Origin of the sequence: Hyphomicrobium sulfonivorans (assembly GCF_013306565.1) — a bacterium.
GTDB lineage: Bacteria > Pseudomonadota > Alphaproteobacteria > Rhizobiales > Hyphomicrobiaceae > Hyphomicrobium_A > Hyphomicrobium_A sulfonivorans.
In genome coordinates this window covers 343,999-401,669 of sequence record NZ_PZPO01000005.1, presented here as the reverse complement: position 1 = coordinate 401,669, position 57,671 = coordinate 343,999, and the positions used below count along the sequence as shown (strand labels likewise).

Here is a 57,671-nt window from a genome sequence, read left to right as displayed (position 1 = left end):
CGCCGGATCAGATTTACGGGCCTATTTTCTATACGCTCGCGGGTCTGCTGGTGGTCGGCTTCATCGCCAACCTGCTCATCCGTCCCGTCAATCCCAAGTGGCACATGAGCGAGGCGGAAGTTTCGGCGGAGCAGGCCAAGCTGCATACCGGTATCTCCACCTCGCCTGCGTCCGGTTCCTACGGCATCGGCATGGGCGGACTGGATACTAAGGCGGCGCTGTTCTGGCTCCTGGTCGGCATTCCGCTGGTCTGGGGCATCTGGAACACCGCGGCCAAGGCCGTGGAGCTGTTCCAGTAACCTGAGCCACGACGACGGATCGATCCTGAGGATCAAACGACGGCGGCGGCCTGCGGGCTGCCGCCGTTTTATTTTGCGCGAGCAATTCAATGGATGTTTTGCCACTGCGCATGGGAAAGAGCTCACGCACGCAACCAAGGCAGCCCAAAAAGATTGCAGCCTGTCAAATTTTCGTCATGGTTGCTGTTGAACGGGATCTAACTGTATTGCAATGAAGCTTTGTGATGGACCGTCTGACGAATCCTAAATTCGCGCCCTGGTGGTGGCTGTACTTGCCGCTCGCCATTATCGTCGCGCTGCCGATCATCAATCATGCCGCGCCGGAGTTCTATCAACGCCGCATGCTGCCGGAAGGCTACGGCGTTCTGGAGCTGTCTCATTTCTTCATTCCGCTCGTCGGATTTTTCCTAGGTGTGCGGCTGCTGTTCAACCCCATCGTCCGCGCCAAGCGCCTGTGGTGGTATCTGATCCTGCTGGGCACGCTCGCCTGTTTTTACACCGCTGGCGAAGAACACAGTTGGGGGCAGCATTTCTTCAACTGGGAGACACCGGAAGAGTGGAGCCAGATCAACCGCCAGCACGAGACCAACCTGCATAACGTGCACCCGGCCTTCAACATGCTGCCGCGCGCCGTGCTTGAACTGGCCATCTTTGTCTGCGGCCTGTTGCTTCCGCTGCTGGCGTGGCTTGGCCGTCCCCTCCGCATCAAGGCACTGGAGCTTTTCGAACCGTCGGTCATCCTGGTGCCGGTTTCCATCGGCGCGCTGATCTACAAGCTCGACAGCATGTTTCAGAAGGAGCTTGGCTTTGACGGCACAGACGGTCTCGTCACCCGCCCGGCGGAGGCGGCGGAGACGTTCTACGTGCTGTTCATGCTGTACTATCTGATCCTGATCCAGCGCCGCGTCGACGAGATGGCGCAACAGGCTTAGAGCCTGCAACAGCGCTCGCAGAGCATGACAGCGGGCAACCCTGGCCCTATGACGGCGTCAAGGCAGTCCCGGCGACAACCGTCGGGACGACGCCGTTTAAACGGGCCAAACGCAGTCAGTGTCGGATCAGTGGGTCCAGCGGCCGATGCGGCCATACCGGAAATTGTCAGCGTAAGATTTGCGGATCATCTTGCGCGGTGATGGCTCGATCACCTGAAACGGAATGCCTTCGCGCTCGGCGTAAGCAATCGCCTCTTCCTTGCTGTCGAAGGAAAGCTGCACCTCGGCGCGCATGTCGCGCGTGCCTGTCCACCCCATCAGCGGATCGATTTCGCGCGGCGTTGCCGGAGCAAACTCCAACAACCATTCCTTCGTGCGGCCTTCGCCGGACTGCATGGCGGTTTTGGCTGGCTTGAAGATGCGCGCGAGCATGGATGGCTTTCCCGATGGCAGCCACCGAACTCGCAGGGGCATGGCGTCATCTGCGAGGTCGTGGTGGAAAGTTTTGGTCGGGGCGGCGGGATTCGAACTCGCGACCCCCTGCTCCCAAAGCAGGTGCTCTACCAGGCTGAGCTACGCCCCGATCCAAGAAACATGGGCCTTCTACAGGCCATTCGCGCGGAAGTAAATGGACAGAAAGCGCCCATTGCACCGGAACCGCTCAGCCTCGACAATTTAGGTGCCTGCCTTCGCTCATTGCCACCGCGAAAAGCCAAGCATTGCGCCCTACTTCGTTAAAGATGGCGCCATCTGGTTAACTCCACTGCGACGCTTCGCCAGCGGCATCAAAAGCCCCAGCGCGACAAGCATCAGCGTTGTATCGGCCGCAACGCCAATGGTGTCGACGACGCGTCCGTTCCAGATCGTCAGATGGGCGAACACAACCGCCAGCAGCACGAACGCGCTCGCTGTACGCAGGATAACTGCGCTGAGGTACCCGATCGGCATCCCAAGGCGAACAGTATCGCCAAAGCGCTCGCTGCCAGATACGCCGGGATAATAATCGGCGCGCCGAGATAAAGCGCTGCGAGCGCTGACAGCCCTAGCGCCAGCGGCTGGCCCCAGCCGACACCGGCCCAAATCTTCTCCCAGCCTGGAGCAGGCCGGCCCTTGTCGCGGCGACGCGACAGCCAGATCGGAACCCCGGTGCAGGTGACGATGCTGAGCGCAATCCCCAGCGGCGATGGGTGCGATCTTCGAAGCCGAAGGCGATGACGAGAAACGCTGCGAGCGAGAACACCAGCAGCGCATATTGATAGAAACATATCACGCACGGTCCTCTGCGCCGATGCATCCCGCAGGGGCTCTCGGCGCAGAGGGAGCTGTCACAGGACGGGTGCCTCCAATGTCAGTCGTGTGCCCGACTAAACCAAAGCCCCGACGTCATAGGGTTCCGATTTCACACCGCCCCGGCGCGTCTCGTTTCAAACGCGCGGCCAATCTCAATCAGTTGCATGCACGCATTCGCAGCGTCGGCGCCCTTGCCGCCGTTGGCGCGCGCCAACGCCTGCTCCATGGTGTCCACCGTCAGGATGGCGTTGCCGACCGGCGTCGCATGCCGTGCCGCCGTTTCCATCATCCAGTGGTTGGCGTTGTTGCATACAATATCGTAGTGCGATGTCTCACCGCGAATGACACAGCCCAGCGCCACGACGCCGTCAAAACCGTTCGCCGCATCGCGCGTCAGCAGGCCCCAGTTCGCCGCCTGGATCAGCACCTGCGGAATTTCCAATGCGCCCGGCACCACGATGTGCTCATAGGCGACGCCGCGCTCGGTCAGGGCCGCAACCGCGTGCTCCAGCAGCAGATCGCCGATGTCTTCGTAGTACCGGCCCTCAATGATCAGCACGCGCGCATCAAGCTTGCCGCGCGGCGCACGCTGCTTTGACTGGCTATCGGTTTTAACAATCATATTTCACTCAATCCCGCGCGCGTTGTTAAAGCTGTGGTGTTCGCCAGCACTGTTCGTCACGTTCTGAACTCCAGCAGGCGCGCGATATATCGCGAGAACAGATCAACTTCGAGATTGATCGATTGGCCGGCGGTTTTCGCGCCCCACGTCGTCACCGTCAAGGTGTGCGGGATGATGTTGACCCCGAAACAATTGTCGCTGACCTCGTTCACTGTCAGCGACACTCCGTCCAATGCAACGGAACCCTTGGGCGCGATGTACGGCGCCAGATGGTCCGGCGCCTCGATGACAAAGCGGCGGCTGTCGCCGTCAGCGATGATGTCGGCAATGCGCGCGACGCCATCGACATGGCCGGTGACGAGATGCCCGCCCAGTTCCTGCCCCATCGCTAAAGGCCGCTCAAGGTTGATGCGCGTGCCCGGCTGCCAGCTATCGATCGTTGTCTTGGCGCTGGTTTCGTTGGAAACGTCGGCGGTGAAGATGCTGCTGCCGGCAACAGCGCCAGCATCGTCGACGCGGATCGACGTCATGGTCAGGCAGCAGCCGTTGCACGCCATCGAGCCGCCGATTTCCAGCGTCTCCGCCGCATAGGGACAGCGGATGGTGAAGCTGCCGCCGTCCCGTCCGATCACCTCGCCGATGCCGGTGACGATACCCGTGAACATGCCTGTCACTTCCTGCCGTGCGCGATCTTGATGGCGTCAGGCATACGTCGCAGCATCAGCATCGCGATGACACCGATGAACGGACCGGGCACCAGCACAAGGAAGGTCCACTGCCAGCTTCCCATCGCGGCCGCGATTTCCGGCACCACTCGAATTGCAATCACGGTGAGCGCGAAGCCAAGACCAAGTTGCAGCGCCAGCGCGGTGCCGACACTGGAGGATTCGCCGATCTCCGTGACAATCGCCGAAAACTGCGCCGAATCTCCAATCACGGAGATGCCCCAGATAATGGCGACTGTCAGGAACACCCACAGCGGAGCATCGAAGGCAAAGCCGATAAGCAGCGCGCACAGACCGGAGACGACCATCATCAACGCGGTGGTTGCGGTTCTGCCGATCCGGTCCGCCATCACACCGCCCAGCACACACCCGACAACGCCAGAGGCCACGACGACGAATGTGATCATCGACGCATACGATGTGTCGACATTGTGCTGCACAAGCGCCGCCTGCGCGAAGGCCAGGAACCAGCCCCACATCGCATACAGCTCCCACATGTGGCCGAAGTATCCGATGTTCGCCAGCATCACGGGTTTGTTGCGCAGCACGCGGCCGATCTGGCGCGGGTCAAACGTAGCGCGCGCATACCGATGCGGGCCCTCGACGGCAAAGCGCGCCATCAGCAAAGCGCCAAGCAGTGTCATGCCCGAGGTCGCGGCAACGACGAGCTTCCAGTTCAGATCCGAAGTCACTGCGCGCAACAAATGCGGGAATGCAGAGCCGAGCGTCAGAGCGCCGATGACAATACCCAGTGCCAGGCCGCGCCCATGCAGGAACCACGTCGAGATAACCTTCAGCGCCGGCGGATAAATGCCCGCCAACGCGATGCCGGTTACAAACCGCAACGCGATGGCCACCTCGCCCGATGGCGCAATCAGCAGCGCCAGGTTGGCAGCCGCTGCCAGACAGGCTGAAATCGCCATCAGCCAACGGGCCGGCACAATGTCAGGGATGTTGAGAAGACTGGCACCCAGCGCACCGACCACAAACCCGATCTGCACCGCGTTCGTCAGCCATGCCGCCGCGGCGCCATCAATGGCCCACGTCTCTTTCAGTTCATTGATGATCGCCGTCGCGGAAAACCACGTCGTCATGGAAAGAACGATGGCGAGGCTAAGGATAGCCAGAACCTGCCACTGCCCATGGACTGCCTGCCGATCGGCATCGGATTTCATCAGCATCTAAGTTTTCTTTGCATGCGAGGCGAGCCTTCCGGCCCAAGATTTACCGCTGCAGCGCGGCGACATAAACAACGGCTGACCCGACAAGGCACTCTTCGCCATCGGCGTTCAAAACCCGGGTCTTCAGTTCGCAGATCGGTTTGTCGTCACGCACCGAGACAATCTCGACCTCGCCCGTTATTTCCTCATCCACACCGACAGCCCGCACAAAGCGCCAGTTCACGCTTAGAAAAACCGTACCCGGGCCAGGCAGGTCTTCTGCCACGACCGCGTTCAGCAGCCCGGAGGTCACCCCGCCCTGCACAATCAGTTTTCCAAAGATCGAGGCCTCAGCCAGCGCGCGGTCATAGTGGAGCGGGTTGCAATCACCGGTGATGTCCGAGAACCGCTGGATATCTTCCAGCGAGGTCCGGCGCGTCCGACGCGCGACAGCCCCAACCTGCGGCTTCCCGTTCACGACGCCAGACCAGCCTGAGCCGACATTGTTGGCCATGGATTGCAACTCCACTTAATTGTTTTTGCGCCTGCACCCATACGAGAGCTTCAGGCGACGGATGTGGCCGCTGTGCTCCAACCCTGCACTGCAATGCTCACCCGCGCGACAAGGTCTTCCGCGAACGGTCAGTGATGGGCTATGAGTGATCTGCGCCGGGCGTGGTCGGCGCGCCGGCGCTTCGCGCTTGGAATTACCGCATTGCCTGAAAAACAAGAATGCAATGCGCCAATTCCTTCGTTCCAGCGTCTGGATTTTTTTGACTTGGCTTTTCGCAGCCAAGATGACTTGCATTTCAGCGGCCCTGTGCTGTTATTGGTTTGTCGCATCATCTGATGCAGCAATGGAATTCGGAGAAAAGTCCTTGTCGCGCGCTAAAACACCTTCGGCGACGAAAGCCTCTCAAGGATCATCCTCGGAGTGGTATAACGCAAATGTATCGACCAGTCCACACGATGAAGACGTGGATTCGGCGACGCAAATCAGCCGTGCCGCCAAGGGAACTCAAGCAGCCGGACAGCAGCAGGAACGCATCCAGAAAATTGCTGCGGATCTGTTCGCGACCAGGGGCTATCGTGCTGTAGGTGTTGCAGAAATTGGCGACGCCGTCGGCTTGGGGCGTGGCGCGCTCTATTACCATATCAGCAGCAAGGAAGAGCTGCTTTTCAGCATTGTCGTGCGTTACATAGAGGAATTGGTCTTAAGTGGTAAGTCCGCAATGGAGACCGAACCTGACCCTCGCAAACGGATATTTTTGCTAAGCCGTTTATTGATGCAATGCATTTTTACAAACCTGCCCGAAATGACGGTTTGCTTCCGCGAGGCCGACTGCCTGACAGGCCAGCGCCATCGAATCGTTTCCGATCTGCATAAGGCCTATCAGGATCTTTGGTCGGAAACGCTGAAAGAGGGCGAGAAAAAAGGCCTATTCCGTCCGCTACCAAATGTAGCGATCAAAGGCATTTTGGGCATGTACTTCTACAGCTTCCTGTGGCTCAAGCCCGGCGGCAAGCAGGCATCCAACGACATTGCCGACGTGTTTGCCAAAATGACCCTGTCGATCGCGGAAGATAAGACCGCTGTGTAACCGAAATCGCACCCGTTTTTGCACGTCACAGCGACGGCAAACCTGAGATCGGCCGTTCAGACGGGCTTTCACACGCAAATTTGATGCCCCGACACCTCGGGCGCCCGCTGACCGCGTTGTGCATCGCAGCAGCATGGTCGGCAGAATCGTGGAGCGCGCGATACAGTGACGAGCACAACACGGCCCAACAATTCGTTTAACGGTGGGATTGATCCAGACAGCCCAAACGGGCCGCTCAGATCTGGTGGCCCATGCGATCACGCTTGGTATTCAGATAGCGCTCATTGTGGCGGTTCGGCTTGCTGGCCACCGAGATCCGCTCCGCTATCGTGATGCCGAAGCCTGCCAGCGCTTCAACCTTGGCCGGATTGTTGCAAAGCAGCCGGATTTCATTCAGCCCCAGATAGGCGAGCGCCTTCGCGGCCAGTCCAAAGTCACGTGCGTCGACAGGAGCACCGATCGCCGTATTGGCATCGACAGTGTCGACGCCGCGCTCCTGCAGCGCATAGGCGCGCATCTTCTTGAACAGGCCGATGCCGCGACCTTCATGGTACGGCATATAAACAATGGCACCGTGCGACGACTCCAGAACCGCCTTCAGGCTGGCCTGAAGCTGCTCATAGCAGTCGCACCGCATCGAGTGGAAGATGTCTCCGGTCACACAGCCCGAATGCAACCGCACCAGCGGCAACGCCTGCCCTGCTGATGCGTCGCCATGCACCAGCACCAGCAGTTGCTCTTCCTCTTTGGCGCCCTGAAATGCAAAGGCGCGAAACATTTGCTCCCGCCCGTCCACGGTGATGGGCAACGCCGTCTCCACCACCTCCAGCGCGGGAGCATCCGCGATTGACGCCATTACATTCACTTGCACGGTCATTTCGATGTTGCGCCACCTTGCGCGCGATAGATCAGGCGGTCGGGGCCGTTGTCGACATAGAAACCATCGACATTTGGCATTTTCACCTCCGAAAGCGATTTCGCATCCAGAACGGTGGCCTCGTCGATGATCTTGGCGAACGACAGGATGTACGCCGTGATCGAATACACCTCATCGGGTGTCAGCGATCCTGGCTCATGGAATGGCATAGCTCGCCAGATGTAATCGTACAATGTGGAAGCGTAGGGCCAGTAGCTCTCTACGCTCTTGAAGGGCTTTTTGGTCGCGAGCGTTCCGCGGCCACCCGCGAGTGGCGGCGCACCTGTGCCTTCGAGACCTTCGAGATTTTCACCATGGCACATTGCGCATTTTTCAGCGTACAGCGGCAAACCGGCAGCGGCCGTTCCTGACCCAGGCGGCAGCCCCTCACCATCTGGCATGATGACAAAGAACTTCGCGAGCTCCTCGGGACTGACCGCAGTGCCGATGGTGTCTATTGCAGGATCGCCGCTAGCGCTTGCGATCAGCGGAACGGCCACAAGCATGGCCACCGCTGCAGCAACGGCTCTAAACATGGACATTGCTCACGCTCCCGTCCGCTGCCACAGCCCAGCTCTGAATTGCGTTGTAGTGATAGAAGAAGTGGTCGCCGCGCAGACGGATCAGCTCCGTGCGCGTCGGCTGCACATAACCGGAATCTTCGATGCAGCGGCTCTGCAGGATCGCGGGTTTCCCGTCCCAGAACCACGGACAACTGAAGCGCACCGAGCTCATCGCCTCGGGCGTATCGTCTATGCGCGCCGGGATCCAGTTTTTGCCACCGTCCATCGAAATATCGACAGCCTGCACACGGCCGCGTCCCGACCACGCAATGCCGCGAATCTCGTAGTGACCGGGCTTCGGCAGTAACATCTCACCCGACGGGAAGGTGATGACGGATTTTGCATCCATCGAATAATAGAACTGCCGAGCCCGGCCATTCGGCATCAGGCCGGTATAGCGGCCCGTTTCCTCACGCGTCATGAACGGCCTGTCGCTGACCTGCAGCCGGCGCAGCCACTTGATCATCATGTTCCCCTCATAACCGGGAACCACGAGACGCAGCGGATAGCCCTGCTCCGGACGGATCATCTCACCGTTCTGACCGTAGGCGATCAGACCATCGGTCAGCATCTTGTCGAGCGGAATGGAACGCGTCATCACCGCTGCATCCGCACCCTCGCCGAGCACCCAGGATGCATCATCCTTGAGCCCGACATGGCGCGCGAAAGTCGCGAACGGAACACCGGTCCATTCAGAGGTGCTCAGCAAACCGTGCGTAACCTGAACGTTCTTGCCCTTTGGCTTCGCCCATTCATCGTACGTGTTACCGGAGCACTCAATAAAGTAGCGGCGCGTGATCGACGGCAAACGCAGAATGTCCGCAATCGAAAACTTCTTCGCCTCATCGACCATGCCGTGCACGTAAAGAAAATGCTTGGCGGGATCGATGGCAGGGATGCCACCATGGTGCCGTTCGTAATGCAGGCCCGATGGCGTCAGGTTGCCCTTCATGTCGGCCAGCGGCGTATACGACCACGACGTCATATCGTTTGGATTATCGGCCCGTGCCCTTACAGCGGTCTCGAACTGAGAGCGAGTTCCATAACCGCCATCTTCCAACAGAGCACGCCCCATCACTTTGGTGGGGTCATCCGGCACATCATAGAGCACAGCTCCGGGGGGAGCTGTTTTCGTCTCTGCGATTGCCGAAGAGGCAAATAGTTGCGCAGGAACTGCGGCGATTGCAGCTGTCGACATCAGCATGCGCCGACGCGATAGATCTACATCGAGATGCATACCGTCCTGACACGGACAGATTTCGCTGTCTTCCACGGAAGCAGATTTTTGCTTCCCGTTGTCATGCCGTTGCGCCACTGCTCGCTCCTGCATTCGTGTGCATATGGCAAGCTTGCCCAAGCCTTCCAGGTAAGATCAGCCAGGCAAGCCGCCAGAAAACCTTCGTCAGCTGGGCAGCTTCACTGCAAGCGTATCCCAAGCTTCGATCTTCGGTGCCTCAGCCAACAGCTCGTCAGCCTTCGCCATCAGCGCCGCAGCAATTGCACCGTTGATGTGCGCTTGCCGTCCGGCTTCTGCATCGAATGCATCGAAAATCGCGAAATCGCCCGGCGCAAAACGCACCGCGTACCAAACCGGCGTATCCTTTTCGGCTTCAGCAGCAGGGAGCGCAGCTTTCAGAAAGCTCTCGAGCTCAACTTCCTTGCCGGCCTTCGCCTTCAGTCGCACGTAAAGTCCGCACGTTGTCATTTCGGCACCCATTCTGTGTGTTGCAAAAGTCATCAAGAATTCGGGCATCCCGCACGCACACGCCTCCCAGAAGCGCGTTGTGTGCTAACGCGCTTCAGCATGCGCGTGCGGGATAATGCGGGCGCGGCCATCGGCGTCAGAACGACAGCCGCGCCCCTACGGGATTTGAAGCGAGAGGGAAAAGGCGACTTGGCAGCCGCGTTCCCCTCCCATCCATCTCGCTCCAGAGCATCCCGCTGGCGTTACTCAGCCACCGGCGCCTTGGCGTTGGCGAACGGCGACGGCTGCGTGCGGTCGGCGACGCTTTCCTTGCCAACATACGCATCGCGATACTGAGCAGCCGGATGGGTGCTCTCGACGCGACCGTCGTTGGTGCCGATGAGCTTGCGACGCAGCGAGCCCGGCTTGTAGGAATCCTGAGCGCGACCACGCTTGCGCAGTTCAGGAACGATGTAGTCGATGAAGTCGGTGACCGAACCCGGCGTCACTGCGTAAGCCAGGTTGAAACCGTCCACGCCGCCTTCGTCGACCCAACGCTCCAGTTCGTCAGCAACCTTCTGCGGACCGCCGACCAGCACCGGACCCAGACCGCCGATGCAACGCTCACGGATAACGTCGCGAACGGTCCACTTCTTGGCGTTCTCACCGTGCGTGAGCGACTCAAGCGTGGTGCGAAGGCTGTCGTTCTCCATCGCCTGCAGCGGCTCATCGGGATCAAGCTTCGCGAAGTCGATGCCGGTCCAGCCGCCGTAAAGTGCAAGCATGCCTTCCGGATTGGCGTAGGACAGGTATTCCTGATACTTCGCCTCAGCAGCTTCGTCGCTGTCACCGGTGATGACCGTCAGCAGCATGAAGATCTTGATCGAGTCGCGCGAACGACCGGCAGCTTCAGCCTGATTGCGGATGTCCGTGGTGATCTGACGGGCCTGCTCGACGCTGGTCGTCAGAATGAACATGCCTTCAGCGTTGCTGGCGGCGAACTTACGGCCATGACCGGAAGCACCGGCCTGGAAGATAACAGGCGTACGCTGCGGTGACGGCTCGCAGATGTGGAAGCCCGGCACCTTGTAGTACTTGCCCTGGTGATTGATCGGGTGGACCTTGCTGCCGTCCGTGAACACGCCGCTCTTCTTGTCGCGCTTGACGGCGTCGTCTTCCCAGGATCCTTCCCACAGCTTGTACATGACTTCCATGTACTCATCGGCCATCTCGTAGCGCTCGTCGTGTGCGAGCTGCTGATCCATGCCGATGTTGAGCGCGGCGCTGTTCAGGTAGGACGAAACAACATTCCAGGCCACGCGGCCCTTGGTGAGATGGTCAAGCGTCGACAGACGGCGCGCCAGCAGATAGGGCTGCTCGAACGTGATAGCAGCGGTCACACCGAAGCCGACATGCTCGGTAACGGCAGCCATCGCGGAAATCGCACCGAACGGATCGTTGACGGGAACCTGATCGGCGTCGCGCAGCGCCATCTCGGCCGAACCGCGGTACACGTCGTAAACACCAACCACGTCAGCGATGAAGAGACAGTCGAAGCAACCGCGCTCCAGCTCCATCGCCATGTTGGTCCAGTATTCAAGATCGTTATAGCGCGCCGCCTGGCTGGACGGATGACGCCACGTGCCGGCCGACTGATGGCTGACGCAGGTCATGTCGAAGGCGTTCAGAACAATTCTCTTTTTCATGCGTTTCCTCGTTTACGTTTATTGAGGTGGGCGCCGATTTCCCAAAAGGCGCTTTCCTTTCGAAGCGGCTCCCCTTCCAGCCCCAAAGACGCGCTTGCGCGGGTTCTGACCGAAACAGCGTTCCGCAATTATCCGCAGGCGGTACCCTCCTGCCGTTGAGTGCCAGCAAACGCACGTCAACCTGTACCGACCGATACATTTATCCAGGGGCGGAGTTTTTGCAAGCATGTAAACTTCAAAAAACGCCGAAAAACACCTATTAATGTGCAATGCCGATTACGCACATGCAGACGCGCCGGGTCGTTTTGGACCCAGCGGTACATTTATTGCGCTGCGTGCGGATTATTTACTCTAACGCCCAAAAAAAGGGCGTCGCCAAACCAAAGCGGCGGATCTGACTGGCCGTTACTTATGCAGCCAAAAGCTCGCGGGCTTCTGCCCGGTCAATTTCCATCTGCCGCACCAGATCATCCACGCATGAGAATTTAAGCTCCGGCCGCTGATGGGCGACAAATTCGACTCGCAACCGCTGGCCATAGAGATCGCCCGCGAAGTCGAGAATGTGCACCTCAAGTGCAGGCGCGCCATCGTCAAACTGCGGACGCGTACCGTAGCAAGCGACGCCATCAAGCACGCGCTCACCGGCATAAACACGCACCGCATAAATCGCATGCGCAAGATCGAGCCGGTGCAGGGGCTGCACGTTTGCGGTCGGGAAACCAAGCTCACGGCCGCGCTTATAGCCATGCACAACCGGGCCTTCGATCGTCCAGTTGCGCCCCAACAGCCTGTTCGCCGCCTGAATGTCGCCCGCCGCCAGATGCTGCCGGATATTCGCGGCGGTGATCGGACCGCACTCCTCGCAGGCCACCGTCTCCATGACCGTGGTCGATATCGCAAACGACCGCGCCATCGACGCCAGCACCTGCGAACCGATGGACGACTTCGGACCGAAGCGGAAGTTTGCACCGACAGTGATAGACTTCGGTGCAAACTCACGCAGCAGTTCACATAAGGCCTGGCATTCCAACCAGCTTGCATTCGATGCGAACCCGAGAGCAACGACGTTCGCGCCACCCTGCAGCCTCAGACGCCGGGCAACTTCCTCGCCCTGCGCCAACGGTGTGCGCGCATCATCGCTCGCTGCATCGAACAACAGCGCAACGACAGGGCTGCCGTCCGCTGCAGACACCTGCTTTGCATGGTGCATCAGTGCCTGATGGCCACGATGAAAACCATCAAACGAACTGACAACCACATGACCGCCCAAAAGGTGGCGTCCTTTGGTTGAAAGCTCACTGAAGCGCCAGGTGCCGGCCTCTCGGCCGTCCATCGTCAAGGTCTGCAGCATGTCTTTTCTGCGCCGTCGTTCGTTGCAATCGGGGGGTGTGGGAATGGCGAACAGATCAGATTTGTTCGATCAGGCCGTAGCGGGCGTTGTAATAAACCAGCGGTGCGCGACGCTCCTGCCCGGTGTTGATCACGCGGCCAACGAACAGCGTGTGCGTGCCGATCGGAATCTTCTGATAGACTTCGCATTCGAGATGCGCCGCCGCACCCTTCAGCAGCGGCACGCCGGTGTGGCCGAGCGCATATTCAACCGTGTCGAACTGATCGTCACCCTTGGTCGCGAAGTGGTCGGCTAGTGGCTTTTGATCTTCAGACAGAATGTTGATCGCAAACGCATCTTTCTTGTCGATATGCGGATGCGTACGCGCAGTCTGGTTTACCGCGATCAAAACTGACGGCGGCTCCGCGCATACACTGCACACAGCCGTGGCGGTGAAACCATGCAGCTTGCCATCGCCTTCAGTTGTAATAACCGTCACGCAACCGGCGAGCTGCCGCATCACCGAGCGGAATGCATCCGAATCGACAGAGCTGTTTGAAGAGAACATTTTCATCACTTTCGAACTCACTGATGATGTCCAGGACATGTTGTTTGTTTCCCCCTTTGAGCCGATTAGCTGAGCGGCTCTTGTTCAACGACGGTGAGACCGTATCCTTCGATGCCGACCAGCGTTTGCTCACGCCCGGACAGCAAAACCATCTCCCGCACGCCGATATCGACCAGGATCTGAGCGCCGATGCCATACTCGCGAAACTGCGGGTCGGGACGGGAATGCGGGCTCAGGTTGCGAATACGATTTGAGAGTGCATTCGTGCGGCTGTCGTTGACCATCACGATCACGCCCCGCCCGCGACGCATGATCTTGAACATCGCGCTGTGCAGCCCATCACCCTCTCGGGCAAGAATGACGTCGCTGATGAAATCGGATCGATGCAGGCAAACCGCGACCGGCTCGGGATCGGCATCCTCAACGCGTGCGTCGACTTCACCTTTGATCAGCACCACGTGTTCGCCACCTTCGACGGTGTCGCGATAGACCACCAGACGCCATTCGCCAAAGCTGGGGTGATGGATCCATGACCAGGCAACCGGCTTCACCAGTCGCTCGTTGCGCAGGCGATACGCGATCAGGTCCGCGATCGTGCCCAGCTTCATGTTGTGCTGACGCGCGAACTTCAGCAAATCAGGCAATCGCGCCATCGATCCGTCTTCGTTCATCACCTCGCAGATCACACCCGACGGATTGAGCCCAGCGATGCGCGAAACATCCACCGCCGCTTCCGTGTGACCGGCGCGAACCAGCGTGCCACCCTCCCGGGCGATCAACGGAAAGATGTGTCCTGGCGTAACGATGTCGTCGGGGCGACTTTCCGGGTTGATGGCCACTGCGATAGTTCGCGCGCGGTCAGCCGCCGATATTCCGGTCGTCACGCCCGTGCGTGCCTCGATCGAAAGCGTAAACGCCGTCTGCAATCCCGCATCGTTGCTTTGCGCCATCGCGCTCAGCTTCAGATGAGAGACGCGCTGTGGCGTCAGCGCCAGGCAAATCAAACCACGCGCATAGCGCGCCATGAAGTTCACCACGTCCCGCGTGGCGAACTGTGCCGGAATGACAATGTCGCCTTCATTCTCACGACTTTCGTCGTCAACGAGAATAAAGCAACGCCCCGCCCTGGCCTCCTCAATTATTTCTTCCGCGGAACTGATTTGTTCCCCGTGCTGATGACTGGCCATGAAATTCATGACTGCGTTTCCTCGTCGAACCGGGCATTTGGCTTGTTTGTTATCGCTGCCCTGATCATATCGCTTTGATTAATGGTCGCTGCTTATCAACCCCGACATTCCCGTTTGCTTGCGGTTAGATGACCGTAAATCTGCACATCGGATCCGCCTGCTCCATCTCGCGCACGAGAGGGATTACCCGCTCACCGAAGAAGCGCGCCTCTTCGTGACAGTGCAGGAAGCAGCAAAGGACGAGATCAACGCCGATCTTGCGAAGATTGACGATACGCTCGGCGATCTGTTCCGGCGTTCCAATCAGGTTGGTGCGGAAGCCGTCGTTGTACTGAACGAGATCGCGATCGGTGGAATCCACCCACATCCCGATCTTTTCTTTGGTCGCCTGTCCGGCTTCGCGCACAGCATCGCGGAACTTGTCGACCGCCGCGATATCTGCGCCAGCGATGATCCGCTCCAGCTCGGCATTGGCCTCAGCTTCAGTCTCGCGTGCAATCACAAACGCGTTGACGCCGAAGCGCACGCGCCTGCCGATTGCCGCCGCGCGCTTGCTGACAAAGTCAATCTGGCCTTCATGCTCATCCAGCGTATTGCCGTTCATGAAGTACCAGTCAGAAACGTCAGCGGCCATCTTCTGGGCTGCAATCGAATTACCGCCCTGGAAAATTTCCGGCATCAGTCGATCAGGGATTGTGAGAGGCTTTGGCTTCAGCGAATAATCGCTGATTTTCCAGTATTTGCCGTCGTAGTCGAAGTTATCTTCCGACCAGACACCGCGCAAGATCTCGACGAACTCGCGGGAGCGCACATAACGCTCATCGTGCTCAAGCCATTCAACACCCAGCGCATCGAACTCGCGCCGGAACCAACCCGTCGCGACGTGAATGGCCCAGCGACCATTAAAGATCTGATCCGCAGTCGCGCCATGCTTGGCAACAACAACCGGGTGGAAAATGCCTGGAATGATCGCGCTGATGATGTTGATGCGCGAGGTGTTGGCAAGCAGCGCCGCAGAAAGTATCAGTGAGTCGTGCTGATATTCGGCGCCGTAGTTGCCGCTAAACCGGATCTGGGTCAGGGCGTATTCAAACCCGCCATCCTCGGCGATCCGCACGAGCTTGGTGTTGTAGTCAAGCCCCCAGTCCGTACGCTGCGGAACTTTACTAACCACCAGTCCACCGCTCACATTGGGCACCCAAAGAGCGAATTTCGTCGGTTGTTTTCTGAACGGCTTGGCCATGCTAGGCAATTCCGCATAAGGCATTTGCATCTGTCTCAAATAGGTGGGCGCGTGGTGCGTCACGCACCTGCGCCGCGCACCTTGGTTTTAGCTCGCCAGCGCTCGGACCGGTGCGAATGCGGCGACGACTTCGTTAGCGACGCGCTCAATCCGCTTATTGAGATCAGGGCTTACGACGCGACCATCGGCGAAATCGTCGGTCAGTCCAAACAAACCCGTGGTTATGGTTTGCATCGAGAAAAAGCCCATCAGCGGCCGCATCTGATGCTCAAGCATCAGGCCATGAAGGGGCGAGCCGCCGGTTGCGCAAAGCACAGCCTTCCGATCACGCATCGCATCGCGATCGACCAGGTCGAAGAAGTGCTTGAAGACGCCCGTATAAGTGGCGCGATAGACCGGCGTGCCGAGAATGAGCAGATCGGCCCGTTCGGTCATCTGGAGCAGCTTCTCGCCCCGCGCAGTTACTTCCGGACGCGTAAGACCACACATGAATTCGTGCGCATCATCCGAAATAGAGATAGATTCCCGCGTGCAGGACATTCTGCCGGACACCGCAGTAGCGACGGCGTCAATCAATATGCCCGTGCGGGATGGTTTGGTAGGGCTACCGTTGATGGTCACCACAGTAAGCATCGGCGTTTCCTCGTGTTCGGCTTGTTATTTTTTTTAAGCCTATCGATTGTATCGATCGGTCCATCATGCGACCAAAAGTCTGCTTACGCAAGCAATGATCGCGTGCTTCGCGGCTGCGCGATTACTCAAACGTGCATTTTGCGCATTTATCTTCGCGTTTTTTTACAGCTCTAAAAAAATTGGCCCGAGCACGCAGGTCTCGGGCCAAGTCAGGGAGCACAGCTTTGCCAGTTAGAAGTTGATGAACGCACCGAATGCGAACGTTGACATGTCCTTCGTGTTAACGCCGGGCACGTCTACGGAGTGGTTGCGATAGCGCAGCCACATGGACATGGCAGCAGCATCGATTTCCTGCACGACGCCAACGCCCCAGAACTGAGCCTTCGAGCCGTCAACGACCCATGAGACGTCGTCAGCAACGTTCAGCGGCGTGCCGTTGTCGTTGACCATCATGGCGCCGTCAGTACCGAGCAGATACTCACCATAAGGAATGGTTGCACCAAGCTCCGTCCAGGTCCGACGCAGACCGGCCTTCACGTAATAGGTGTTGGTGCTGGGGTTGTTCATTGCGTTCGGCGTCTGCGACTGGTCGAGGTGACCGAAGCCGCCGATTGCAAACAGACCCGTAGGCATGTTCTGCAGGTAAAGACCGGCCTGCGTGTACTTCAGCTTGCCGTTCCACGGCGCGCCGTGCGCAGAGTCCATGGTCTCGCCGTAGGTTGCGATGGCGTTGACTTTCCAGTCTCCGAGCGTGTTGAAATGGCGTGCCGCAATGGCCCACGCATCGTCCTCGCCCCACGAGGCTGAGAACGAGAAGCCACCGTAAGCTGGTGAATCGTAGCGCACGACATCCCGCGGGAGACCGTCGCAGTCGCCTGGACCACCGCCCCAGCCACGGCACGAAACCGCGTTACCCCAGATCATGGAGTTACCAGGCGCGAAGTTTCCGCGCACGTTGAAGCCGAACACGTCGTACGCAACCCAATATGCCGCAACGAGCGATCCAGATTGGTCGAGCGATACGATCGCGTTATCGTCAGCAGGTGACTGTAGACCAACGCTCAGCTTGCCGAGACGCTCGCTCTTCAAATACCAGTAAGAGTACAGAAGCTGCAGCGAGTTTGCCGATCCGGTGAGCCCAGGGCCGCGCGGTCGGTTTTGATTGGTCGTGTAAACGTCGTTGGTGATTACCTCAACATGCAGCACATAGCCGGCCGAAACATCTTCAGTAATTTTCGCTTCGCCGGTGAAGTTGAAGTTACTAGCGAACGCGGTGCCCAGTCCGGTCATGTAGACGTTGGATTCGACGCCATCATCCCAATAGACGATCTGCTCAGCAACCCAGCCGGACAACTTCAGCGATACGCGGCGATTTCCCTTTTTCGCCGTCGTTGCTTCCAGCTCGGCAATACGCTCTTCGAGATCGGCGCAGCAGTTACCTCCTAAATCCGCAGCCCCAGCCGGGGCAACGAAACACGCACAAGACAAGGCACCTGCGATCAACGCCGCTCGGGTTTTCCCCATTAGTGTCATTTTTTTCCCCATCGAATCTTCGATTCTTGCGACGCTATACTGACCACTCAGTACACACCTAGTGCAAAAAAGCCTCGATCGGTCGCAATCTTAAAGATCGTTAACCCATCTATTCCCTTGTGCCGCGCAATCGCGGCTGTCAGCCCCGTAGAACACCCGATGCAATTTGCATCGGGTGCTCCTGGGCGCGACTTGAGGGAGGAAAGGCTCAAGCAACGTCGTCCCAATCGCCCGGCGTTTTCTGGCCGGTCCAGAGGTATGGTTCAGTCAAACCGATGCCGAACACGAGCGGGATCACCAGAGACCAATTCACGCCCATGTAAGCGTAGGTCAGCAGCTCCTCCATGCTGGAGAAAACCGGCCCGATCATCTTGAACAGCAAGCTCGCAACGACAACGTCCAGCACCAGATAGAAGGCGCACGACAGCAACCCTCCCCACGGCATGGCAATCTTCGAAAACGGCCAGTTGTGGGTGATGATCGGCATCGCATAGTTGATCGATGTCGCCGTGAAGAAGCAGAGCAGCCAGAAGCTGTCGTCGGTGAAATGGCCCATCGACCAGAACGACGAGATTGGCGACTTATCGAACTCCCACAGGCCCGCAGCGCCCGAAATCTGGAAGCAAAGCGCAGCCATCGCAAACAGTGTCGCCATGATCACAACCGCACGACCTGGCTGAGACACACCGCGCGTAAGATATGTGAGCGTACCGGTTCCAAGACCGACAAGCAGGAACGGGAACCACCAGGCTGGTACCCACTTCACCGCCGAATGCGTGATCAGATACGTCAGGCCGGTGAACAGGATCAGATAAAGGAAGAACTGTCGATGCGGTGGCAGTTTGGACAACAGGAACCCACCGCCAGCGAAGCAGAAGAATGCCAGCAGGAACCACGTCGTGCCCACAAGCGGGAAAATTCCGTCAGCGCCAGGGCCAATCAGGAAGATCAGCTTCGCGCTCCACCAACCCAGGATCCACGACGCAGCGACGACGACTATGCCCCGCGTGAGCTTGTTCGAGATGCCGCCAAACGGCCAGAAACCAACGCAAGCGAAGAAGCACGCCCACCAAGCCGAGAAAATCTGCCAGCTCACGTTGTCGAGCCAGAAGGATTTCAGGATTTCCTCGCCCTGCCATGGTCCGATCGGGTTTTTGATCACCCACCAATTCACGAGAAAACAGGAAACTATTGAAAGTCCATAGATCCAGGCAAATCCGCGTATCGCTTCATTGGCCCGAAACGGTGCCACTGGCACCGGCACTGGTTTTGTCATTCCCCCCCCTTTAGGGCTTTTGCTGTTATTCGTTCTCGAGTTACGGAACTTGTTTTTATTGAACGGCACGTCCGCCTGACGGCGACAGGGAAACAAGGCTCGCCGTCGACGGATTGTATTTGTACCGATCGGTCTCCTCCTGTATCGACCGGTACATCATGCAAAAGTCCAATGCAAGAGGATCTCGAAGACGACGTGTTTTCGAGATCTTCCGTGAAGGGTCAGGGCGTTTTTTGCGCTGTATTCATTGCGATACAGCGCAATGAAATGCTTTATTCGACACCATTGAAATGGTTGCGGCGCACCAATAAAAACTGCGGGGCTTTTCAAGCCCAAAACCACGGTTTTATTGCACCGGCGAATAGCGCCATCGAGGCGGGTTGGGTGAGGCAAAAGCCAGTAAGCGGGCGCCAACAAGCCCAGCTATGCCACATGCTGAGCAACTGCAATACGACGCAAGAAATGCCGTGCAATACTCGAACCGGGATCGACGCGTCGGTGAAAAATTGAAGAATTTTGAAGAATCGGACCACCCGGCAGGTGGGTCCTGCTGACGGCACTAATTTGCGCACCTGACGCCTACTTCTACCGACCTCGACCGCATCCAGCAGCTTAGCCAAAGTGCAGCGACAGGCTGCGTGCGGGCCCCCACGGCCGTCAAAACACGACCCGAACCCGCTAAGCCTCCGCAGCCTTAAACAAGCACAGAACCGCGCGACAGCCGGAAACGTTCAGCCTTCAATAGCGTCCGTAGTGTTGCGTCAGCACAGATGGTCCGATCATGCTCAAGCACAATGCACGGATGCGTCGAGCGCCTTAACGGTCAGCCCTGTGGCGCGGCCCGCAGTCAGCCCCCACTGGCGCACAGGCTTCCAGTTTGACATGGCACCCCGTAAAATAATCGGATACCGGCAGCACAAGCCGACTTAGTCACGTTGCCGGACATAAGCTTGAAAATTCATGCCTGCATAAAAACGCCATCAGCGCCGGACGCCCAGACGATGCATCCATCGCAGCATCTTCCGTGCTCAATATATCTTGGGGCTGATTCGCGCCTGTCTACTGCGATTTATGCAGCACCTTGCGCGCTTTGTTATCGACCAGAGCAATCAAGCATCACACCAATGCACGTCATCCGTTAGCGGTTCGCCTGGCCCGCGAAGGCATGCACACGCTTTGCGCATGGCGATAGCCACAGACATCAGCGCTTCCTCGGCTAGAAGCGCCCCCTATGACCGACCTCACCGCCTGTTCAGGCCAATTTGCTGGCCATCACCCCGAACTGGATGTCGATTGCACGTCGATAGCAGTGCCGCTGCCATCGGCATTGGTGCCGTTACGCACCGCGCGCCCTTCCTGCAACCGTTGGAACACGACATACAGCATCGGGATCAGGAAGATGCCAAACGCCGACGCCGCAAGCATACCCGCCAGCACAGGCACGCCGACGGCAATCATGCTGTCGGCACCAGGGCCATTGGCTATCACCAGCGGTACAAGCCCCATGATGAATGCAAAGCTGGTCATCATGACTGGCCTGAACCGTAGTCGCGCGCCTTCAATCGCGGACTCGATCACCGATTCACCCGCAGCCCGACGTTCGATTGAAAACGCGACAATCAGAATGGCGTTCTTGGCCGCCAACGCAACGAGCACCACGAGCCCGATCTGTGCGTAGAGCGTGAAGCTCATCCCCAGCGCCCACAGTGCAGCAACCGCGCCGAGCAGCGAAACGATCACCGACAGCAGCACCGGTATGGGGATCATCCAGCTTTCGTAGAGCGCCACGAGAAAGAGATAGGCGAACAGCACCGCAAGCCCGAGCACGATAACCGTCTGCCCGGCGGAATCGATCTGCTCTCGCGCCTGCCCCGTCCATTCGTACGCGTAGCCCGCGGGCAGCGTTTCGGCCGACACCGCCTGCATGGCATCAATCGCTTCGCCCGGTCCTCGCCCGGGACCAGGCCCGCCGTTGATCGAAATCGCGCGATAATTGTTGTAGCGCGTCAACGTGCGCGGTCCGACATCCAGCCGCACATCGGCAATAGCTGACAGCGGCGTCATCTCGCCCGCACTGTTGCGGACATAGATGGCGGAAATATCTTCGACGCTGCTGCGGAACTGCTGCTCGGCCTGCATCCGCACCGTCCACGTGCGTCCATAAAGGTTGAAGTCGTTGACGTAATAGCCGCCCAGCGTCGCCTGCAGCGCGGCAAACACATCGGACAACGATATGTTGAGAGTGCGGGTCTTGTCGCGGTCAATATCAAGGCGAACGAGCGGCGTTTCGGCTTCAAACGTCGAGAACACCGCACGAAGTTCCGGCTTCTGGTTGGCAGCAACAACCAACCCGCGCATCGCAGCAGCCATCTCTGGCGGCGTCTGGCCCTGCAGCGCTTCAAGTACATACTCGAAGCCGCCGACCTGTCCGAGACCGGATATTGCCGGCGGGTTGACCGCCATGACTGTGCCATCCGGTATGACCGAGAATGCACCCATCAGACGTGCAGCAACCGCCGTCGAATGCATCGTGCTTGCAGTCCGCTCCTCGTAGGGTTTCAGGCGAATGAACATCACGCCGGCGTTGGAAGCTGCGCCGCCGCCGAGGAAGTCGATGCCAAGAATACTCGTCACGCCGTCAACCGCCGGATCGGCGCGAACGATTGCCTCGGCCTTCTGCGCGGCTTCCGACGTCCGATTGAGCGACGCACCGGCCGGTAGCGTTATCACGCCGATCACGAAGCCCTTGTCCTCATCCGGCAGAAAGCCCGATGGCGTGTGCAGCAGCAGCCAGTAGGTTGCACCGCCAATTGCTGCGACGGCTACGATGCTCGCCATCGAGACGGCAACGAGACGGCGCACGACCACGGCATAGCCATTCGCTACGCCGTCGATGGCGCGCGTTATATGCTTCATCACGCCGACAGGATGACCCGGCTTCAGCATGATGGAGCACAGCGCCGGCGCGAGCGTCAGCGCATTGATCGCCGAGATCACCATCGCAGCTGAAATGGTGATGGCAAACTGTCGGAACAGAACGCCGGATGATCCGGCAAGGAACGCGACCGGCACGAAGACCGACAGCAGCACCAGCGTGATCGCGATCACCGGTCCGGCAATTTCCGCCATCGCCTTACGCGTGGCGTCGGCAGGCGAGAGATGCGGCTCCTCGTGCATCACGCGCTCAACGTTCTCAACGACGATGATGGCGTCGTCGACAACGATGCCGATGGCCAGCACAAGCGCCAGCAATGAAATTGTGTTGGCCGAGAACCCTGCCGCCAGCAGAATCGCAAACGTACCGATGATGGCCACCGGGACCGCGAGCAGCGGAATGAACGTCGGCCGCAATCGGCCAAGGAAAATGAACACGACGAGCGCAACGAGCGCAAACGCTTCGATCAGCGTATGGATGACCTTATCGATCATCGCCGACACGAACTCTGCCGTGTTGTATACGTACGCAAACTCAACACCTTCCGGAAAGCGCTCCTGAAGCTGCTCTAGCCGCTTGGAAACAGCCGTCGCGACGTTGACGGCATTGGCACCGGGCGACAGGTAAATGGCCACCGGCGCGGCGGGCTTACCTTCGTAGCGCGCTTCGGTGTCGAACGACGCCGCCTCAAGCTCGATCCGCGCCACGTCATTGACGCGCACGAACGAGCCATCGCCACCCGAGCGCACGACAATGTTGCCGAACTCCTCGGTCGTGGACAGACGCCCCTTGGTGGTCACGGTCAGCTGCAAACGCTGATCGTCCGACAGCGGTGCAGCGCCGACACGGCCCGCCGCCGCCTGCAGGTTCTGCGACTGAATAGCCTGGATCACATCCTGTGCGGTGAGGCCGAAGTTCGCCAGCTTCTGCGGATCGATCCAAACCCGCATCGCATAGTCGCGCGCACCAAAGATCGACGCATCGCCAACGCCGGGCACGCGCTTCAGCTCATCCAGAATATTGAGGGTAACAAAGTTAGACAGGAACAACTGATCCTTATCGCCATTGGGCGAGTAGAACAGAAACACCTGCAGAAGGTCGGTTGAGACCTTCGCAATGGTCAAACCGGTGCGGCGCACCTCTTCCGGCAGCTTTGCTGTGGCGAGGTTCGCGCGGTTTTGCACGTTGACCGTATTGATGTCGGGATCGGTGCCGAGCAAAAACGAAACCGTAATCGAATACGATCCGTCGTTGGCCGACGTCGACTTCATGTACTGCATACCCGTTACGCCGTTGATGGCGTTTTCGAGCGGCTGTGCGATGCTCTCTTCGACCGTTATCGCGTCCGCTCCGGGATAGGAAGCGCTGACACGAACAGTAGGAGGTGCGATCTCGGGATACTGCGCGACCGGAATTGTCTGCGTCGCGATCAGTCCAGCCAATGTCAGAACGATGGATATCACCATCGCCAGTCGCGGACGGCGAATAAAGACGTCGAAAATCATGATGCCGTCCTGTTCTTAGCCCTTGGCCGCGTCAGCAGCGTCCTTCGATTCACTGGGATCGACGTCGATCCCAGGGCGAACTTTCTGATGTCCGCTGGTGATGACCCGATCCCCGGCCGCCAGCCCGCTTTTGACAACGATGTGGGGCCCGCGCTGCTCCCCCACTTCAACACGCCGCGTTTCGACCTTGTTATCTGGCGTGACAAGCAAAACGTACGCGCCCTGCTGATCGAGTAGCAACGCCGCTTGCGACATCATGAGCTTGAGCTCCGGCTCTTTTGCCAGAACGCTGACGCCGACGATCTGCTGATCGACGAGCAATCTGTCCGGATTGGGGAACGCCGCTCGCACCGTAATTGTGTCGGTGCCTGCGTTGCCCTGAACCTCGGAAAACTTGATGGACCCATCATGCGAATAGGCACTGCCGTCGGGCAGCTTCAGACGCACAAGAACATTGTCGGCAGAGCGTCCTTCCCGGCGCACTTCAAGCAGCACACGCATCGGAACAGGAAACGCTACGTACATCGGATCCTGTCGAACCAGCGTAACAAGCGGATTGCTTGATGCTCCGACATATTCGCCGATCGAATATGTAGCGCGACCGGTGCGACCATCCATAGGCGCACGGATCTCGGTATAACTGAGGTTGAGCTCCGCCTGCTTTACCGCCGCCTGCTGCGCTTCAACCGTTGCACTTGCCTGCGCCAGCTTCGAGTGGGCATCGTCCAGAGCCGCCTGCGAAGAGGTGCCGCGATCAGCCAGCGGCTTGGTTCGGTTGTAGGTAGCTCGCGCGAGCTCCTGCACTGCGACCGCGTTGGCGAGATTAGCTTTTGCGAGGGCTAGAGCCGCCTCATATGGTGCATTCTCGAGGGCGAACAGAAGCTGCCCCTCTTTGACCTCCGCGCCTTCCTCAAAGCCACGGGCGGCGATAAACCCATCAACACGCGCCCTGATGTTCACTTTGTCGATCGCCTGAACGCGCCCGATGTATGTCGCTTCGTCGATGGCGTCGCGCATCTGCAGCGTTTCGACAATGACACTTGGCGCGGGAGCGGCAGCGGGACTTTGGGCGCGCACCATACCGCTCCCACCGCTCAGGAAAGCAAACGCCAGCATCATCGCGACAGGACGATGCCCGTACCTTTTCGCTCTGGCCACGTTCGAGACTGCCCGGCTCAGTTGTCTCACGTTCAACTTCCTTCCCTCGAACGGCGCGATGCTTTGGCCGCTACGTGTTCCCACTTGCGCAAAACGCACGCCGGACATACCATTTAAGAAACGATATCGTTTCCTATTGTCAAGACACATGAAGAAGATAAACACCTCCGCCGTGACAACGCGCCACCCCGGGCGCCCCCTCGCGCTCAGCGAAAGCGATCGTCGTGCGGCTATTCTGACGGCGGCAGAAGGCGTTTTTACGAACATCGGCTACGGCGCCGCGACGATGGAAGAAATTGCCCGCGCGGCGGCAATGTCCAAGAAGACCGTCTACAGTTTCTTCCCTGACAAACGGGCCATTTTCTCCGCGCTGATCAGCTTTGTTGAGCTGTATCCGGAAGGCGCTTTGGTGGCGAAAAATGCCGCCACACGGGCAGATCTGACGCACCACCTGCAAACCATTGCCGAGCGCGCGCAACTGCACGTTGAGATGACGCGACTGGTCATCTCGGAAGCCAGGCACTGTCCTGAACTGGCGGCCGTGTTCCGAGAGCGCACAATCCGGCAAGGCAAGCGCTTCTTCACCGACGCGGTGCGCGCGTTTCAGACCTCACACAATCAAAACGTTAGCAAAGACGTAGAGGATACCGCCGCAATGTTGTTTGGCGCAATTGTCGGCGATCTGCACTTGCGGGCTCTGTTGGGCGAAAGGCCCCTTTCGCGTAACAAGCTTCAGAAGCACATCGACAACGCGTTAAGGCTCATTTTACCGAACGGGTAACGACGTAGACACAGAAGCCGGCTCACCAGCACGCAGCACCAGCTGCCATATATCTGGAGCATTCCATGCCCATCATCTCCTGGCTCCTCCGCCCGATACTTTTCATCTCCGCGGTGATCGCCGGATGGTTTGTATCTACCGATGCTGCCAATTTCGGCGTCGTGCAGATGGCCGTGAGCGTGCTTGTCATCGCTGCCCTTGTTGGGCTGGCAGCGTTCTGGGAGCCGATCGCACTGTGGCTTCGCAACCTGATAAAATGATCACGGCTCGTTACGCAGGCGGTCGCAGCCGCAACACATATGCGCCAGATCGCGAGCACGCTTCAGCAGTACGGCACAACCAGGGTGGCCTTCATTCCTGACGGCTGCCAACTCTTGTCAATCGTGCCGCCAAGTGCAGCGGTCACACCACGGATAAGCTTGGTGCCAAAGCCTGTGCTCTCCGGAGCAGTAACAATGTTTGGACCACCGTGCTCACTCCAGTGAACGGTGAGAAGCCTATCGCCTGCTTCCCATTGCACGGTGCCGCATTCGTGATCAGTTCATGCAGGATGAGCGCTAGCGATGGCGCGATTTTCTGACCAAGCGGAACCGGCGGCCCGGACAGCAGTATCGCGTGCCCGATGAAAGGCCGTAGCTCCTCATCGAGTATATCGGCGAGCGATGCGCTATAGGTTTCCGAACGCGTGAGCAGATCGTTGGTGGCAAACAATGAACCCAGCCGCCCGTTAATGGCTGCGGCGGTCTCCGGATCCGCTCTAAGCGTTTGCGAAACGATGGACTGCGCAACCGTCGTCGCGTTCTTGTTGCGATGATTGAGTTCGCGCAACAGCAGCGCGCGGCGCTCCTGCTCTGCCGTCAATTTTTGCTGCGAGTTGCGATAAGCGCTGCCAATCCAGACGAGTATTCCGCCGGACAAAAGGAACAGTACGAGGTTGATCGTTCGCGCAGCATCAACTGCAGCAAACCAACTCGATTGCTCCTCCATGGTGATGAGGCCTAGCACGGTGCTGAGCACAAGCGCTGCAATTCCCGGCCCGCGACCGTACATGATCGCGCTTGCAAGCAAAGCGGGATAAAAGGTCGAAAAGATCAGGATTTTCGGATCGATCTGCGCGAGTCCGAACCTGAACAGAGCTGCGACAAGCACAAAGCCCAAGGCACTCGCATAGGCGACAGCAGTGTCAGACCACGGCGGGCGCATACACGGGTTTCCTGCCAAGCGTTCTGTAACGGCAAAACACTATTCGCTGGAAGGCACACTCTTGTCGAGCGGGGCGCACTAAAGAAAAAGCACGCGCAGCCCGCGAAAGGAAAACAAACGTTTGAGCATAGCTCTGTGCACTGGAAATAACGCCCCCGGCGATCTTATCGCCGGGGTTGGATCACGTCCTATTGAAGGCAAAGCTCGCCTTGTCCCACGCGGACTATTTGACAGTAGCGATTTCCGGCGGCTGCCATGAACCGTCGATGATCGGTTCCTTGCCCCAGTACGCGCGGATGTAGAGCGAGAAGTCGCCATCGGGCGCCGGCAGCCAGTTGCTCTCCAGTGCATCCTTCGGCGGCTTCGCGCTGACATGCAGTGTCAGCGAACCGTCGTCGTTCGGCTTCAGATCGGCATTCTTGGTGCCGAGCGAATGGCGGTGCAGCTTGTTGGGGCTGAACAGATGGTTCTTGTCATAGATCGACAACGACCAGGAGCCATCGACCGGCGGCGTTTCTTTGAACGGCACCGCGCGCTCCAACATTCTGGAGAACCGCCCGACCGAAACGCGTCCGCCAGCCTTGTATTCGAATGGAAGCGTCAACGCCTTTTCCGGCCCGGGATACTTGGCGTTGTTGACCGGATTGATCCATTGGCGGTCAGCCCACACCTTGTAGCTTTCGCCCGCAACGCCATCCTGCAAACCAATAACGCGACTTGTCTTGTAGGCTGTCTTCGCAGCCGCATTCAGAACCGACTTGGTTGCAGCGTCCGGGTTGAACGGCTTACCCGCGATCAGCCCCACGTTTGCCAGTAAGCCGAGCCCGTCAGCGCTAGCCAGGTGCTTGCCCTCGCGATCGACAAGCCACTTGATCTGCTCGAATGCAGAGAAGTCATCGCGCGGCAACATATTGGCAGGCACGCCGGATGCGTTAGGAAATTGCATCGGCTTGCGTTCAGCCTGAGGAGTATTCAACGGATAGATCTGCGCCCGCTCAATCAGCTCAACGGCCGGTGCGAGATTCTTCGGATCCTTAAAGAAGGAGCGCAGGAAGATGAAGACGTTGTTTGTCCCGGAGCGATAGACGAAATAGCCCTCAGGCACATCTCCGTCATAGCCCGGCGGAAGAATGAGAAACTTTCCGCCCTTGCCGTGATCTGGACCTGCAAAACCGACGTCGCCAAAATATTTGCCGCCATCAACCGGGATAGGCCGCTGCCAGAAATCGAGCAGAATGCCCTGCATGTCAGGCGGAGCATCGAACACCAGCGGACCGGTCTCGCTCAGATCGACATAGCTCATCGCGTAAATGACGTCAGAGTTTGGCGTGGTCACCAGCGTCTTGGGATCGAGACGATCCTTCCAGATCGGCAACACATTATAGCCGGTGCCGAACGCAGCGTCGGAACCGAACTTCATGCCCAAAGTGTTTATGAGCGGCATAGCCCAGAGGTAGGCCTGCGTTGCCTGCTGGAACGCGAGCTCACGCTGCAGCTTGGCTGCCGTTTCAGCGGTGGGACGGCCGTCAACAAATGGCGCATCGGCCAAGGCTTCGAAGTGCGTTGCGCCAGCAATGGCAGTGGTCGCTAACGGCGCGCAACAGGTGCGGCTTGCCAGAGCCCACATACCTACAAATTTCATAAACTTTACTCACTCACCGATGTTGTCGTTCTCCTTTGTTACTTTGCACATGGATGTTTCAAATCAGTTCCCCCGGGACAGCGCTGCGTAGCGCGCTATCTTAGCGGCCGACAAACGTGGATTTTCTATCGGCGCTTATTTGCGCGCGCCCACTCTCTGGAGTGCGGACGGGCGATCCGCACAATCGTCAACGACGAACGGTGTGCTTATAACCCGGCCAAGATGTGCGCATTAGAACTTTGCCGTCAGACCCATCGTTGCGGTGCGCCCCGGCGCAAGAAACAAGCCGCCCGCCGGCACGTAGCGTTGATCGGTGACGTTATTGACCGACAGGCGCAGCGTGATGTTCTCGTTGGCCTGATAGACACTGTAGAGATCGAACACCGAATACGGGTCGGTTGATTCAACAACAGTCATGTTGGCGCCGATCGTTGTCACTTGCCGCGTTTTTGTGGGCGACGTGTGCGTGTAACGTGCTCCGATTGTCAGCCGCTCGTCCATCAGACGGATACCGCCGTCAACCGTCAGCTTGAAGTCCGGCGGAATGTTGCCTGCGACGGCGACCACATCGCCATTGGTCGTGAGTATGCCATTCGAAAAGATATCGGTTTTACCGGGCCACTTTGTATCAAGCCAGGTCGCCGCCGCACCGATATAGGCGACGCGCATATCGTAGTTGGCTTCCACCTCAATGCCGCGCATGGTCGTGGTGCCATCCATGTTGACGAAGCTCGAGTAAGGCGCGAGACGCGTCGGCGTTGCATCCGTCACCAAGCTGCCCATGACGATGTAGTCTTCAATGTCGCGATGGAACGCCGCCATCTTCATGCGCAGGCTATCGTTGTCGCGGAACAGACCGTCCCTGATGATGTTGGCGCCAACCTCATAGGTTTCGCCCCTTTCACCCTGTAAGTCCGCGTTCGGCGCATAGGCCGTTCCGACGCCATCGCCGGGCGTTCCACCTGCGAAAAATGCTTCAAGCGTTGTCGGCGGGCGATAGCTCTGGCTGTAGCTTGCGAACGGGCGGAACCAGTCAACCGGCTTCAGCTCGATCGTGGCCGACGGAAGCCACGCAGAGTCGGTGCGGTCGATGTCCAGTTGATGGCCAGGAAAGCTTACGACATCGTTATAGGTCGTCATCCCGGTTCCTGGCATGCAACCCTTGCCAAAGGAAGTTGACCAGCGACTCAGGTAGAGCGCGTAACGGGAACTCCAAGTTGGGTTACCGGCGAGAAAAATCGGCCAATATTCCTCGGCAGTATAGTGATTGCTCAATTCATCACACGGCACAATTATGGCCTCTTTGTAGGAGTGATTTTCATAGTAGGTCGGAGTGCCCCTCAGCCTCGACCAGTCATAGCGCAGACCGCCAGAAACCGTCAGCCAATCAGCAGGCTTGAGCTCGCCATTGATGAACGTGCTGGCGACATCGCGCTGGCCCGGCGGGTTGAACGCGGTGTAACTCGTCTCCCAAAGTGGATTGAGTGCAATGGTCTCGCTGTTCGCAGAAGAGCTCGCCTTATCGCGAAACGCCTCGGCACCGTAGTTGAGCGTGAGCAGACCTGCTGCCGTCTCAAGACGGCTGGTGTTTTCCAGTGTGCCGCCGAAGCTCTGCGTATCGAGATCGAGGTAAGTATCCGGCGGCTGGTTGGATGTCGGAGATGAGCGGCGGGATTCGCGCAGCTCGTCGTTACGCGAATTGTTGAACCAGAGGTTGGTCTTCAGATCGATCATCTCCGTTTCCGGATTCCAGTTGATCTTGCCCACCACCGTGTCGTTGCGCACGTGCTCGATGTTTCCGCCTATGCCTTCCATCGCGTAGGCGAATTTTATGTCCTGATGCATCCACGACAACGAAGCCGTCAGCCCTTCGCGATTATCAAACTCCAGCTTCTGGAATGACGACCACGTCTCGCGGCCCAGCGCGTCATTGAACGAACGCGCGTCACCGTTCTTGCCCGGCTGATATTCACCGAGCTTCAGTTTGCTGAAGCCCGCAGTCAACGACAGCGTATCGGTCAGCCGAAATGCCGCCAGCGCCGAGCCCTGGAAATCATATTCGTTGGTGCCGCGCAGAACGTTGAGTTCAACGCCGGTTTTAGCGCCGGGCGCAATCAGATCGTCGGCGCCCACCGTGCGAAAATCAACCCTGCCGCCGAGCGATCCGGCACTGCCAGCTTTCGCATCCGTCGTTTTTGCGATGTCGACTTCGCGTATGAAAGCACTGTCGACAAAGGCCTGCCCCGAGTTGGAGCCATAACTCCCCATACCGGTGCCGAAGCCCATGCCGCGCTGTGCATTCTGGCGCGCGCCATCCACCGAAACGACAACACGACCGGAATCCTGCAGGCCGCGAATGTTGGGCGACACAGTTGGAAAGCTGCCGTTGCCCTCACCGGAATAGACGCCCGCAGCATTTGACAGCAGATCACGCGTGTCACGCGTCGGCACCGTCTTGATGGCCTCGCGGGAGATAACACTAACCGATGCCGGCGCTTCATAAACCCAGTCCGGCGTGCCCTGGAAACCCGCGCTCGCAGCACCGCCCGATACATCAATCGTATCAAGAGCTATCGCGCCATCTACCGTAGCGCCGCCGCTGTCGGCGCTGGCGCCCGAGACCGTCACCGTGTTGCCGTTGGTGAAGCTGTACGTCAGGCCCGTTCCACCCAGAAACGTCGCGAATGCCTGCGCCGCCGTCATCGATCCGCTGACCGCCTGCCCCTGAAGCGCCGCATCGACTTTGCCGTTGATGACCACAGAAAGGCCCGCAGCGCGGCCAATGGCGTTTACGCCCTGCGCGATTTTCTGCGCCGGCAAATTGAACGTATAGACGCTTGTGCTGTTCGCCTGTTGGGCAGCGGCCCCATGGCCAACGCCCGCCTCCATGACAGCAGCGCAACCGACCAGCAACAGCGCGGCAAACCGCGCACTCGTAAACGCATACATATACGCAAACCCCAAACGCACACCAATCAGCGGCCGCACACCGCGTCAGCAGCAGGCCTCTAATGGGATTCACGGACGAGCAGGCCGACACCCCCACCCTCGCAGCATTTTTTTCTGCGACGAAGTTTTTGCGCGTGGGCATCGATAGAGGGGCGAACTAGTACACGAGCACCAGACGGCCCGCGATTGAACGCATCGAGAACCCGACCGACGATTGCAGCGAGCGCAATGCCGCGTCGGGGTCGTCCAGCGGTACACTGCCCGACACAATGCGATCGCCCAGCGCCGGATTGGCGACGACGATGCGACCAGGACGATAGCGCGCGATCTCCGCGATCACTTCGGACAATGGCTTATCGTAGAACAGCAGCCGTCCGTCACGCCAACCGAGATCCGCATCAAGGTCGCTCGGCCCGACCGCGCCCAGGGTCGCACGGGCAAACCGCACCTGCTCGCCGGGCGCCAGCCTTGCAGATCTGGCATTCACATCAACTTCGACCGCACCCTGCTCCAGCGTTACGATCGCACCATCACCGGATAGCTTGACGCCGAACTGCGTACCCAGCACGCGCACTTCGCCATCGGAAGCCGCAACCGTGAATGGCAGGCCATTCGCAGTGACCGCAAAGAAAGCGTTGCCGCGCAGCAGGCGTATCCGGCGCGATCTGTCTGAATAGTCGACATCGATTGCACTGTCGGAATCAAGCAGCACCGTCGAAGAATCCGGCAGCGTCACCAGCCGGCGCTCGCCACGATTTGACGTGTAATCAGCGGTGAAATTCTGCAGCAGGCTCGGCTGCTCCAGCCACAATCCTGCTGCACCCACCGCAATTACAAAAGCAACGGCTGCAGTGCCATTGCGGCGCTTCTTGGCGGCACGCGATCTGTTGATCTTCTTCAGATACGGCGCCAGCGCCGCGGCCTCCTCGTCGGCAACCCGCTGGCCTGCAGCTTGTGTCGCTTCCCACATGCTCACCGCCCGCGCCCACGCGGCCCGATGCGAAGGGCTGGCGGCCAGCCATGCTTCCAGCTCAGCGCGCTCCGCATTGGATGACGTGGCGCGAACACGCGCAAGAAACGTCATCGCCACTTCATCCGGGCCGGGGCGATGCTGGGGTTTCTGGTCCATGGCGTTCAGGCTAACCGAGCAATGTGGATGGCAAACGCGATCACAGACTTCTGCCTATACCGCTTCATGCACCGATGCCACGCAAACCAGCACGCTCGATCATCGAACTTCAATAGAAGCGCGGATCTCATTGAGCGCCCGGCTCATATGACGTTCAACGCTGCCGACCGCGATATTCAGAGCCGCGGCAATCTCCACGTAGGTGTGGCCATGCACGCGATTGAGCAGAAACACGTGGCGCGTGCGCTCGGGAAGCTGGCGAATGGCAACATCGATCTGACGCAAATCATCGCGCGCTTCCAACGCCGCTGACGGCGCAGGGAAACCAATCGCTCGCTGCTCCGGCAGGGTCTCGGCCGCGTAGGACGCACGGATCTTTTCGGCGCGGATGTAATCAATGGCAGCGTTGTGGGCGCTGCGCGTCAGATAGGCCGCGCCGCATCCCTGAATGTCGGTATCGCGCTTCCATAGCCGCAGAAACACGTCGTGGACCAGATCGGCTGCTGTCGAGCGATCTCCGATCATGCGTGCCAGCTTGCGCCGCAGCCGACCGCTCTCCGCTTCGTAGAGCGCAGCGACATCGATCGGATTAGCCATCGGAACTCACCCTCGCCATACCCGCCTATCGAGTTGCAAAGCCATCATGCCGGCCGCACAACAACATGGGTCGACTGCATCCGCAGAGGGGCATCTCAGCCCTCATCCGGTTCAAGCGCAGGCCGTTTTTGCACGCAATATGAATTATTTAGAGGGCGTCTAAGCGCTGCGCGATAACAATACTTCTTCAGTATTGTTTTGACAGTGTTTTCATGGGCTTGCCGAGCCGCTGCGGCATTTCACCTGCACCGCCAGCAAGTTGCGCGCCCCTTCGATAGTTCCGATCCGTTGCGCACCCGCCACGCTTTTAGCCCGGACCACTTCACACGCGGGGGCCGCAGGGCTGATACACGCGAGCGTTCTCGCGTGCTGCCAACGCTAGGGCGGGCAATTAGAACGGCACCCGGTCAGGTTGATGTCGACAGCACGATCGCGCGCGGCAGCCGAAGCTTTAGAATGCGGAAAAGTTCATCGTGTGCCTTCTGATCCAGCCACGACGTCGGCTCGTCCATAACCAGCACATCCGGCCTGTAGATCAGCGCGCGGGCGAACGCGATACGCTGACGTTCACCGCCGGACAGTCGCGCCACGACGCTCTCGTCCTGTAGGTGGCCGGCGAGCGACGAAAGACCGACCGCTGCCAGCGCATCGGTTGCCGTGGTGTCGTCCACATCGTGCTCACCCAGCGGATACACCAGCGCGCGCTTGAGAGTGCCGGGCGGCATATAGCCGTTCTGCGGCAGCACCAGTTTCCGACCACTGCTCTCCAGCCTGCCGCTCGTGAACGGCCACAGGCTGGCAAGCGCTCGCACAATGCTGGTCTTGCCGCTGCCGGAACGGCTGCGCAGCGTGTGCGTCTCCCCGGGGACCAAATGTAATGATGGTAGCGTGCCCAGCTTCCGGTCGCGATCGACGTTCCAAGCGACGAGATTTTCAGCCCGTAGCCCTGGCATATCCGCAGCCGGTTCGCTTTCGCATGAAGGCATTGTACCCAGCTTCTGCGCGGCACTGAGGTCGGCGTCGAGGCCATCGAGGCGCTGCGTAACGGCGACCCATTCAGCGAGCTGCTGATAGGCCGTTACAAAGTATGAGAGCGAGGCACGAACGGTGGCAAATGCAGAACCGGCCTGCATGAGCTGGCCGAACTGCAGCGTTTCGGCGAAATACAACGGCGCCAACACCAGGTAAGGAAAATACAGCGAGGCGTGCTTGAAACCTTCCGAGAAGAAGCCGAGCAGCTTTTCGCGCCGGATCAAGGCAAACCAGTTGTCGACGACGCGCGCGAACCGGCCGGCGAGAATGTCTTTCTCGACCTGTTCGCCCTGGAGCGTTGCGATCTGTTCGCCGTTGTCGCGGACGCGCACAAGGTCGAAGCGGAAATCGCCCTCCAGACGGTCGTGCTGATAGTTGAGCGGAATGAGGTAACGTCCGATCAGATGCGCCACCCAGGTGCCGATGGCGGAATATATCAGCGCACACCAGACGAGCAGGCCCGGGACCACACGCTGTTCGCCCATGAACGACACGCTGACCGGCGGCGAAATCAGCCACAGCACCGTTATGAACGACGCCAACGTGACCACGGCGCCGAGCAGACCAACGCACAGCGACAGGGCGTTCTCGGCGAACTTGCGCGTATCGTCCGCGATGCGCTGATCGGGGTTGTCGCCCCGCACCGGCAGCAGCTTCATGCGGTAGTGGCTGGCGTCATCAAGCCAGCGATTGACGAAATGCTCGGTAAGCCAGCGGCGCCAGCGCACCGACAGGCTTTTGATGAAATAGGTCTGATAAACGGTGCCGACGATCAGCACAGCTGCGATGACGAGATACACCCAGAACTGGTGTACGAACTCGTCCCAGTCGCGCTTCTGCAGGGATTCGAAAAAGTCGTTGCGCCACTGGTTGCGCGCGACCTCGGCGGCGACGACGATCAGCTGAAAGGCAATAGCGACCGCAAGCAGCAGCGACGGCAGCCATCCGGCGCGCGACAGGAAATACGGCTTGGTATAGCCCCAGACCGACCGAAGAAATATTTTCACAGTGCAGCGCCTTCCAATGCGCGCATATAGGCTTTTATTTTGGCTGCGGTGCCGTCGCGCGGACAGGCGCAGCACAGCTTTTCATCGGGGAGCATGTAGCGCAGGCAGCAAAGCCGGCGTCTACGTCCGGACTCGCCAGGCATGTCGAGATAGACGACCGGCAGGTGCAGCGGGTTGCGCGTGCCATCGGCCAGATGCGTACGCCCGAGATAGGCATCGCAGGCCGCGATCAGATCCGCGCTGCAGCCAATCTTCTCAAGATGGCGAACAACGCCTTCAATCAGCGTCCCGGCGTTGCTCCACAGCACGCGACGCGTCACGCCGGTTTGCTGGTGGTAGCGCTCGATGAACGGCGCCACCAACCTGTCGACCAGCGGCTCCAACGCACACCCCGGCAAAGGCAGCGCCTGCACGGGTGTGACGCCCGTTACGACCGCAGCGCTGATCTTGCAATCCGGTTGCAGGATGAGGCGGATGTCATCGACACCGCAAGCCGGCATGCGGCCCAATACGATGTTGGCGCTGATATAAGGCGGCAGCACCATGCCGAAATACCACTTCGACCAGATCGACATCACCGCAACAACCGGCGTCGGGCCGTGCTCGCGGCAGAACGCGTCAACGATGGCCGCTTGCTGCTCCGCCGTCAGGATATCCGCCAACGACAGACTGTCCTCCCGGTGGCCGAACACAAGCCTGTCGCGCAGGTGTGCCAGATCGCCGGTGAATGCGTTGCTGAGGTCAGCAGCCAGATCATCAAGCGCTTTCGTCATGCCGCCTGTGCTTCCAACGTTTCGAAGCCAGACGGGCAGCCGGTTCGGCTGCCCGCGCTTTATCGTATTTCGGTGATGACGCCGGTCAGTAGCGCATGCGCAGCGTCACATCAACGGCGCGGCCTACGCCATAATAACACGACGTGAGCGACTCGCAGTTGGTGACGTAACGCTCGTCGGTCAGGTTTTTCGCATTGAGGCTGAGGCGCCAGTTGTCGAACGCGTTGGACAGTACGCCAAGGTCATAATGCACTGCGGCGTCGTACAGCGTAAACGACGGCACCTTGAACGTATTGGCCGCGTTGCCATTGGTTTCGCCGAGATAACGTACGCCACCGCCCAGCATAACGCCGCGCAATGCGCCTTCATCGAAGGCATAGGACGCCCAGAGTGCCGCCTGATGCTTGGCGAGATAGACAGGCGTTTTCTTCGTGTCAGCAGTTTTCGCGTCGAGGTAGGTGTAATTCGCCGCGAAGCTCCAGCCATTACCCAAAGATCCGCGCCCTTCCAGCTCGAAGCCTTTCGAGTTCACTTCGCCGATCTGGATGCGGTTGCCCGGTGTCGTCGGATCGGCTGTCAGCACGTTCTGCTGCGACAGATCGAAGACAGCAGCGGTGAACAGCGCATTGATGCCGATCGGCTGATACTTGATGCCCGCCTCATACTGTTCGCCCGTTGTTGGCTCGAACGGCACGCCGAACAGGTTGTTACCCGGTGTCGGGAAGAATGATTCCGAATAGCTGACGTACGGTGCGAACCCGCCCGGCAATTCGTAGCTGGCTCCAAGCTGCACCGTGTTGGCGCTGTCGTCCTTGGGAACGTAGGGCGGATTGGTGAAGCCACCCAGCGCAGCACTATAGGCCTGCGTTTGCTGGGCAGATTTTGCACGGTCGTGCCGCAGCCCGGCAACGACCGTAAGATTACCCGCCGTGATGGTGTCGATGATGTACGCGCCGGCCTGCTCAAAGTCCTGGTAGCGCTTCTGGATGAACGGGTTGGCGCCCATCGGCTGGCCGTAAACCGGGTTATAAAGATCGAGGAAATAGTTGGTGCGGTTCAGCGCTACGCCCTGGTAGTTCGGGATATTCGCATAGTCGATACCGAACGCCAGATTGTGCTTTATGAAACCGGTGTCAAACTCGGCACGCATGCGCGTATCGACCTGATAGGTCTCGATCGTGTACTCGGCCATGAACATGTTGCGCGCAGCCGTCGTGCCGGCAACAACGCCGCTGCCCTGCATTTCCTGCAGCGTGATGTCGATGTGCCGGTAGGCGGCATTCTGCTCGATCGACCACGTCTCGTTGAAGCGGTGGCGGAACTCATAGCCAATCTTCAGCGTGCGCTTGTCGGTGTCGTGATAGCCCGGTTCGCCCAGGAACAGATCGCGCGAAATATACTGCCCGTTCGGACCGGGAACGACGGTACCGGCAAAAGGCAGCGGCTGCTGGATAGTCATGTTCGGATCGTACTGATACGAAGCCATCAGCGTGAAGCTGGTGTCGTTGCTGGGGCGGAACGTAATGGCCGGCGCGATGAAGAAGCGATCGTTGTCGGTGAAGTCGACCAGACCATCGGCCACGCGGCCCATGCCGGTCAGTCGATAGCTCAGCGCGCCATTGCCGCCGATCGGACCGCCGAAATCGAAGCCAGCCTGCAGCTTGTCATGCGTGCCAGCCTTCAGCACCACCTCGGTAAAAGGCTCATCGGTCGGGCGCTTGCTCGTCATGGCAACGAGGCCGCCGGGGCTGCCCTGCCCGTACAGCATCGAGGCCGGTCCCTTCAGCACGTCAACGCGCTCCAGTCCGTAGGGCTCGATGCCCCAGTTGCTGTCGTGCTGCTTGAGGCCGTCGAGATATTGATAGGCGAGGAAGCCGCGCACCTGCGCCTGCTCACGCGTGATGAAGCCACCGGAAAACGGATATGCGTTCACCCCCGATGAAAACTGCAGCGCTTGATAGACGGTTTCGGCATTCCGTTCCTCGATCTCGGCCTTGGTCACGGTCGAGATGGAGCGCGGCGTTGTCAGCACGGTGCCGGGCGTTTTGGTGGCGACACTGGATTGGGTCGCGACGAAGCCCTGGGTGCCGGGATCATTGCGATCCTGCGGCGCGCGCTGGTCTTCTGTTTTGCGCGCGAGAGGCACTGGCGCAGGGCTAATCGTAGGTTGCGCTGCTTGAGCCTGAGGTTTCTTTTTCGGAACGGCCTTTTTGGGCGCGGCCGGCTGCACGACCAGCGGCGGCAGATCCGCTTCAGCAGCGCTTTGGGAACTCGCAGTCGTTACTACGACAAACTGCAAACAGGACGTAATTGCTACGAGAGACGCGCTACGGCGCGCCAGACACGCAATGCGCGCCCGCTCCGACTTCGATGACATTCCAACCTACGCGATACAAAAGGCGGCACGTCACCGCGAACGAAGCCCAACCGGGAAGACACGCGGCCTTTCCGGTTTTGACAACGATCAGAACACCCCGTCCGATGCGTGCTCGCGCGTGACCACGGCTGTCGGCAGGTCTACTGACTCGCGAGTCATAGGTATGCGGCCCGCCTTCCCGGAGGTAGTACCTCCAGTGGCACTTAGGACCACGCCTCGTCGCTTACAGTTGCGGGGGCAGTTGTGGCATCGGGCGGCATGCCCTCACCACATTCCCTATTAGTCCTCTTGGGAACCGACACCTGATGATTCGCAACACATTGAAGCAAGAGTCAATCGCCGTCGGCCTCTATGCGCTATCGATGTGACTTACAGGCAACGCGCCTGTCGCAACCTAAGTTGCATGTCCTAACAACTTCAACCTTATGCAGCACAACTCGGCATTGCCACCGATTCGCAACCCGCGCTGGCATTCGCACATCGAGGCTTTTAGGCTGCCCGCATAAACGTCAGCCGATCCATTTTTAAAGCCACGGATTTTCAATGGACGATTTTGTTTGCCGCTACTGGGGCAAGGCGCAGCCGAAGAACCCTGAAACGCCGACCTGGCATCCGCTTGCTTACCACGCACTCGACGTGGCGGCCGTCGCTGACGCGCTGCTCGCCAAAGATCTGCGTCGTCTTGAGCAGCTTGCATATCGTCTCGGCGTCCAGACAGAAGCGCTCCATCGCCTGTTTGTATTTTTGATCGCGCTGCACGACATCGGAAAGTTCTCGCGGTACTTCCAGGCCAAATCCGATCTCGGCCCGCTGGGTAGCCTGCCTAACGCGCCTCATACAGCGCACGACGATGTTGGGTACGCGCTGATGCTGGACTCAGAGTTCGATCTGGCACCGCTTCTGGCCCGGTTTTTTGACGTGGACTTGGACGGCGACATTGTGTTGGCGGCAGTTGCCGGACACCATGGCGAGCCCCCAGCCGGCTCCCCGAACCATTGGTTGAACGGCTTCGGCAGTAAAGAAATATCTGATGTGCGTGCCTTCGTCGAAGCGACGGCATCGCTTTTTCCGCCGTTATCGCCGCCGCTGAGTTTCGGCGAAAACGCGAAGCTGATGTCGTGGTACCTCGCCGGCCTAACGAATGTCAGCGACTGGATCGGATCAAGCCAACACTGGTTTGAATATGAACGGCCAACACTGAACCTTGCTGACTATTGGCGGCATGCGCAGAGTTGCGCACGCCAAGCAGTTGAAGAAGCGGGCATCCTCCCAGCCACCAGCCTTGCGAACGTCGACCCAAAACACCTGCTGCCACAGCTCGGCGACCACCCTTTGAGCCCTCTGCAGGAAGCAGCGTGCACATGTGTGCTTCCTTCCGGCCCTACCTTGATGCTGATCGAGGACGTAACCGGAGCAGGCAAAACGGAGGCCGCTCTCATTGTTGCTGCGCGGGACGCTCTTACGATGACGATGCACCAATCACAGAATTTTTCACGAACTCTGAATTAAAAAACATGGCCCAATCTGTTGGTTTCCGCATGACAGAGCTCAACAACTATTACTTCATGCGGCCTAACATTTCGCGGATCGGAAAGTATATTCCGGCTCCGATCGAACGGTTTCTAGGCAAACAATGGGGTGCCTGCACTTATATCCGTGCAGTCAAAGATTAGCTCAATTTGTTGAGCTGGATACCGCTAGTACGGCTCAGCTGAAAAGCAGCGCCTTGAGCGCGACGCCATCAAAGCAGACCGATGCCGACGTCGCGATAGCGGTGCACGGTTTTCAGGTCAAGCTCTGTTGACTTCTGCGTGTGCTGGCGAAGACGTTTCCAGCGCTCGCACGCCAATGCACATTGCTAAGGCGGCGATTGCCAATGTACCGATGAGCCACACCTGCCACATACCGTAGCTTGAGGCGACGACCGCAGCCGAGGAACTGAACGCGGCCAAAGCGTATCGCTGAGCTCGTAGATCGAGGTTGGCTATCGCGCCTAGAATCGCAAGCCCGATCGCAGCGAGAAGCACGGCGCCCACGGCACCGAGCTCAAACCACGTTTGCAGATAAAGGTTGTGAGCATGGAGCGACAGAGAGTGCGGCCAGCGGTCATTGCCGACAGTTACTGCATTCTTTTCCAGCTCGGGCCCGAGGATACGCGTCATGTTTGCGCCGACGCCGAGCCAGGGATTCTCCAGCGTCTTTTCTGCAGTGAACTTCCAGATTATCAGCCGCGACTGAATGGATGATCCGAGCGCATCGACCTGTTGCAGGTTGGCCTTGTAGGCGGCAAACGCCAGCGGAATCACTGCAAAGCATGCGATTAGCCACCCCGTCATCACGCAGCGGCGTGCCCAGCGCACCGACTTGCTGGCAAGCGCAAATACGCCAATTCCCGCAACAAGTGCGATCTGCGACGATGCATGGTTCGAAAGCAGTAACGTCACGGCAGCAACGGCGAACAGAACGAGGGCGAACACCACGTTGTTGGGGCGGCGCCAGACGGCCATGATCGCCGCGACCGGCGGCCAGAGATAAACGCCCACGCCAGTCATATTGCGTGTCATGTCATCCGCCATGATGCTGTCCAGAATGCCATCCTTCCAGACGTAATAGTGGACCGGCGTCAGATCCCCTGGCTGAAAACCCAGCATATTCAGCGCGGTCACCTTGATGATCCGACCGGTGAGTTGCTCCACCAGAAGAAACAGTGCGCCGATCAAAAGGCCAAAAAACACACCTTCCGCCATATGAATGATGTTTGGGCGCGTCTCCTGTCGGATCAGAGCAGTCATCATCCAGAGCGCGGCGACTGTGCCCCCGACCAGCACCCCCTTCTCCAGAGGCACGGCCGGAACGTCGGCCCACATCATGCCGAGAAAAATGTAACCAACCAGAACCGCAAGCAACAACACCACAGGACCCGGCCGAAACTGGCTCATGTCGAGTTCGTGTCGACGGAGCAACGCCGACGCCGCAAATCCTAGCGCAACCAACCAAAAGCTAATCGCAAGCGTTCGGGGACTCATGAGCGCACCGATCATCGCCACCATTAGGAGCGTGCCAAGCACAATCCCCCGACGGCGCGACGTCAGCCCCCCATGTCAACGACTTCATTTGAAAACACGGCCCTGCCCCCCCTGGATCGCAGCAAAAAGTCCAGCCTCCTAGCATACCCCGGCGGATCCGGGTCGCTATACCACCAAGCCGGCAGCGAGCCGCTGATCGATATGCCGCTTCAATACTCGAAAGTGCCGACGCTTCATAGACGGGCTACCGGCAGCATCGTCCCGCTCACAAAACAAGCGGCGTTGGCCTGGCACCTAGCTCCGTGGACACTAAGATAACGTGTTTGGCGGAACTAGAGAGTTCGGACGCAGATACGAAAGTTCAGCGATCCGCACAGGGAGCGCGTGCCTCTGTAGTTTCGCACTACGACGCTTGTAGTCAGACGAACGGCTTCGCAGCTTGCAGATCAAGCGCCATGCTGCCGGACAAGCCACCGATGAGCGGGCCTTGATGGTTGCCGGTGGTTCATAGAATTCTCGAACCGGAACCAGCAGCGAAGGCCGAGCGAGAGGCGGATCGGTGTAGCGGACAGGCCACCGACAAGCTCATGGAAGAGGCCCTTGCGGTGGCGCGGCGATCTTGATGCCGACCAGCAACGGCCTGATGAGCTTGGCCCGGACGACCAGCCATTCGGTGAGATGGTGTCGGCAGTCCTATCTGACCGCGCCGAAGAGAAGGCATCCCGGTGCGGCCCCTAACGCAGCTAAGCAGGCCGGTGTTGAGGCTGTGAAGTTGCCCGCGCAGAGTAACTGTCGAGCAGGTTAGCAATGTGATTGCTGCCTTTCCAAATCGCAACCGCCCTAGCGAACTTCCGATGCGCTATCGAATGGCGATTATACATTGCAGGTATTCATACGCTGAACATCATTCTCGGCACTGTGTTTGATTTACGACTAATTCAACAGACCATAATCAGCACACGTCATTATTGAGGACAGAACTGCCGAATCAACTGCACATAAGATGTGCGCAGAACGTTGCTGGCACCTAGATTACAACGGCAGTTGTTGTCTTTTTCGGTTCGTCATCGGCCTATGCCCCGGCATTTTGAGACGCCTAGAAACAAGGCGCGATATTTGGCGCCATTAATACATTGAGTTCAAATCATTCTCGAAGAGGACTTGAGATGCGACGTTCTGCTCATGCGCATTGCTGCGCTATGCTCGCTTTCGGGACAGCCGCCGCTCTAAGTATTTCAAAAGCTCATGCTCAACAGCTAATTGCAAATGGGACGACTGAAACCGCCAACGGCTCGTACAGCACGATTACAAACAACGCCAACGTGCTTTGGGCCTATAATGGAGGAGTGATTGATAGCAGCGGGTTTGTCACAATAACTTCCAGTGGAACCAATTCCGCCGGCGTCCGTGCGGAAAATGCAAATGCTGAAATTAATCTACTGCACGGCGTGGCGATAAACATCTCCGGCAACTCGTACGGGCTACACGCGTCAAACACAGCCGACATTACAATTAACGGCGGCACAGTTGTCACATCTGGTGCCAGCGCGTACGGAGCGCATTCAACCGGCTTTAGTGTCATCGCGCTGAACGGCGTTGAGATCAGTGCGGCGTCCCGCACCTTGTCTGCTGAGTCCGGGGGCTTGCTTATGGTCAACGGTGGCGCGGTCAATGCTACGGGCATTGGAAGCACCGCCGCTTATGCAAGCGGATTTTCTGCACTTATCACATTGGAAAATGTAGCTGTCACCACAGCCGGCACCAATTCCCATGGTTTGAATTCTCAAACCACCGGGCGCATCGTCCTCAATGGCGGCACGGTATCTACTGCCGGTAGTGCGTCCTATGGAGCGTTTGCAGACGGTTTCACGTCCACCATTACGATTGAAAACGGTTCTGCGATCAGCACGGAAGGCCAAAACGGCTTCGGACTTTATGCTTATGACTCGGCCCAAATCACTATGGATGGCGGCACGGTCAGCACAAACGGTCAATCGGCACACGGCGCCTATGCAGGCACCTTATCCTATATTGAACTGACTAACGGCATAAATATCAACACTACTGGCTCAAGCAGCTATGGTTTGTACGCGGACCTTGGCAGCAGCGTCATTGGCAACAGCATTACGGTTAGCACCGCTGGTGCTGACGCAGCAGCAGTAGTGTTGGAAATCGACGGTTCCGTTATGGTCTCTCAAAGTACGCTTACGACTTCCGGAACAAATGCCGATCTCGTACGCGCTACTGGCATCGGCAATGCCATGACTACCTACAACAGCACGTTGAGTGCAGTGGATGGTGCGGGCTTTAGGGTTCAAAATGGAATGCTGCTCGCTACTGTCATCGATTCGACAGTTACCGGCGGAGAAGAATTGCTGAACGTTGATAGCACAGCGACACTAAACCTCAACGCCGTCGGCTCGGCCGTTACGGGATCTGCTATCACGGCTGCGGGAGGCGCTTCCAATCTCTATCTGCAAGCGACAGACTGGACTGTCACCGCTGACTCCAACGTGACTAGCCTAACGAACGGTGCCGGCAGTCTCGTGCACTTCACGCCGCCGGGTTCGAGTGCGGGGCCGTTCAAAACACTGACGGCGGTGAACTACATCGGTCAGGGTGGCACTTTCGGTATCAACACGGTTCTGGGCGCTGATGGATCGCCATCCGATATGCTGGTGATTGATACTGGAGCGGCCACCGGCACCTCGCTGCTCAGCGTCAATAACGTCGGCGGCGCAGGTGATCTCACGCAGCTCAACGGAATTATTGTCGTCGATGCGATCAACGGCGGCTCGACGGTGCCGGGACTGTTCTCACTTGCCGCCCCGGTCATTGCTGGTCCTTATGAATACTCGCTTTATCGCGGCAGCGTTGATGCCACCAACCCCAATGCCTGGTACTTGCGCTCAACTCTCGACTGCGCACTCGATCCTTCCGCGCCGATCTGCGGCCCTGATGTTCCCAACTACCGGCCGGAGACATCGCTCTACGCCGCCGTGCCGGCAATGACGCTGCTCTACGGCCGTCTGATGCTCGACACGCTGCATGAGCGGCGGGGTACGTCGGTCAGTTCATACGCTGAAGGCGCACCGAATGCAGCATGGGCGCGTGTGATCGGTCAGCACGGCGATCGCGATGGTGGTAAGGGCGGCATCTACGGCGCCGGCCCCAAGTACGATTATGACTTCTGGGCTTTCCAGGGCGGTGTCGACCTTTATCGCGATGGCGATGTCGGCACGTCACGCAATCACGCCGGTGCGTTCTTCGCCATCGGCCGCGGCTCGGGCGATGTGCAGCACATCGGCGACGGCAAGGCTGGCGAGAATTCTTTCATGGCCTATAGCTGGGGCGCCTACTGGACCCACTACACGCCAGAAAATGCTTACGTCGACGCGCTGCTGTTGGGCTCGTGGTACGATATTGACGCCAAGTCGAACCGCATCGACAAGCTCAAAACCGATGGCGGCGCCTTCGGTGCCTCGCTCGAAGGTGGCTATCCGGTTTACACCGGCCCCGGCGGCTTCAGCATCGAACCGCAGGCGCAGCTCGCCTATCAGACCATCAACCTCAACAACGGATCGGATGTCGCCGCGCAGGTGCACTTCGATAACGTCAATTCACTGGTGGGACGCGTGGGCGTTCGCTTCGCGCAGGACTTCGGTACGCCGACCTGGCTGACCGGAGCACCGTCAACCTTCACCGCCTGGGTGCGTCCGAACTTCTGGTACGAATTCCTCGGCGATCCGAAGACAAAGTTCTCGTCTGCCACCGGGTTCATCCCGTTTGCGGCCGACATGGGCGGCACCACGCTCGAGATCAACACCGGCTTCTCAACCGACATTGGCGATGGCGCGGCGATCTACGCCAACGCGTCCTACCTTGTCGGCATCGGTGAACACGCCGACGGCAACGCCTACGACGGCAAACTCGGCGTCAAAGTCGCTTGGTGACGGTCGCGTGTAAGGCGCTCGGCAAGGGCCGTTGACGGGCGACGCTAGTTCACTGTCTCGGGTGCCCCTTCAGAACGCGCCGTAGGCCCTACTGGTTTTCACGCGACACCGACCAAGCCGTGCAGGACCACAAGGAAGCTCAGATCGACGCTGAGCTTGAACGGTTCATGAACCACGCCCTCGGAGGGCAACCGTCAGCGAAGCCTTTGCCGCCGACCGGGGGCTGATCATTGCCGCCACCTACGTTGAGAACGAAAGCGGCGCTTCCCTTCAGCGACCGGAGCTATTCCGGCTGCTGGCCGATAGTCGTCCCGAAGACACCAAGCGGAACGCCGCTATTCTCGCCATGCTCCGTGACGGTCGAAGCTGGAATAGCATCATCGACGCAACCGGGTGTTCACGGTCGACGCTGGCACGGTTGAGCAAGAGGCTGACAGAGAGCGATGAAGCATGAGTGCTCGCAAAGTCGGCTCATGCACTAGGTCCGGAACGGCGACAATCTATCGACGGCCTTTTCCCTTCTTGTCAATCAGCACTGCCTGTTGCCATCGGCTTGGCGCCTTGTCGGTGCGATGAATGCAACCCGCCCAACAGCAAGGCCGCTTACTCCCCTCTAGCAGTTCGTCACAGGCCCGCGCGATGCGACGCTGGCGCGTCGTTGCCTGTTTTGCGTCGTCGATCCAGCAAATGAACTCGTTACGCCCGAGCGGAGTGAGATTTTCCCAGAGTGTCAAAACCTCCGGATTAGATCGCACTGCTGCTTGAATATCTTCAGCCGCTTCGTGAACGGTGCCATGAAAAAAAGCGCTTGCCACAAGACCTCCGCATAAGCCTGAGCTAAATGAGAACAGCCATGTTCCGACTTTGCCCCTGCGTCAGGGAATGTAAATTATTGGCAGTCGAATTTCAAATTAAGACACTATCCAAATCCTCCAGTCGTCAAAACGTCGACAATCCTTAATGACTTCTCGCGCTATATCATCGCCTGGAAACTGCGTACGACGATGCGTGCCGAAGACGTCACCGATACGTTGCAACTGTCGTTGGCAGCATCAGGCTGCGACGGCCCTCGTGTCGCGCACAAGCAGCGGCTCTTGAGCGACAACGGCTCGAGCGACGTCTCGGCTGAACTTGCTGAATGGCTTGAAGGCTACGGCATGGATCATGTGCGCTGTGCGCCCAACCGTCCCCAGACCCAGGGCAAGATCGAGCGCTGGTACCAGACCTTGAAGAACCGCATCCTGCTGGAAAACTACCATCCACCCGGCGATCTCGAACGATCCGTGCGTCGCATCGTCGAGCACTACAATCACGCCTGCTACCACGAGAACCTTGGCAACATCACCGACACTGCCGTCGAGGGGACGAAAGCGATACCCGATAGTGAAGAGCCTGCGGTCGGCCACCGCCTTCGCCACGGAACAATTCGTTTACGGCTTTAGCTTCCGAAGGCCGAGCGCGTCGTAGCAAAACCGATGACCGCCCAGATTAATTGTGAGCGCGGCACTGTCCTCCAGCGCCATCTGCGGAATCAACTCGGCGCTCAGATCAACGCCAGGCAGCCAGCGACTGGGTATGGTCAGGACGCGAATTTCGTGGCCAAACGGCCCTATCGTACCCTCAGGCATAGCGACCAGAACGTCGTCAGCGCCGAGGCGTGTCCCAATTCGTTCATCCAATGGAAACGCGAGATCTATCTGGCCAGAGAAACACCGCTTCCAAGGCAGCAATACGTGTTGGGCGAGATAGGTATCGGCCGCCTTCTGCCCGTCGCTCCGTTCACGCGCGCCGCGCCACGCAGGGTTCACCTTCTCAAGCTCGCAGGTCAGGGCTTCGAGCGCGTGAGGATGGGTTGCCTGCTCCACAAGCGTTCGGTTCATCTGCGGTATCGTCCAGGTGGAGTTGTCGCGAACCAGACGCCGGGTCGCCTCTAGCATGACCAGATCGCGATAGGGACCATGGTCGCCCCCCATTCCGAACTGCGCCTTAGAAAGCAGCGGTGCCAGATCATCGGGACTGAGCACAACGAGTCGTGGCGCCTCGAAACCTGCAGGCCGAGCGTTCTTGGCATGGCGGTGCAGGCGACCGATACGCTGCAGCAATACGTCGGCGGGGCACAGATCGGTGATCATGAAATCGGCACAGATGTCGAGGCTTTGCTCCAGCGTCTGTGTTCCGATCAGCACCAGCCCCTTCGTGCCTCGTTCCGCATACATTTGTGCGCCGATGACTGCATCGAGCAGTTCGCGATCCTCGCGCGCGAAGCGACCGTGGTGCAGCGTCGGCACGCCCTCACACCGAAAGAGCGCCGGATGGTTCGGTGCGAGTGCAAACAACGCCTCGGCGGTCGCGACGGCGGCGTGCTGAAGATTGCGAATAACGAGTACCTTGGCGCCTTGCTCAGCTGCTTCCAGTGCGAGGCGCGCAATCGCCACCGGGTCGCCAATACGCGGATCGAGGTTAAGTGTAATCTGCTTTGTCCGGCCAGAGCCGTCGAAGTGTTTTGGCTCTGGATCCTGTGAAGTCGAGATCGCCGGGTAGTGAGCACTCGAGAGCTCGGCCAACGGCTGGTCGTCGTTAGGCGTCAGCCCGAGAAGTCTATGGCGCGCGGTGGAGCCAAGCGTTGCCGATAGCAACAGTGCGTGCCCGCCCGCGCTGGCGTGCTGGTCTAATAGCGATACAAGCAGCCGCTCCATGTAGACGTCTGAGGCATGTACTTCGTCCACGACGAGCAGATGCCGAAGCAGGCTGGACGAGCGCATGTGCGCGTGCCGTGCCTGGATTGCGCCGAGCAGCGCTTGATCTATGGTCCCGACCGAGATGGAGCCGGCAAGAAACCTTTTTGGATGTTCAGCAGCCCAACGTTCTCGCCGCAAATTTGCATCAGGGCCGTCGTCCCACTGCACATCAAAATCAGGCAACGTCTTATAGCCGACGCCGTCCGATTTGGCGTAGCCGGGTACGGCCAGAATAACGCAGGGACGAGCACCGCTCGGAAAGATGCGCTGTACTGCTTCTCGGATGCGTTCTTCTATACTTTTTGCAGCCACGCGCGTCGGCAACGCGAAGTAGAGTCCATCGACCTCGCCGCGTTCGAACAGGCGCGCAAAGCGGTAAAGCGCGGCCTCAGTCTTGCCGGAGCCGGTCTCGGCTTCAAGAATGACAACCTGCCCGTCAACATCGCCAACCGCTTTCTGAATGGGACGCGGCTCGTGTTCCGATACACTTGCGAACGACACGGCAGGCAGTGCTTTGCGCTTGGCGGCAGGATCGAAACCGTATACTGCGAGAAGCTGCGGCGCTGTCGCGCGCGCGTTTGCGATGCGCGCCATGCGGTCCGTCGCGGGTTCGATGTAGAGCGGAAATGCATTGGCATCGGAGCCGATCCAATCCGCCAGCATCACAAACCCGGACACTGCATGCCAGAAGCGCGGCGCATCCGGCAGCGGCAGATCGTCGATGTCGAACGCTTCAGGAAACCAGTCGTTGCGGATGGCCTGCGCCAGCGGCGCAAGCGCGGCAATCGGATCGTAGTTGGCACGCGGGGTCCACAGCGTGGCGACGTGGTTCTGACTGTCACCGTCGATTAGTTGCTGCGAAATCGGGCGGCCATGATGCGCGGCCACGGCGCGGGTCGCGGATTCCCACGCACCCCACGCGGCAAATTCCGCGCACATCAGTGTTGCGGCGAGGCGCGAGGCCAGACCGGGCTGGGAATTTGAATAGAGCAGCCCAAGCCCGGGCAGAACGTGTCCCACCGGGGGCGCCTTTGGATCGCGCCGGGCCTGGAAACCGTGGTTGGCCTTGCCGAAGTCGTGCAGTGCCACGTGGGCGCAGAGCCTCGATCGCCAGATCGGGGGGAAGTCACGTTGGCCCGCGAGCGCTGCAAGGCGACGCGTGACGAGCGGAACCTGCAGCACCGCTTCGAAGACCGCCGCCACATCTGCTGAGTGATCGACCAGCGACAGCCACTTTCGCCCAGGAAAATCCGTCTCTGCTCTTTCGAGCTTTGCCCACAGTTTGTTTATCATTTGTTCTTGATCCCGCGCACGTTGTACTATCCAATCTCCTCTAGTGAGCACAACAAGATTATGTCCTGGGGGCCGCATGGATGAGAAAAGGGGAATTTTCGGCAACCTGCTTAGCGACAACGTTATCCGGGCCTGCGGTCGGGATCGCGAGATCCAGTCGGTTACCCTGCCCCAGTTACTCGCCCTTCTGATTGCCGATGAAATCGAAAGCCTGCCGGCCCTCCGGCCCCACCAGCGCTACCCGCTGCATTGCTTTCTTGCCCAGGTCGGCGCCATGGCATTGTTGGCCGCAGGCGAGAGCACACTGCCGCGTGATGCAGCCAATTGGCGCGATTTGTTGCGCGGCCTGACGCCAGATTTTCCGAATGAGGAGCCGTGGGCTCTTGTTGTGGATGACCTTTCCAAGCCGGCTTTGCTGCAACCGCCTATTCCGGAAGGCACATGGGAGGCGCTGAAAGAAATAGAGGTTACGCCGGACGCGCTCGACATGCTCGTAACCTCGAAGAACCACGACCTGAAGGCCGCTCGGCTGGAGCGCGCAGCCGCTGAGCAATGGTTGTATGCGCTGATCGCGCTTCAGACCTTCGAAGGGTTTCTTGGACGCGGCAACTACGGCATTTCGCGCATGAACGGAGGGTTGCGTCACGTCCCTTCATCGGCCTGGCCCCCGCCACGGGCGGCTGGGGTGCGCACATTGCGCGCGACATTCGCAGGCTTGTTGATCACCGTGCCGAGATCATTGCAGATGACACGCTCCACAAACCAGCGGGCGGATGCCGGCTGTTGTGGCTTGAGCCTTGGGATGGCCAAACCTCTTTCGATCCTCGACAGCTCGACCCCTATTACGTCGAGATCTGCCGTCGGGTGCGGTTGCAAAATGAAAACAACCGCATTGTGGCGCAGCGCGGCTCGAGCGACGCGGCGCGCATCAACCAACCCAAAGCCAAACATCAGGGCAAAGACTTCACGCTGCCCACCGGCGATCCGTGGACTCCAATCGAGAAGGATAGCGGCAAGCCCCTGACGCTGGATGGCTCGGGTTTTCACTATCGCCGCATCGTGAACCTGCTCGATGGCCAGAGGTTCATTCCAGCACCGCTGCAAACAGTTTTCGACGCCGACACAAACGGCCCCATGCAGATGGTCTTTGCCGCAGTCGTACGGGGGCAAGGCGAGACGCAAGGCTATCACGAACGACGCATCGCCATCCCCGAGCGGCTGCGGCCGGCTTTCATGCGGAAAGCTTCGAGCGGCGACAGCGATATGGCGCAAGTTGCCAGCCAACGCGTTTCTGCCGTCTCCAAAATAGTTTCGACAGCTCTGAGGCCAGCGCTCTTCGCGCTCTATCAGGCAGCTGCTGAGAACATCGATTTCAAGGATCCGAAGGCCAAAGCGAAAGCGGAAACGTCTGTCGATCAGTTCGAGAGTGCCGTTGATGAAGACTTTTTCGACCACCTGTTTGATGAGGTTGCCGAGCCGACAGGTTCGGCTGCGGCCAACGAATGCCGCAGGCGCTGGATTGAAGAGTGCCTCTGGCCAAGCGCGCGCAACGCACTCGCCGCAGCCGAGGTCGGGTCGCCATTCAGCGGCGTGCGTTGCTATCGGGCCCGTGGTGCCGCGAAAGCTAAACTTGATGGCGCAATCCTCGGAGCATTTCCCGATCTCCTGAAACGGAAACCAGCAGCATGACAGACGAAATCATTGACGATGAAACGCAGTCGTCATCGACAAGCGAAGCTGGCAAGCAGCCGCCCCTGCTCGAACGCATCGCGACCGAATTTCGCCGGCTCAACGCTGCCGCAGCCACGGGCGATCTGGCCGCCCTGCGCAGAATGAACGGCTATGCCGTTCCACCGGCAGCGTTCTACCGCATCATGTCCCGCGCCAACGCGCCTGAGATGGGGCCTGAAACCGTCCGCCGCTGGGCGCGCGCTGTCGCAATCATGGCGCAGCGGCCAGATGCATTGCGCGCGTCCGGCTTAGGGAGAACGCTCAAAGACATTGGCCTCAGTGAGCAAAGGCTCGACATGCTGCTGCATGCGCGTGGACCTGCCCTCTACGACCTTGCGCAGCGCACCGCCGTGCGCATCGCTCGAAGCCACGAATATCTGCCATACCGCGATCTTTGCCTGATGGTCCTGTACGACACAGATCCCCAAACAGACGACGTTCGTATCGGCATAGCGCAATCTTATCTGCGCGCGAACAGCAATTCGTCCGCCATCGGAACACCGATCTGAACTCCTGCCTGCCCCGTATTTTTTCAACCGTTATTGGCCATGAAGGATTGATCATTCGATGAGCCCCGCGCCGCGCTTCCTGCAGATCCATTTCCTAACCTCCTATCCCGCAACGCTGCTCAATCGCGACGACAGCGGGCTGGCAAAACGCTTGCCCTTCGGAGAAAACACCAGCCGCACACGCATCTCGTCGCAATGCCTGAAACGCCATTGGCGCAAGCCGGGCGAAACCGACGCCGACATCAAGCGTGAGCCATGGTCGCTACAAAGCATCGGTGCGCCGATGGCCGTTCGGTCTCGCGAGATTCCGGAACGGAAAATCAAGCCGGCACTGGCAGACCTCGGCACGGAGGAAACCCGCGAAGCCGCTATCGCGGCCATCACGCGACTGCTCTACACGCCCGGCAAAAAGGAGGCGCCGGCGATCAAGGACCGTCAGGCACTATTAATCGGCGATGTTGAAATTGCATACTTGATAGAGCGCGTGCGCACCATCCTCGCGGATCCGGCAGCCGACACGGCTGGAAAGGTCGATGCGGCCATCGAGGCCTGGTTCAAGAAGGGCGAACAGAACAACCTCAAGGCAATGCTCAAAGACCGTCGCGGGGTCATAGAGGCCGGTCTCGAAGCCGCCCTGTTCGGACGCATGGTGACATCGGATCCTGATGCCAACACGGACGCAGCGATCCATGTTGCGCACGCGTTCACGGTGCATGCGGAGGCCGCTGAACCGGATTATTTCACCGTGGTGGACGATCTCAAAAGCGCCGATGGTGAATCCGGCGCCGGCGGCCTGTTCGATACAGAGCTGACCGCAGGTTTGTTTTACGGCTACGTCGTCGTCGATGTTCCGCTGCTGGTTTCCAACCTGGGAGATGACGCTGCACTCGCCGGCAGGGTTGTCGAACACCTGGTCCATCTCATCGCTACCGTTTCCCCCGGCGCCAAGAAAGGCTCGACTGCTCCGTATGCTTACGCAGATCTGATGCTCATCGAGGCTGGCAATACCCAGCCGCGCACGCTTGCCAATGCCTACCGGACGCCCTGCAAAGCCTTCACCGAAGCGGCCGTCGGCGCTATGGGGCAATATCTGACCAAGATAGACCGCGCCTACGGCAACCCGCCCGCACGCGCGCACCTGTCCATCGATGCCGCCGAGGTGCCCGGCTCAACTCTCAAATCGATGGATGATCTGGCTTCCTGGGCGCGTGATCTTGTTGTCGGTCAGGCTTAAGCTATGCCACAACACCTGATTCTGCGTCTCGAAGCGCCGCTGATGGCCTTTGGCGGCACCATGATTGACGCCAACGGCCCCACACTTGATTTGCCGATCCGCTCCATGGTGACCGGGCTGATCGCCAACGCACTGGGCTGGCAGCGCGGCGAACGCGAGCGGCATCAGCGCCTGCAGGACCGCCTTGTCGTGGGCGCCCGGCTCGACCGTCCAGGCACTGCTTTGCGCGATTTCCAGACGGCGCAACTTGGCGGCAACGACAAGGCCTGGACGACACGCGGGTTGCCCGAAGGGCGGGCTGGCGGTGCGAACACGTACAAATCTCCTCACATCCGCCAACGACATTATCGGGCCGACGCCTTTGTCACTGTAGCTCTACGCCTCGATCCACCTGAAGAAGACCCAACACTTGCGACGATAGAGGCCGCTCTACGCGCGCCGGCCCGGCCTTTATTCATCGGTCGCAAGGCCTGCCTGCCGTCGCGGCCGGTGCTCGCTGAGCCAGCGCTTCAAGCCGACAATATTCTTGTCGCGCTGAAGCTGGCTCCACTTGCACGACCAGATATTCCGCGCACCCAGCATGGGGATGGCAAGCAAAAGGTGCGCTTCGCAGTTCCACCGTCAGAATGCTCCGACGATATGCAGCGCCAATCAAGACTACTGGCGGATGTGCGCGACTGGGTTGCCGGCGTGCATGCCGGCGAAAGCCGCATCGAACACTTCGCTCTGCCAACAGAAGAAATTGCCGCTGCAATATCTGCGGAGGATTTGCCATGACAAGCGCACATTCAAGCCTGTTCATGATCGAATTCAAGCCCGACATGCAAAGGGCCATGGCTTGGATGCTGGAGCAGCCGCGCAACATCGTTCGCCCTGGCCATGATGACGGCTATGGCTGGCACGCGCTGCTCGCAGCAGCATTCGGCGATCTGGCCCCGAAGCCCTTCAGATTGATCGAGCGGACCGGGGGCGCGCCACAACTTCTCGCCTATACCCATCACGATCCGTCCGCCCTCGTCGAGCAGGCACGCGTCGGCGCCTCCCCCACAGTCTACCGCGCCATTGGCATCGACGGTATCGCCCACAAGCCGATGCCGACGAAGTTTCACATCGGCCAACGCCTTGGCTTCGAGGTACGTGTTCGCCCCACGGTGCGCCAGGACTATCGCGACCCAGCAACCGGAGCCGTCGATCGCCGGCGCTCGCGGGAGCGCGACGCGTTCCTGGCTGCCGTTGATGCCGCCGCGCTACCTCGCGGCGAACGCCCAGAGATCACCCGCGAGGCGGTGTACCACCATTGGCTCGCCAACCGACTCAATGAAGTGGCGACCATAGAACCCGGCTCCTTTGACCTCGCTCGGTTGAATCGCGCCCTGCTGCTGCGGCCAAAACAGATGGACCGCAAGTCCGATCCAACCCAGCGCCGCGAACTTGTACGTGTCGGTTTGCTCAAGAGCGGCGCCCAAGGCGAACAGGGTGGTTCTCCTGACGCCACTCTGCAAGGCACGCTCTCCGTGACAGATCCCGAAGCCTTCGTCGCGCTGCTCGGGCGCGGCATCGGGCGCCATCGTGCCTTCGGTTTCGGCATGCTGCTGCTGCGTCCGGGCATGCGGAGGTGACGCCATGCTTGTTGGCCGTCTCGGTCTCGATAAGGCCCGCGTTCCGCACGCCGACCGCCATGGCGTCATCTATCTCGACCGCGGGCGGCTGGAAGTCGAAGATGGCTGCCTGCGTTTCGTAACCGCGGGCGGTGGTGCGCTTGCTGCAGGCGATTATCAACTTCCACACCAGTCCGTCTCCATTTTGCTCATCGGACCAGGTTCCAGCGTCACGCACGACGCCTTACGCATTCTCGCCGCACACGGATGTGCTCTGGCCGCCGTCGGCACCGGCGGCGTACGTTTTTACACTGCCCCGCCTCTGCTACCCGATACTTCGACCCTCGCACGACGGCAGGTAATGCTGTGGTCGCAGCCCAGTGAGCGCATCGCGGTCGCGAGAGCCATGTACACGTTGCGCTTCGGCGAGGAGGTCAAGGCCCGCACCCTCGACATGCTGCGCGGCATGGAGGGCGCGCGCCTTAAACGTCTGTACGAACTGACTGCACAACAGTTTGGCGTCGCATGGAATGGCCGCCGCTATGACCGCAACAATCCCAACGCGTCTGACCTGCCCAATCAAGCGATCAACCATGCGGCGAGCGCTGTCGAAGCAGCAGCAGCGGTCGCAGTCGCCGCAACCGCCACCATTCCACAGCTCGGCTTCATCCATGAAGACAGCGGCCAATCCTTTGTGCTCGATGTTGCCGACCTCGTCCGCCACGACGTAACACTGCCCATCGCATTTGCTTCCGTGAAGCACGTCATGCGGCGCCGCGACGACAACCTTGAACGTGTTGTGCGCACCAAGGCCGCTGAAGTGCTTACATCCTCTCAAGTGATTTCAAGACTGATCGATAATATCAAATCACTCGTCGGACCGCCCGACCTCATGAACCGCAGTGCTGATGTGACGCCAGCAGAAAATTGCAGTCCAACGCCGAAGCCTGCGCCCGACCAACGCAGTCAAACCGGGGACGACTGAGCAATGCCTCTTTGCATCGTTGTCACACGAGATGTCGAAATGCGGTACCGGGGCTTCCTGGGTTCTGTCATGCTCGAAATTGCGCCCGGATTTTACATGGGGCCGCGCGTCACCAAGGGGGTTCGCGAGCGGATTTGGAGCGTTATGCAGGATTGGCACGGCCACCTTCAGCGCGGCAGCGTAACCATGGTTTGGCGTGAGAAAGGAGCTCCGGGCGGATTGCGAGTGCAAGCCCTGGGCGAGCCTCCCAAGGATCTCGTCGAGCACGAAGGTTCGCTTCTCGTTCGCAGAGCTCAACGCGGGCTTTGACCGGTGTTCTTTGACAAGTGAAGCAATATCAGTCTCTTACCAAGGAGAGGCTCCTCCGCCCACGCGGAGATCGACCCGTCGAAGGTCGCCAAGCGCTTCATTCTCAAGGGGCTCCTCCGCCCACGCGGAGATCGACCCGACGTTGCCGATGTACGTCGCGGCTACGAAGAGGCTCCTCCGCCCACGCGGAGATCGACCCTATTTTCACGCGACACCCCCGAGCAATTACCCGGCTCCTCCGCCCACGCGGAGATCGACCCTGTGCCGGGCCGGATTTCCGGGAACCACTCACGGCTCCTCCGCCCACGCGGAGATCGACCCTGCTGCAGCGAAGGCTGCCGAAGCGACCAAAAGGCTCCTCCGCCCACGCGGAGATCGACCCAGATCCCCCGTTTATTCCCGCGGGGCCATGGGGGCTCCTCCGCCCACGCGGAGATCGACCCCGGGTCAAAACAACGTCGACGGCGCCCCGCCCGGCTCCTCCGCCCACGCGGAGATCGACCCTTGAGGAAGTCGCGGTTGATCGGCATCCAGTCGGCTCCTCCGCCCACGCGGAGATCGACCCTATTGGTTGCCGCGCGACGGCGGCGATTGGACGGCTCCTCCGCCCACGCGGAGATCGACCCGGGGAGACGCTGGCGGCATGGCTGGCGAAATGGGCTCCTCCGCCCACGCGGAGATCGACCCAGACATAGCGACCGGGCCTACCATCAGCGTACGGCTCCTCCGCCCACGCGGAGATCGACCTCTCGAACAGATGGCCACGATGCTGGGATACGAGGCTCCTCCGCCCACGCGGAGATCGACCCGGGGAGACGCTGGCGGCATGGCTGGCGAAATGGGCTCCTCCGCCCACGCGGAGATCGACCCGTACCGCTCAATCAGCCAGTCTTTGTTGCTAAGGCTCCTCCGCCCACGCGGAGATCGACCCGGTCCTTTCTTGTCGGGGACATGCCGGGCTCGGCTCCTCCGCCCACGCGGAGATCGACCCGCCAGCGTAAACACCTTCACGGCTTCGATGCCGGCTCCTCCGCCCACGCGGAGATCGACCCTCGTTGGCCATCGCGACTGCCTCGCTCGGCGTGGCTCCTCCGCCCACGCGGAGATCGACCCGATCCCCATACAGGACATCGTTGCCGGCGATGGGCTCCTCCGCCCACGCGGAGATCGACCTCTCGAACAGATGGCCACGATGCTGGGATACGAGGCTCCTCCGCCCACGCGGAGATCGACCCGCATGTCTAGCCACGTCCGCAGCGTGTTGCTGGGCTCCTACACCAACGCATTATATCTTGTCGGCATCAGCGAAAACGCCGACGGCAACGCCTACGACGGCAAACTCGGCGTCAAGGTTGCGTGGTGAAATTCGCCATCCGATCCAATGTTCAGCGCGTTGCCAGTACGCCGTCAGACGCAGTACTGGCCAATAGGCCTATGGACTAAGATCAATGCCTGCCGAAAATACGAAACGTGCGTCGGTGTCGCTGCTACTGATATTGGTGTCCCAGTATCGGAAGTCGAAGAAAAGGCGTTCGACGTCGAGGCGCAAGCCAGCGTTCCAGTACACAATCGACTTGTGCGGATCGCCATCAACATCGACAAAATAGCCACCAACGTAATGGGCGTTTTCGGCCAGTCCCCACCGGCCAACCGTTGCACTAAGGGTCGGAGTAAAAACGCCGACATTCTTAAGTTTGTAGCTGACATCGCCTTGCAGCGTTAAACCCTCCGGCAACGCCAAACCCTGCTCCGGCGCGTAAAAGCTGGTTGCGCCGATTGTCAGATTTTCTGTTGGCGACACTGACATGCCCAACTTCAATTCAAAAAAATCCCGATCCCACACTCCGACACCGCCACCACGTACGCCGTAAATGTACCACAGCAACCCCATGTCCCATTGGATCGCACCGGTTGTACGTCGTATGCCGATATAAATATC

At 59.3% G+C, this 57,671-nt stretch carries 50 protein-coding genes, 1 tRNA gene, 1 pseudogene, 1 CRISPR repeat array and 1 riboswitch (2 of these 54 only partly in view); of the genes and pseudogenes, 18 read left to right on the top strand and 34 right to left on the bottom strand.

All coding sequences use genetic code 11. The features are described from left to right. Positions 1 to 299: the end of an OFA family MFS transporter gene (locus C6Y62_RS13305; RefSeq protein WP_173954311.1), read on the top strand. 1,393 nt of this gene lie to the left of the window's left edge; the window shows 299 of its 1,692 coding nt (coding positions 1,394-1,692); its start codon lies off the left edge, out of view; it ends in the stop codon at positions 297 to 299. Between the two features lie 224 nt (positions 300 to 523). Beyond that, positions 524 to 1,231, top strand: coding sequence for a hypothetical protein (locus tag C6Y62_RS13300; protein WP_173954310.1), 708 nt, complete (start codon positions 524 to 526; stop codon positions 1,229 to 1,231). Between the two features lie 126 nt (positions 1,232 to 1,357). Here the strand turns inward: C6Y62_RS13300 and C6Y62_RS13295 are convergent, their stop codons facing one another. The 7 genes from C6Y62_RS13295 to C6Y62_RS13265 form a co-directional block, all read right to left on the bottom strand. Then, positions 1,358 to 1,663: an ETC complex I subunit gene (locus tag C6Y62_RS13295; RefSeq protein ID WP_068464172.1), complete on the bottom strand. Its 306-nt coding sequence runs from the start codon at positions 1,661 to 1,663 to the stop codon at positions 1,358 to 1,360. Between the two features lie 74 nt (positions 1,664 to 1,737). Further along, positions 1,738 to 1,814, bottom strand: a tRNA-Pro gene (locus C6Y62_RS13290). 143 nt (positions 1,815 to 1,957) lie between these two features. Continuing rightward, a complete protein-coding gene (locus C6Y62_RS13285; protein ID WP_173954309.1) occupies positions 1,958 to 2,179 on the bottom strand; it encodes a hypothetical protein in 222 nt (73 codons plus the stop codon). A gap of 451 nt (positions 2,180 to 2,630) precedes the next feature. Next, entirely contained in the window at positions 2,631 to 3,143 is a 513-nt protein-coding gene (ribH, locus tag C6Y62_RS13280; RefSeq protein WP_173954308.1) for a 6,7-dimethyl-8-ribityllumazine synthase, read from the bottom strand. Positions 3,144 to 3,199: 56 nt separating this feature from the next. Then, entirely contained in the window at positions 3,200 to 3,808 is a 609-nt protein-coding gene (locus C6Y62_RS13275; RefSeq protein ID WP_173954307.1) for a riboflavin synthase, read from the bottom strand. Positions 3,809 to 3,813: 5 nt separating this feature from the next. Further along, positions 3,814 to 5,049, bottom strand: coding sequence for an MFS transporter (locus C6Y62_RS13270; protein WP_246274681.1), 1,236 nt, complete (start codon positions 5,047 to 5,049; stop codon positions 3,814 to 3,816). Between the two features lie 43 nt (positions 5,050 to 5,092). Then, positions 5,093 to 5,542: a MaoC family dehydratase gene (locus C6Y62_RS13265; protein ID WP_173954306.1), complete on the bottom strand. Its 450-nt coding sequence runs from the start codon at positions 5,540 to 5,542 to the stop codon at positions 5,093 to 5,095. Positions 5,543 to 5,683: 141 nt separating this feature from the next. Between C6Y62_RS13265 and C6Y62_RS13260 the strand changes: the two genes are divergently transcribed. Together C6Y62_RS13260 and C6Y62_RS13255 are read left to right on the top strand one after the other, a co-directional pair. Then, positions 5,684 to 5,878: a hypothetical protein gene (locus C6Y62_RS13260; protein ID WP_173954305.1), complete on the top strand. Its 195-nt coding sequence runs from the start codon at positions 5,684 to 5,686 to the stop codon at positions 5,876 to 5,878. A 7-nt stretch (positions 5,879 to 5,885) separates the two neighbouring features. Beyond that, a complete protein-coding gene (locus C6Y62_RS13255; protein WP_246274679.1) occupies positions 5,886 to 6,629 on the top strand; it encodes a TetR/AcrR family transcriptional regulator in 744 nt (247 codons plus the stop codon). 235 nt (positions 6,630 to 6,864) lie between these two features. On the opposite strand, the gene C6Y62_RS13250 is transcribed toward C6Y62_RS13255, so the two are convergent. The 12 genes from C6Y62_RS13250 to C6Y62_RS13195 all read right to left on the bottom strand — a co-directional run bounded on the left by C6Y62_RS13250 (position 6,865) and on the right by C6Y62_RS13195 (position 19,154). Beyond that, positions 6,865 to 7,485, bottom strand: a complete 621-nt coding sequence (locus C6Y62_RS13250; RefSeq protein ID WP_173954304.1) for a GTP cyclohydrolase II — start codon at positions 7,483 to 7,485, stop codon at positions 6,865 to 6,867. 17 nt (positions 7,486 to 7,502) lie between these two features. Beyond that, on the bottom strand, positions 7,503 to 8,087 hold the full coding sequence (locus C6Y62_RS13245; RefSeq protein WP_198491396.1) for a c-type cytochrome: 585 nt from the start codon (positions 8,085 to 8,087) through the stop codon (positions 7,503 to 7,505). Beyond that, complete coding sequence (soxC, locus tag C6Y62_RS13240; RefSeq protein ID WP_246274678.1) at positions 8,074 to 9,306, bottom strand: sulfite dehydrogenase; 1,233 nt, start codon at positions 9,304 to 9,306, stop codon at positions 8,074 to 8,076. Before soxC ends, C6Y62_RS13245 begins: the two co-directional genes overlap by 14 nt. A gap of 204 nt (positions 9,307 to 9,510) precedes the next feature. Then, positions 9,511 to 9,813, bottom strand: coding sequence for a putative quinol monooxygenase (locus C6Y62_RS13235; protein ID WP_173954303.1), 303 nt, complete (start codon positions 9,811 to 9,813; stop codon positions 9,511 to 9,513). A 242-nt stretch (positions 9,814 to 10,055) separates the two neighbouring features. After that, complete coding sequence (locus C6Y62_RS13230; RefSeq protein ID WP_173954302.1) at positions 10,056 to 11,498, bottom strand: LLM class flavin-dependent oxidoreductase; 1,443 nt, start codon at positions 11,496 to 11,498, stop codon at positions 10,056 to 10,058. Between the two features lie 409 nt (positions 11,499 to 11,907). Then, complete coding sequence (gene ribF / locus C6Y62_RS13225) at positions 11,908 to 12,849, bottom strand: riboflavin biosynthesis protein RibF (protein ID WP_173954301.1); 942 nt, start codon at positions 12,847 to 12,849, stop codon at positions 11,908 to 11,910. 55 nt (positions 12,850 to 12,904) lie between these two features. Beyond that, positions 12,905 to 13,396, bottom strand: a complete 492-nt coding sequence (locus C6Y62_RS13220; protein WP_173954300.1) for a flavin reductase family protein — start codon at positions 13,394 to 13,396, stop codon at positions 12,905 to 12,907. Between the two features lie 65 nt (positions 13,397 to 13,461). Next, positions 13,462 to 14,592: a 3,4-dihydroxy-2-butanone-4-phosphate synthase gene (gene ribB / locus C6Y62_RS13215; protein WP_068459306.1), complete on the bottom strand. Its 1,131-nt coding sequence runs from the start codon at positions 14,590 to 14,592 to the stop codon at positions 13,462 to 13,464. A 115-nt stretch (positions 14,593 to 14,707) separates the two neighbouring features. Next, on the bottom strand, positions 14,708 to 15,826 hold the full coding sequence (gene sfnG, locus C6Y62_RS13210; RefSeq protein WP_173954299.1) for a dimethylsulfone monooxygenase SfnG: 1,119 nt from the start codon (positions 15,824 to 15,826) through the stop codon (positions 14,708 to 14,710). An 87-nt stretch (positions 15,827 to 15,913) separates the two neighbouring features. Then, entirely contained in the window at positions 15,914 to 16,459 is a 546-nt protein-coding gene (locus C6Y62_RS13205; protein ID WP_173954298.1) for an NAD(P)H-dependent oxidoreductase, read from the bottom strand. 231 nt (positions 16,460 to 16,690) lie between these two features. After that, positions 16,691 to 17,947: a porin family protein gene (locus tag C6Y62_RS13200; protein ID WP_246274676.1), complete on the bottom strand. Its 1,257-nt coding sequence runs from the start codon at positions 17,945 to 17,947 to the stop codon at positions 16,691 to 16,693. 253 nt (positions 17,948 to 18,200) lie between these two features. Further along, positions 18,201 to 19,154: a hypothetical protein gene (locus tag C6Y62_RS13195; protein ID WP_338074478.1), complete on the bottom strand. Its 954-nt coding sequence runs from the start codon at positions 19,152 to 19,154 to the stop codon at positions 18,201 to 18,203. Between the two features lie 285 nt (positions 19,155 to 19,439). Here C6Y62_RS13195 and C6Y62_RS13190 point away from each other — a divergent pair, with 285 nt between their 5' ends. After that, on the top strand, positions 19,440 to 19,778 hold the full coding sequence (locus C6Y62_RS13190) for a hypothetical protein (protein WP_173954296.1): 339 nt from the start codon (positions 19,440 to 19,442) through the stop codon (positions 19,776 to 19,778). A gap of 762 nt (positions 19,779 to 20,540) precedes the next feature. Here the strand turns inward: C6Y62_RS13190 and C6Y62_RS13185 are convergent. Next, positions 20,541 to 23,708, bottom strand: a complete 3,168-nt coding sequence (locus C6Y62_RS13185) for an efflux RND transporter permease subunit (RefSeq protein WP_173954295.1) — start codon at positions 23,706 to 23,708, stop codon at positions 20,541 to 20,543. Positions 23,709 to 23,723: 15 nt separating this feature from the next. Then, positions 23,724 to 25,031 (bottom strand): efflux RND transporter periplasmic adaptor subunit, encoded by a 1,308-nt coding sequence (locus C6Y62_RS13180; RefSeq protein ID WP_173954294.1) that lies wholly within the window; start codon positions 25,029 to 25,031, stop codon positions 23,724 to 23,726. On the opposite strand from C6Y62_RS13180, the gene C6Y62_RS13175 reads away from it, so the two are divergent. Beyond that, complete coding sequence (locus tag C6Y62_RS13175; RefSeq protein WP_173954293.1) at positions 25,015 to 25,647, top strand: TetR/AcrR family transcriptional regulator; 633 nt, start codon at positions 25,015 to 25,017, stop codon at positions 25,645 to 25,647. The two genes, C6Y62_RS13180 and C6Y62_RS13175, sit on opposite strands and share 17 nt — an antisense overlap. 65 nt (positions 25,648 to 25,712) lie before the next feature. After that, on the top strand, positions 25,713 to 25,907 hold the full coding sequence (locus C6Y62_RS13170; RefSeq protein WP_210258063.1) for a hypothetical protein: 195 nt from the start codon (positions 25,713 to 25,715) through the stop codon (positions 25,905 to 25,907). Between the two features lie 142 nt (positions 25,908 to 26,049). Here the strand turns inward: C6Y62_RS13170 and C6Y62_RS13165 are convergent, their stop codons facing one another. From C6Y62_RS13165 to C6Y62_RS13130, 8 genes are all read right to left on the bottom strand, one after another. After that, entirely contained in the window at positions 26,050 to 26,850 is an 801-nt protein-coding gene (locus C6Y62_RS13165; protein ID WP_198491398.1) for an HWE histidine kinase domain-containing protein, read from the bottom strand. 223 nt (positions 26,851 to 27,073) lie between these two features. Beyond that, the gene (locus tag C6Y62_RS13160; RefSeq protein ID WP_173954291.1) at positions 27,074 to 28,492 is read right to left on the bottom strand and encodes a DUF1254 domain-containing protein; all 1,419 of its coding nucleotides are present in this window, start codon (positions 28,490 to 28,492) and stop codon (positions 27,074 to 27,076) included. A gap of 231 nt (positions 28,493 to 28,723) precedes the next feature. Beyond that, positions 28,724 to 31,441, bottom strand: a complete 2,718-nt coding sequence (locus tag C6Y62_RS13155; protein ID WP_173954290.1) for a TonB-dependent receptor — start codon at positions 31,439 to 31,441, stop codon at positions 28,724 to 28,726. Positions 31,442 to 31,598: 157 nt separating this feature from the next. Beyond that, entirely contained in the window at positions 31,599 to 32,570 is a 972-nt protein-coding gene (locus C6Y62_RS13150) for a FecR family protein (protein WP_173954289.1), read from the bottom strand. 99 nt (positions 32,571 to 32,669) lie between these two features. Next, positions 32,670 to 33,167, bottom strand: a complete 498-nt coding sequence (locus C6Y62_RS13145; RefSeq protein WP_173954288.1) for an RNA polymerase sigma factor — start codon at positions 33,165 to 33,167, stop codon at positions 32,670 to 32,672. Between the two features lie 407 nt (positions 33,168 to 33,574). Beyond that, positions 33,575 to 35,206, bottom strand: coding sequence for an SbmA/BacA-like family transporter (locus tag C6Y62_RS16665; RefSeq protein WP_173954287.1), 1,632 nt, complete (start codon positions 35,204 to 35,206; stop codon positions 33,575 to 33,577). Continuing rightward, positions 35,203 to 35,979, bottom strand: a complete 777-nt coding sequence (gene fhuF, locus C6Y62_RS13135) for a siderophore-iron reductase FhuF (RefSeq protein ID WP_173954286.1) — start codon at positions 35,977 to 35,979, stop codon at positions 35,203 to 35,205. Before fhuF ends, C6Y62_RS16665 begins: the two co-directional genes overlap by 4 nt. A gap of 85 nt (positions 35,980 to 36,064) precedes the next feature. Then, a complete protein-coding gene (locus C6Y62_RS13130; RefSeq protein ID WP_173954285.1) occupies positions 36,065 to 38,356 on the bottom strand; it encodes a TonB-dependent siderophore receptor in 2,292 nt (763 codons plus the stop codon). Between the two features lie 116 nt (positions 38,357 to 38,472). Continuing rightward, a riboswitch (cobalamin riboswitch) is annotated at positions 38,473 to 38,671 on the bottom strand. A gap of 228 nt (positions 38,672 to 38,899) precedes the next feature. Here C6Y62_RS13130 and C6Y62_RS13125 point away from each other — a divergent pair. Next, positions 38,900 to 39,865 carry a CRISPR-associated endonuclease Cas3'' gene (locus C6Y62_RS13125; RefSeq protein ID WP_173954284.1) on the top strand — a complete coding sequence of 322 codons (966 nt, stop codon included), beginning with the start codon at positions 38,900 to 38,902 and terminating at the stop codon, positions 39,863 to 39,865. 281 nt (positions 39,866 to 40,146) lie between these two features. On the opposite strand, the gene C6Y62_RS13120 is transcribed toward C6Y62_RS13125, so the two are convergent. Beyond that, complete coding sequence (locus C6Y62_RS13120) at positions 40,147 to 41,406, bottom strand: O-antigen ligase family protein (protein ID WP_173954283.1); 1,260 nt, start codon at positions 41,404 to 41,406, stop codon at positions 40,147 to 40,149. A 1,625-nt stretch (positions 41,407 to 43,031) separates the two neighbouring features. Here C6Y62_RS13120 and C6Y62_RS13115 point away from each other — a divergent pair. Beyond that, positions 43,032 to 45,335 (top strand): autotransporter family protein, encoded by a 2,304-nt coding sequence (locus tag C6Y62_RS13115; RefSeq protein WP_173954282.1) that lies wholly within the window; start codon positions 43,032 to 43,034, stop codon positions 45,333 to 45,335. Positions 45,336 to 45,835: 500 nt separating this feature from the next. Here C6Y62_RS13115 and C6Y62_RS13110 read toward each other — a convergent pair whose 3' ends face one another. Then, positions 45,836 to 46,150, bottom strand: a complete 315-nt coding sequence (locus C6Y62_RS13110; RefSeq protein ID WP_173954281.1) for a YdeI/OmpD-associated family protein — start codon at positions 46,148 to 46,150, stop codon at positions 45,836 to 45,838. Positions 46,151 to 46,228: 78 nt separating this feature from the next. Between C6Y62_RS13110 and C6Y62_RS13105 the strand changes: the two are divergent. After that, a pseudogene (locus C6Y62_RS13105) lies at positions 46,229 to 46,681 on the top strand (DDE-type integrase/transposase/recombinase); the annotation flags it as partial. 84 nt (positions 46,682 to 46,765) lie between these two features. Here the strand turns inward: C6Y62_RS13105 and cas3 are convergent. Both cas3 and C6Y62_RS13095 read right to left on the bottom strand, forming a co-directional pair. Further along, the gene (cas3, locus tag C6Y62_RS13100) at positions 46,766 to 49,366 is read right to left on the bottom strand and encodes a CRISPR-associated helicase Cas3' (protein ID WP_173954280.1); all 2,601 of its coding nucleotides are present in this window, start codon (positions 49,364 to 49,366) and stop codon (positions 46,766 to 46,768) included. A gap of 175 nt (positions 49,367 to 49,541) precedes the next feature. Further along, positions 49,542 to 50,012, bottom strand: coding sequence for a hypothetical protein (locus C6Y62_RS13095; RefSeq protein ID WP_173954279.1), 471 nt, complete (start codon positions 50,010 to 50,012; stop codon positions 49,542 to 49,544). A gap of 137 nt (positions 50,013 to 50,149) precedes the next feature. On the opposite strand from C6Y62_RS13095, the gene C6Y62_RS13090 reads away from it, so the two are divergent. The 8 genes from C6Y62_RS13090 to C6Y62_RS16660 all read left to right on the top strand — a co-directional run bounded on the left by C6Y62_RS13090 (position 50,150) and on the right by C6Y62_RS16660 (position 57,095). Next, positions 50,150 to 51,055 (top strand): hypothetical protein, encoded by a 906-nt coding sequence (locus tag C6Y62_RS13090; RefSeq protein WP_173954278.1) that lies wholly within the window; start codon positions 50,150 to 50,152, stop codon positions 51,053 to 51,055. After that, positions 51,052 to 51,606: a type I-E CRISPR-associated protein Cse2/CasB gene (gene casB, locus C6Y62_RS13085; RefSeq protein ID WP_173954277.1), complete on the top strand. Its 555-nt coding sequence runs from the start codon at positions 51,052 to 51,054 to the stop codon at positions 51,604 to 51,606. Before C6Y62_RS13090 ends, casB begins: the two co-directional genes overlap by 4 nt. A gap of 58 nt (positions 51,607 to 51,664) precedes the next feature. Then, the gene (cas7e, locus tag C6Y62_RS13080; protein ID WP_173954276.1) at positions 51,665 to 52,840 is read left to right on the top strand and encodes a type I-E CRISPR-associated protein Cas7/Cse4/CasC; all 1,176 of its coding nucleotides are present in this window, start codon (positions 51,665 to 51,667) and stop codon (positions 52,838 to 52,840) included. Between the two features lie 3 nt (positions 52,841 to 52,843). Next, the gene (gene cas5e, locus C6Y62_RS13075; protein ID WP_173954275.1) at positions 52,844 to 53,617 is read left to right on the top strand and encodes a type I-E CRISPR-associated protein Cas5/CasD; all 774 of its coding nucleotides are present in this window, start codon (positions 52,844 to 52,846) and stop codon (positions 53,615 to 53,617) included. Beyond that, positions 53,614 to 54,459, top strand: a complete 846-nt coding sequence (locus C6Y62_RS13070) for a type I-E CRISPR-associated protein Cas6/Cse3/CasE (RefSeq protein WP_173954274.1) — start codon at positions 53,614 to 53,616, stop codon at positions 54,457 to 54,459. Before cas5e ends, C6Y62_RS13070 begins: the two co-directional genes overlap by 4 nt. Positions 54,460 to 54,463: 4 nt before the next feature. Then, on the top strand, positions 54,464 to 55,423 hold the full coding sequence (cas1e, locus tag C6Y62_RS13065; RefSeq protein WP_173954273.1) for a type I-E CRISPR-associated endonuclease Cas1e: 960 nt from the start codon (positions 54,464 to 54,466) through the stop codon (positions 55,421 to 55,423). 3 nt (positions 55,424 to 55,426) lie between these two features. After that, positions 55,427 to 55,732, top strand: a complete 306-nt coding sequence (gene cas2e / locus C6Y62_RS16845; protein WP_173954272.1) for a type I-E CRISPR-associated endoribonuclease Cas2e — start codon at positions 55,427 to 55,429, stop codon at positions 55,730 to 55,732. A gap of 48 nt (positions 55,733 to 55,780) precedes the next feature. Further along, positions 55,781 to 56,967: a CRISPR direct-repeat array (repeat unit 29 nt; unit sequence GGCTCCTCCGCCCACGCGGAGATCGACCC). A 2-nt stretch (positions 56,968 to 56,969) separates the two neighbouring features. Beyond that, positions 56,970 to 57,095, top strand: a complete 126-nt coding sequence (locus C6Y62_RS16660; RefSeq protein ID WP_276510024.1) for a hypothetical protein — start codon at positions 56,970 to 56,972, stop codon at positions 57,093 to 57,095. Positions 57,096 to 57,164: 69 nt separating this feature from the next. On the opposite strand, the gene C6Y62_RS13055 is transcribed toward C6Y62_RS16660, so the two are convergent. Beyond that, positions 57,165 to 57,671, bottom strand: partial view of a TorF family putative porin gene (locus C6Y62_RS13055; protein ID WP_173954271.1) — the 3' portion only. It continues 285 nt past the right edge of the window; only the last 507 of its 792 coding nucleotides appear in the window; its start codon lies beyond the right edge, outside the window; it ends in the stop codon at positions 57,165 to 57,167.

What these genes read in the sequence shown, in the direction of transcription:
- C6Y62_RS13300 (WP_173954310.1), top strand. Translation starts at nt 524, where the DNA reads ATGGACCGTCTGACGAATCCTAAATTCGCGCCCTGGTGGTGGCTGTAC.
- C6Y62_RS13295 (WP_068464172.1), bottom strand. Translation starts at nt 1,663, where the DNA reads ATGCTCGCGCGCATCTTCAAGCCAGCCAAAACCGCCATGCAGTCCGGC.
- C6Y62_RS13285 (WP_173954309.1), bottom strand. Translation starts at nt 2,179, where the DNA reads ATGCCGATCGGGTACCTCAGCGCAGTTATCCTGCGTACAGCGAGCGCG.
- ribH (WP_173954308.1), bottom strand. Translation starts at nt 3,143, where the DNA reads ATGATTGTTAAAACCGATAGCCAGTCAAAGCAGCGTGCGCCGCGCGGC.
- C6Y62_RS13275 (WP_173954307.1), bottom strand. Translation starts at nt 3,808, where the DNA reads ATGTTCACGGGTATCGTCACCGGCATCGGCGAGGTGATCGGACGGGAC.
- C6Y62_RS13270 (WP_246274681.1), bottom strand. Translation starts at nt 5,049, where the DNA reads ATGCTGATGAAATCCGATGCCGATCGGCAGGCAGTCCATGGGCAGTGG.
- C6Y62_RS13265 (WP_173954306.1), bottom strand. Translation starts at nt 5,542, where the DNA reads ATGGCCAACAATGTCGGCTCAGGCTGGTCTGGCGTCGTGAACGGGAAG.
- C6Y62_RS13260 (WP_173954305.1), top strand. Translation starts at nt 5,684, where the DNA reads ATGAGTGATCTGCGCCGGGCGTGGTCGGCGCGCCGGCGCTTCGCGCTT.
- C6Y62_RS13255 (WP_246274679.1), top strand. Translation starts at nt 5,886, where the DNA reads ATGGAATTCGGAGAAAAGTCCTTGTCGCGCGCTAAAACACCTTCGGCG.
- C6Y62_RS13250 (WP_173954304.1), bottom strand. Translation starts at nt 7,485, where the DNA reads ATGGCGTCAATCGCGGATGCTCCCGCGCTGGAGGTGGTGGAGACGGCG.
- C6Y62_RS13245 (WP_198491396.1), bottom strand. Translation starts at nt 8,087, where the DNA reads ATGTCCATGTTTAGAGCCGTTGCTGCAGCGGTGGCCATGCTTGTGGCC.
- soxC (WP_246274678.1), bottom strand. Translation starts at nt 9,306, where the DNA reads ATGTCGACAGCTGCAATCGCCGCAGTTCCTGCGCAACTATTTGCCTCT.
- C6Y62_RS13235 (WP_173954303.1), bottom strand. Translation starts at nt 9,813, where the DNA reads ATGACAACGTGCGGACTTTACGTGCGACTGAAGGCGAAGGCCGGCAAG.
- C6Y62_RS13230 (WP_173954302.1), bottom strand. Translation starts at nt 11,498, where the DNA reads ATGAAAAAGAGAATTGTTCTGAACGCCTTCGACATGACCTGCGTCAGC.
- ribF (WP_173954301.1), bottom strand. Translation starts at nt 12,849, where the DNA reads ATGCTGCAGACCTTGACGATGGACGGCCGAGAGGCCGGCACCTGGCGC.
- C6Y62_RS13220 (WP_173954300.1), bottom strand. Translation starts at nt 13,396, where the DNA reads ATGTTCTCTTCAAACAGCTCTGTCGATTCGGATGCATTCCGCTCGGTG.
- ribB (WP_068459306.1), bottom strand. Translation starts at nt 14,592, where the DNA reads ATGAATTTCATGGCCAGTCATCAGCACGGGGAACAAATCAGTTCCGCG.
- sfnG (WP_173954299.1), bottom strand. Translation starts at nt 15,826, where the DNA reads ATGGCCAAGCCGTTCAGAAAACAACCGACGAAATTCGCTCTTTGGGTG.
- C6Y62_RS13205 (WP_173954298.1), bottom strand. Translation starts at nt 16,459, where the DNA reads ATGCTTACTGTGGTGACCATCAACGGTAGCCCTACCAAACCATCCCGC.
- C6Y62_RS13190 (WP_173954296.1), top strand. Translation starts at nt 19,440, where the DNA reads ATGCAAGAGGATCTCGAAGACGACGTGTTTTCGAGATCTTCCGTGAAG.
- C6Y62_RS13185 (WP_173954295.1), bottom strand. Translation starts at nt 23,708, where the DNA reads ATGATTTTCGACGTCTTTATTCGCCGTCCGCGACTGGCGATGGTGATA.
- C6Y62_RS13175 (WP_173954293.1), top strand. Translation starts at nt 25,015, where the DNA reads ATGAAGAAGATAAACACCTCCGCCGTGACAACGCGCCACCCCGGGCGC.
- C6Y62_RS13170 (WP_210258063.1), top strand. Translation starts at nt 25,713, where the DNA reads ATGCCCATCATCTCCTGGCTCCTCCGCCCGATACTTTTCATCTCCGCG.
- C6Y62_RS13165 (WP_198491398.1), bottom strand. Translation starts at nt 26,850, where the DNA reads ATGCGCCCGCCGTGGTCTGACACTGCTGTCGCCTATGCGAGTGCCTTG.
- C6Y62_RS13160 (WP_173954291.1), bottom strand. Translation starts at nt 28,492, where the DNA reads ATGAAATTTGTAGGTATGTGGGCTCTGGCAAGCCGCACCTGTTGCGCG.
- C6Y62_RS13155 (WP_173954290.1), bottom strand. Translation starts at nt 31,441, where the DNA reads ATGTATGCGTTTACGAGTGCGCGGTTTGCCGCGCTGTTGCTGGTCGGT.
- C6Y62_RS13150 (WP_173954289.1), bottom strand. Translation starts at nt 32,570, where the DNA reads ATGGACCAGAAACCCCAGCATCGCCCCGGCCCGGATGAAGTGGCGATG.
- C6Y62_RS13145 (WP_173954288.1), bottom strand. Translation starts at nt 33,167, where the DNA reads ATGGCTAATCCGATCGATGTCGCTGCGCTCTACGAAGCGGAGAGCGGT.
- fhuF (WP_173954286.1), bottom strand. Translation starts at nt 35,979, where the DNA reads ATGACGAAAGCGCTTGATGATCTGGCTGCTGACCTCAGCAACGCATTC.
- C6Y62_RS13130 (WP_173954285.1), bottom strand. Translation starts at nt 38,356, where the DNA reads ATGTCATCGAAGTCGGAGCGGGCGCGCATTGCGTGTCTGGCGCGCCGT.
- C6Y62_RS13125 (WP_173954284.1), top strand. Translation starts at nt 38,900, where the DNA reads ATGGACGATTTTGTTTGCCGCTACTGGGGCAAGGCGCAGCCGAAGAAC.
- C6Y62_RS13120 (WP_173954283.1), bottom strand. Translation starts at nt 41,406, where the DNA reads ATGGTGGCGATGATCGGTGCGCTCATGAGTCCCCGAACGCTTGCGATT.
- C6Y62_RS13115 (WP_173954282.1), top strand. Translation starts at nt 43,032, where the DNA reads ATGGTCAACGGTGGCGCGGTCAATGCTACGGGCATTGGAAGCACCGCC.
- cas3 (WP_173954280.1), bottom strand. Translation starts at nt 49,366, where the DNA reads ATGATAAACAAACTGTGGGCAAAGCTCGAAAGAGCAGAGACGGATTTT.
- casB (WP_173954277.1), top strand. Translation starts at nt 51,052, where the DNA reads ATGACAGACGAAATCATTGACGATGAAACGCAGTCGTCATCGACAAGC.
- cas7e (WP_173954276.1), top strand. Translation starts at nt 51,665, where the DNA reads ATGAGCCCCGCGCCGCGCTTCCTGCAGATCCATTTCCTAACCTCCTAT.
- cas5e (WP_173954275.1), top strand. Translation starts at nt 52,844, where the DNA reads ATGCCACAACACCTGATTCTGCGTCTCGAAGCGCCGCTGATGGCCTTT.
- C6Y62_RS13070 (WP_173954274.1), top strand. Translation starts at nt 53,614, where the DNA reads ATGACAAGCGCACATTCAAGCCTGTTCATGATCGAATTCAAGCCCGAC.
- cas1e (WP_173954273.1), top strand. Translation starts at nt 54,464, where the DNA reads ATGCTTGTTGGCCGTCTCGGTCTCGATAAGGCCCGCGTTCCGCACGCC.
- cas2e (WP_173954272.1), top strand. Translation starts at nt 55,427, where the DNA reads ATGCCTCTTTGCATCGTTGTCACACGAGATGTCGAAATGCGGTACCGG.
- C6Y62_RS16660 (WP_276510024.1), top strand. Translation starts at nt 56,970, where the DNA reads ATGTCTAGCCACGTCCGCAGCGTGTTGCTGGGCTCCTACACCAACGCA.